The sequence below is a fragment of the Amycolatopsis sp. lyj-108 genome, assembly GCF_046549005.1.
Taxonomy (GTDB): domain Bacteria; phylum Actinomycetota; class Actinomycetes; order Mycobacteriales; family Pseudonocardiaceae; genus Amycolatopsis.
The window spans coordinates 1-56,026 of record NZ_JAJPWQ010000001.1 but is presented as its reverse complement, the minus strand read 5'-3'; the positions used below and the strand labels follow the sequence as shown (position 1 = coordinate 56,026).

Below are 56,026 nucleotides of genomic sequence, written 5' to 3'. Positions count from 1 at the left end.
TGACGGCGACACGCAGATCACGCAGCGCGTCGCCCACACCGGCCGAGAGGATCGCCGGCCGGGCCTCGTCGAAGGTGAAGGTCGTCTGGATACGGAGGTCGGGACGCGTCAGCGTCAAGATGTCCTGGAGCCGGTTCAGCGTCGTCAACGTCCGGACGACCACGAGAAGCTGTCGTTCCGGTGTGTTGGTCAACCAGGAGCGGAACTCGGGGTCGACCGGGACCTTCGCCCAAAACGACGGGGGGGGGGGTACCTTTTTCGCGCACTACCTGTCCCGGCGCGCGATCCACGCCGCGGCCTGCGTGCGGCGCTGCATGCCCAACTTCGCGAGGACCGAGGTCACGTAGTTCTTCACCGTCTTCTCGGCGAGGAACAGGCGCTCCGCGATCTCGCGGTTCGACATGCCCTGCCCGATCAGGTCCAGCACCTCGCGCTCGCGTTCGGTGAGGGAACCGAGTTCGTCCTCGGGCGGATGACGCAGCTTGTCGAGCACCCGCGCCGTCGACAGCGGATCGAGCAGCGACCGGCCCGCCGCGACCTCGCGGACCGCGTTGACGACGTCCTGACCGCGGACCTGTTTCAGCAGGTACCCGGCGGCGCCCGCCATGATCGCGCCGACCATGGCCTCCTCGTCGTCGAACGCGGTCAGCATCAGGCACTGCGGCGGGTTCGGCTTCGAGCGCAGCTCCCGGCAGAGCGCGATGCCGTCACCGTCGCCGAGCCGCACGTCGACCACCGCGACGTCCGGCTCGACGTGCATCGCCACGGCGAGGGCCTCGTCGACGCCGCTCGCTTCGGCGACGACCTCGATGTCGGGCTCGTCGGTGAGGAGGTCACGCAGACCGCGCCTCACCACCTCGTGGTCGTCGATGAGCAGCACCTGGATCGGCATACCCCCACGTTACTGGTGACATTGCCGTCGGAACCCGCTGGACCTGCACACACCCTGTGGTCGCCTGGCTCCATCTGAGTGATCTTCGTTCGAGAGTGTGACGTCTCCGCACGGGTGAACGACCCTTAGGCCAAGGAGGGGAGTGATCGTCTTTCGGAGCGGCATCCTCGGCGCCGCGTGCTACCGCGTCGCCGGAGGCTGTGGCATCCTGTAGGGCTCGCCGCAGAACGGCGGGCCCTGACGGTACGCCCGTCCAGGTCCGCAACCGTTCTGCGAGGGGAAAGCGGTATGACCGCACAGGTGGATCCGCGGCGTCACGCCGTCGTCGCGGAGAAGGCGGCCGCATGGCGAGATAGCCTGATCGACTTCGGGCCCCGTAACACGATGCTGTACTTCAAGAACGCCAAAGTGGGCAGCCTGGACCTGACTACCGCCGAGCCGGCCGCGCTCGTCGAACTGGCGAAGGGAAACAAGACCCGGCTGCGTCAGCTGTTCCCCGGCGAGACCGCTCACCGTGACGCCCGGACCAGAGCGCGTGATCTGGCCAAGCGGATCCAGCTGTTCGACGAAGAGCAAGGGATCGACGTTGGCCGGATCGCCTTCGGCCTCGTGCACACCAAGGTGGACCAGCATCGCGGCACGAGCCCCGTAAAGCCGCTCCGAGCGCCGCTGTTGCTCCGACCTGTCACACTCAAGGCCAGGACGGCTTCCGAGACCGACTACACGCTGGAAATCACTGACGAAGCCGAGATCAATCCAGTGTTGTTGCACGCCCTGAATCACCACTACGGGATCGACTTCGATCGCGCGACGCTGATCGAGCGGCTGGAAGCACACCTCGATCCGGCGATCGCGCACGGTGATCAAGTCGAACGGGTGCATGCCGAACTGGCCGCCGTCACGGCCGCTCAAAAAGTCGACCTGACCCTGGAGAACGCGACGGTTCTCGGAGCCTTCAACTACGCGAAACTGCCGATGGTTGAGGATCTCGCGAACGCGATGGACCTGCTGGTGGAACACGACCTCGTCGCGGCGCTCGCCGGCTATCAACCCGCCAAGGCAGCCCTTGACGAGGACGCCTCCGCCGCGAATCTGCCGCTGGTCGATCAGGTGAGACCAGACGCCGAATTCCTGGTTCAGGACGCCGACTCTTCGCAACACCGGGCCATCATGACGGCGTTGAGCGGTCAGCACCTCTTCGTCGAAGGGCCGCCCGGCACAGGGAAGAGCCAGACCATCGCCAACATCATCGCCGGGGCCGCGGCCGCCGGAAAGCGGGTGCTGTTCGTCGCCGAAAAACGCGCAGCGATCGAAGCCGTGCTGAATCGCCTCGACGAAGTCGAGCTCGATGGCCTGATATTCGACCTCCACCAGGACAAGATCAGCAAACGCCGGATCGCTCAGCAACTCGCCGAGAGCCTCGATCAAGTCGCCAAAGAACCGCCTGTCGAGGTGGAAGAGCTGCACGAGAAGCTCGTTCACGCGCGGGAGCGGCTGATCCGCCACTCGCACGAACTCCATCGGCGCCGGGATCCTTGGGGACTCAGCGCCTACCAAGTCCGGGAGCGACTCCTTGATCTCGCCGCCGCGCCGAAGATCCCGATCGCGTTTCGTGCCGCGCAGTTGCATGCGCTGACCGGCGAGACGGTCCGTCATTTCGGCAACGACCTCAAGAGCTTCGTGGAAGAGGGCGGACTGAGGATCCTGCGGAACTCCACGCCATGGGCGAAGGCGCCCGTGCGGAACGAGCAGGACGCCAGGCGCGTGTTGGCCGAGCTCGACCAGCTCGCCGACAAGACGTTGAAACGCGGACAGGACAACATGCAGCGGCTGCTCTCGCAGACCGGGTTACGGAAGCCGCAGGACATCGTCGGCTGGCAGGACGTGCTGGCCCTCCTCGACGCGGTGGAACGGAGCGTCGACGCCTTCGGACAGGACATCTTCGGTGTCCACCTCGACCAGTTCCACTACGCGACCGGAAACCGGGCCGCACGGGCGCGTTATCCCCAGCAGTTGCCATGGAAGCAGCGGCGAGACCTCGTGAAGCGGCTTCGGGGAATGTCCAAGCACGGGTTGACCAAGAAGCCCGCGCTGCACGCCGCCTTGAGCGAGGTGCTCCGGCAACGCCATCGGTGGCACGAGCTCGGTGGCGCGCACACTCAGCCGTCTTCGGTGGTGGGGCTGCAGGAGGTGATGCGCGACTACGCGGATCTGCGGCGTCAGTTGGCCTCTGTCGCGTTGTCGGCGCAACGTCCGGACCTCGAGTCGGGGCCGGCGGAAGTGATCGAACAGAACCTGGATGCGCTTCGCGACGACCGTGACATGTTGTTCAAGATGCCCGGGCTCAATGCCGCGCTCCGCCGTTTCGAGAGCTTGGGCTTGCAGGATTTTCTCAAGCAGATCGCCGACCGGGACCTCGGTTCCGAGGAGGCCTGGCAGGCGTTCCAGCGAAGCTGGCTTACGTCACTCGACGACGAGTTCAAACTCAGCGTTCCCGAACTCGCGCGATTCGTCGCCGATCGGCAGAGCCGGGTCAACGCGGAGTTCCAGGATGCCGACGTCAAACATCGAGAAACCTCGGCACGGCGGGTGCGCCGTCAGGTCGCGCGGAATGTGCGTGCGGCCAAGGACGACTATCCCGAACAGGCTCGCATCCTGAAACGTCAAGCCAGTCTCAAGACCAGGCACATGCCGACCAGGAAACTGGTCGAACAGGCCGCCGACGTGATGCTGGCGCTCCGGCCGTGCTGGGCGATGTCGCCGTTGGTGGTGAGCCGGATGCTGCCGGCCAAACGGCTGTTCGACCTCGTCATTTTCGACGAGGCCAGTCAGATCCGGCCGCCGGACGCGATCACGTCGATCATGCGCGGAGATCGCCTGGTCGTCGCCGGGGACGAGAAGCAGCTGCCACCATCGGACTTCTTCGATCGTGCCATCTCGGTCGAAGACGAGGAAGACGACGATCTCGACGGCAATCTCAGCGACTACGAGTCCATCTTGACCGCGCTTCGGCCGGTCATCCCGGCCAGTCAGATGTTGAGCTGGCACTACCGGAGCGAGGACGAACGGCTGATCTCGTTCTCGAACCGGGAGATCTACCGGGAAGGCCTGGTCACCTTCCCGGGGTCCGCGAAAGCGAGCCCCGTGTCGCTGGAGCTGGTCGACGGAGTGGTTTCACCAGGCCAGAGCGGCTCGTCACCAGCGGAGGTCGAGCGGGTCGTCGAACTAGTACTGGCACATTTCCGCGAGCACCCCGATGAGAGCCTGGGCGTGATCACCCTGGGAAGCAAACATCAGGCACGGATTCAGCGACGGCTGTTGGAGGCGCGGAAGGAACATCCGGAGCTTGACGAGTTCTTCTCCGACGAGATCGAACTCGGCCGCAGGTTCTTCGTGAAGAACCTGGAGAGCGTTCAGGGTGACGAACGGGATGTCATCATCTTCAGCATCGGTGTGGCCAAGGGTGCGAATGGGCGGGTATCGCGCACCAGCTTCGGCCCGTTCAATCACCAGGGGAGTGACCGCAGGCTGAACGTCGCGGTCACCAGGGCGAAGCGGCGGATGATCGTCGTCTCGTCCTTCAGCGCCGATGCCCTGGAACCCAGGCAGGACATCACCGGCACCGAGTTGCTGCGCCGGTACCTGGAGTTCGCGCAGCGCTTCGGCGACGTCGACCAGGTCGGGCGGCCGACAGCCGCCACGCTCAACGGGTTCGAGCGGGCGATCCACGACGCGCTGCGGGATCGAGGAATCATGGTCCAACCGCAGTGGGGTTTCTCCGGCTACCGCATCGACTTCGCGCTGGCCCATAGCGAGGATCCCGGCAGGATGATTCTCGCGGTGGAGGCCGACGGCCACCAGTATCACTCGTCTCAGAGCGCTCGGGATCGTGACCGGCTAAGGCAATCACATCTCGAACGGCTGGGCTGGACCTTTCACCGCTTGTGGTCTTCTGCCTGGTTCTCCGACCCGGCCAAGGAGACCGACAAGATCGTCGCCGCTTGGCGTCGAGCGCACGAACGCGTCGAACCGGAGCCGGGCCGCCCACCTGTCATCGAGCCTGAACCTGCCGCGATCGTGTCCCCACGTGGGCCGCGGCCACCGATCCCCGCCGGTTTGAAGATCACCGAGTATTCCGAGCGGCAGCTCATCGGGCTCTGCCGGTGGCTGATGACCGACCGGCTTCTTCTCGATCGGGATGACCGACTTCAAGAAGCCATGGCCGAATTGGGTTTCCGGAAGCGTGGGTCAGTGATCGTGGAGAGGTTGACCAAGGCCATCGAGATCGCGCAGCACCTTGCCGACAAGGAGGAGAACTGAATGTTCCCGCTGGATACGCGGACCGTTGACCGGCTCGCCAAGGTCGTCGTCGACCATGGTGGCGCATACGAGCGGAAGGGCTATGAGCTGGCGGTGCTGTTCAAGCAGGCAGGATGGGGTGACCCGCCGGAATATGATGGCTCGCCGAGGGTTCCCTGGTTCGTCGAGCAGCTGACGGATCGGCAGGACGATCAAGCGGCGATCACTCGGCTGATCTGCCGCGTCTGCGATCCCATCGAGTACGACGACGGATCCGCCACTTCCGAAGTGTTTCGTACCGAGGTCAACGCGATTCTCGAGGCGGAAGGCCTGGTGGTCGCGCTCGCCGCCGGTCGCCCGGTGCTCGGGGAACTGGGGAAGAACGGTGACCAGCCGATCTATTCGGAACCGCCGGACTTCCGTCGCCGCATCGAAGCGCTCATCGCAGATTCGCGTACCGTCGATATGCTCATGAGACGGTTGGAGGAGACCCGGATCTGCGAATCCGGTGGTGCGTACACGATGGCCATCATCGGCATCGGGAGCTTGGTGGAAGGTCTCCTGCACGCGTTGCTGACGGAGCGGGACACTGATTTGCGGACGAACGGTTTTCCCGATCTCACGCAGCGTTCGGGGGTGCAACAACGCGGTCGCATGAAGGCCGATCGTGTTTCTTTGCAGCTGCTGATCGAGACAGCGCATGCCAAGGACTGGATTCAGCTCGATGCGAAGAAGTTCACGGACACTGTGCGAGATTTCCGAAACTTCGTCCACCCTCGTAAAGAACTGTCGGAACGACCGCGGTTCGATCAGGACAGTGTCATGTTGTGCTGGGCGCCCGTTCACGCGTTGTTGAACGACCTGGAAGAGAACGTCCCGCCTGTAAAGGCGTAGAAACGAGGGGCTGCGCGAGCCGCGCAGCCCCTCGGGTCACTTGTCGCAGGCGGTGCCGTCCTTGTCGCCGTCGAGAGCGGGCCGGTAGCCCGGTTCGCCTATGTGGATCGGAGCGGCGCCAGCAGCCTTGGCTGCGGCGCAGTTCTTGTAGTAGACGTTCTTGTTCGGTTCCGGTTCCGGAGCCGGTTCAGGTTCAGGTTCCGGCTTGGGTGTTTCCTTGGGGGCCGGTTGCGCCGGGGGTGTGGGAGCGGGAGGTGCGGGAGCGTCGATCGTGCCGAGGCAGGGGGCTCCCCAGAGTCCTTTGCTCGCGTGACGAGCCGCGGTTTGTGCTTCCTGCAGCGCGGAGGAAGCCGCCTCGGCCGCGTACTTGACGTATCCCCCTTGGATCGCGGCAGTCGCGTAGTCGACGCCGTCGACCACCAGGGCGAGCGACACTCCTTGCGCGGTTTCGGCGGTGATCCGGACGGCCTTGCTGACCAGTGTGGCCGTGGCCCACGTCAGCGTTTCAGCGGCATGACAACCGATTCCGGTCCTCGGGCTGGTGACTCCGAAGACGCGTACGGACCTCTTGGTGCCATCGCTCGCTGCGATCTCGAGGGAGGCGGCGTCGGAAACGGCGGTCACGACGTAGGTCATGGGCACCGTGCTGGTGGTCGGTGCCGGCGTCGTGGTCGGAGTCGTGGTCGTTGGCTGGGCGATCGTGTTCCTGCTCGTCGGGGCGGGCCCCTCGCCGAATATCGCCCCGAGTACGAACAAGACGCCGAAAACGGCGAGGGTGATCTTGAGCCACTTCGGCAACCGTCTTTTCCGCGGTTGCGCAGGTTGGGGAGTGGGGTGCATTCAGGTATTCCTCTTCCGCGCCACGATGTACCGATCCTGACTTCGTGCGTCCTGCGATCGGTGTTACGCGATGAGTGCGCAACTGTCCATAATCACCCATTCGGTCGCGAGTGCGCGTCACAATCACGTCACGAAAGAAGATTTCCGTGAAACCGGTGTGACGAAAAGTCTTCTGCCGCCGATGTCATGGATCTCGTGACTTGGATGAAAAGGTGTGGCCTGTATGTCGGGTTTGATCGAGCTGATCCAGCTGCACTCGCAGGGGCGGTTCCCTGCTCGGTTGGCCGAGTTCACTGCTGTGGAAGTGAAGACCACAGGTCTGCGGCCAGGCCGCGTGATCGAGGTCGCCGCTGTGCGCTTTCGGGCCGACGGCCAGGTCTTGGCCGAGCTCAGCACCGTTGTCAATCCTGGTCAGGGGACCTCGCCCGGATGGGAATGGGCGCACGGCATCGCTCGTGAGGAGTTGGACAAGGCTCCCGCATTCGGAGCGATACTGGGACCGGTTCTGGATTTGTGCCGGGGTAGCGTCCTTGTGGCCCACGACCTGCCCCTTGTCCGAGAGTTCTTTTCCGCGGAGCTGGCCAGGGTGGGCGTTCAATTGCCCACGCTTTCTGGAGTCAGCACGAAAGATTCCGTGCGGGCGGTGATCAGGTTGCCGAATTACCGCCTTGGCACCGTCGCGCATGCTTTCGGGATCGATGGTCTTGTGGCGCGATCCGCGCTCTCGTCCGCGCGAGTAGCGGCACGCGTAGCCGGCCTTCTGATCGGAGCGCACGGCCTTGCCTTCGTCACGCCGCCTCGGATTCCTGCGATGCCGCGTTACGCGGCCGGAGGCTCCCCGCTTGCCCGGGGACTGATTCCAGCTTCGAGCGGGGGGTGGATGGCTGAGGCGGTCGAACGGGTACCGACTGACCCTGAGCTGGCCGACGCGGTCGACCAGGCCTATCTCGACCTGCTCGCCGCGGTGGTCGGTGATCGGCATATTTCACCCGACGAAACCTGGTCGTTGGCGGCTTTGGCGACGGAAGCCGGACTGTCCGACGAGGTCGTTCGCTCTATCCACACGAACTTCGTTTCCGCTTTGCGAGCCGTCGCGGAAAGCGATGGCGTGGTCACCGATGCCGAGATGGGTGAACTGTCGCAGGTCGCGAAGGCGTTGCAAGTCGAGGAGATTCTCGTCGGCATGCGGCCGGCCAAAGACGGCAACGACGCCGTCCGGGTTCTTGTCCTCGGCGCCAGCGCCCAGGCCGATGAGATGAGGGCGAGGGTCCTCGACGGGAACATGAGGCTCGCGAAGAAGCTGACGGCATCAGTGACCCACCTCGTTCACGACGCAACGATTCCGTCTGACGAGCCTCGGTTGAAGCGCGCGACCGAGCTGGGTGCGGAGGTACTCGATCTCGTGGCCGGCTCGGTCGCGCTCGGCTTCGCGGAAGCCGTGGAAACACCTCCGCCTGCGATCGCGGTCCTGCCACCGGCAGTTTCACCGAGCGGAAAGAGCCGACCGGCAGTGATGCCCCCTCAGCCGAATCCCATACTCTCACCTCGTTCTGGTCGGCAGGCGCCGCTAGAAGGGCGATCGACAGGCGTTCTCGTGTTGGGCCGTCTCATGATGGCCTTGGGTCTGGTTGTGATGTTCGTCGTAGTGATGGCCATGTTCGGCGGCTCGCCGTTGGTGGCGGGAATTCTCGGTGCGGCGGTCGGCCTTGCCTTTTTGCTCAGCGGCTGGTTGGTCGCGGAGGAGGGGAAAGATCCTCGCGCTCGAAAGCCCGTCGCCAACCGCTCCTAGCTTCGTTGTCTCATCGCCTGCGCGACCATCTCTTCCACTAGCGCCGACGGCAGCCCGGCCCGCTCGCCCAGCCAGCGCGCCCACGTCGACAGCAACGCTTGCGCGGCGGGGCGGACGGGGTCGTCCGACCAGTCGCCGATCAGTGCGCGGATATGGCCGAGCCGGCCCGGCGACACGGCGAACCACGTGGCGGGGATGCCCCCTCCATCCATTCGGCGGCCAGTTCTTCGACCACCAGATCGTCTGGCTCGTTGCCGAAGGTCTCGAGGTGCCAGGCTTTGACGGGCACGGCCATCACCGTCGGGTCGATGCCGGTGTAGTAGGAGCGGCTCGGCGGCAACCGCAGGCCGCGGTTCTTCAGCGCGGTGTCGAGGGCCAGGTATCGCCGCTCGGCGCGGTACCAATTGTCGAGGGCGGTGCGCGATTCGTCGCCGAGGAGATCCAGCGAGCGGTTGACGAGACCTTCCAGACGGCCTGGATCCGTGATCGGCTCGGGCGCCGCCGTTCCGCCGAAACGGTTCCGCCATGCGTCGGCCGCCTGATCGACGGAGTCGTAGACGCCACCACCACTGAGGCGAGGGATCCACGACGTGTCGATCTCGAACAGGTAGACCGTAGGAGCCGTGTCACCCGGGTAGCAGAAGGCCGCGAGTACGCCGAGGCGCGTTCCGTAGACGTCGTGGAGCTCCCAGACGTCGCCGGACGCCTTGATCTTCGCGGCCAGTCGAGGCCATTCGGGCAAGATCTCCGAGCGCAAGGCCTTCCGCAACCTGCTCACGCTCGCGCGTACGAACGACTCGAATCCCGGCGGGGCGATCGCACCCATCCCCTGCAGCGGTAGCCAATGCTCCTGGCGCGGCTCAGCGTTCGACACCGCGAGCACGACGGCTTCGAAGAACAGGTCGAAGTCCAGACCATACGTTCTCGTCCTGACGTGCCCGGTGTAGCTCGGCGCCGAGCAGTGAGGCCGTCGTTTGCTCGAGTTCGAGAGGGCCCCACGTTACTTCGCGGCGGCCCAGTAAATCGCCTTGGCCACCTGCGAGTACAAGCCCTTCGGGTGATCGCGGAACAGCGGCTCGGTGCCGAACAGCACCGCCCGCCCGCCGAGCCCCGAGGTCCCGGACACGACCGCGGCCTGTCCCGCCGCCTGCAGCGGCCCGCCCGTCCCGTCGTCCTTTGTCCGCCAATGCCCCGCGACCAGCGGATTCCCGCTCGCGTAGCGCTGCTCGACACTGACCGAGGAGCCGAGATCGGTGAACCAGAACGGTCCGTAGACGAACGAGTCCGGCAGCGCGCCGCCGCCGACCGGGCCGGTCCCGTTGACGACCGAGACGACGCCGTTCCCGTCTTCCCAGCCCGCCACTGGACGCGCTTCGAGAAGTCCCACGTCGGTGTTGAAACGGGCGCCCGTCGCGCCGCGGGTGACCACGCCGCCGCGGGAGAGGAAGGCGCGTAAGGCGTCTTTCGCGGCCGGGTTGAGGTCGGTGTACCGCAGTCCCGAAGAGACGAACAGCAGGTCCACCTTGGACCAGTCGAAGCCGGCGTTGAGCACCGACGCCGACACCGGCCGCACGTCGAAGCCCATGTCGCGCAGTGCTTTCAGCTCGTCCGCTCCGACGGCGGCCGCGATCGTCTTGCGGGTCAACGGCGTCGCCGTCCCGCGTGCTTCGGTGAACCGGACGCCGTAGCGGTCCGCCACCTCGGCGGCGGCCGGGCGCGCCGACGCGGGGACGACGATCGTGCCGTCGTCGGCGCGGCCGAGGGCGAGGCCCCGGTTCAGCAGGTCGTTGACGGCGCTGACGTCCTTGCCGTCGACGAGCTTCAGCGCGAGGTCACGGCCGGGCGCGGCGTCGATGCCGCCGGTCGGCGACGCCGCGACGACGTCGTGCGCCCGGACGTCGAGCCTGCCCTGCTTCACGATGTCGACCGACGCACCCCACAGCAGGCGATGGCTCCAGCCGGAGATGTCGTACATGACCGGCACCTTCGCCGAGATGTCGCTGCCCTGCTCCAGCATCACGTTCGCCAGACCGCGTTTCGGCTGGTGCATGTCGACCAGGTACGAACCGGCCGGATACCGGCGTCCGGCCAGCGAGAACGGGCGATCCGCCTGCCGTACGCGGATGTCGTTGGCCACCAGATGGTCGACGAGACGGGAAGCGGCGACGCCCGAACGCTGGTCCGCACCGTTGGGGATGACGTACGCGCGCGGGAACTCCGCGCGGTAGCGGTCTTCCTGCCCGAAACCGGGCACGAACCCGTCGGGGATCTCGCGTTGCGCTTCGCCCGCCTCGCCGCGGCGGAACATCTCGATCTGGTTCGCGATCAGCTCACCGCGATTGCGGTCGACGTAGTCCAGCGTGCTGCCGATGGTGGCCTCGACGACCTCGGTGTTGATCACCGCGCGCCGCCGCAGTTCCGGCACCGGCTGCGCCTCGTAATCCGCGTTGTTGACCCGCATCGGGACCTCGATCGTGAAGGACACCGCGCCGTGGTACATCGCGTACTGGGCGGTGTAGATCGGCGCCCAGCCGTCCCAGCTGCCGGGTTCGTAGTCGCGGAACGGGATCTCGGGTTTCGCCGTCTCTGGCCGTCCGAGTGCCTTGACCGCCTTCTCCATGCCGAGGCCGTTGGTGTAGCCGTGCTTGATGTAGAGGTCGAAGTCGTAGTTCTGGCCGTGCGGCGGGGTCGTCGGTTCGATGAGCGTGTTCTCGACGTAGCCGTGTTCGTCCAGCATCATCAGCGGCTGTTTGCCGATGGCGATCCCGCGCATGGCCCGCACCTCGGGCTGCGACGCGGTGACGAAGTCGCGGTTGGGGTCGAAGCCCTGCGACGTCTGCCGCGTGCCGGCGACGCGACCGTCCGGATTGGCCGTGACGTTGAAGTAGAAGCGGTTCCGCTTCAGCAGTTCGACGGTCTTGGGATCGTTCGACGTCGCCAGCTTCTCGATGACGCGGAGCGCGCCGTCGGTGCCTTCCCATTCGTTGCCGTGGATGTTGTTGTTGATCCACACCGGCGCCTTGTAACCGTGACGCAGGAACGGGTCGCGCGCGGCGCGGGCCGGGTCGTTCTCGATCAGCGAGCGCCACGCGTCCTGCCGCCGCGTCTCGCCCGGACGCTCCGGCGCGGTGAGCGTCACCAGGTAGAGGTCGCGGCCGAGGCCGGACTGCCCGGCGATCTCGACCGAGATCCGATCGCTGCGCGCCTGCAACGCGTTCAGCTTCGGCGCGATCGCGTGATACGGCGCGAGCCCGAGCTTGATCGACTTGTCGGCCGTGTTCTCCGGGAACACGCGCAGCTTGGTCTTGCGCGGATAACCGGAACGGTCGCCCGCGACGTTCTCGCCCGCCGCGGCCCGCGCGGCGCTCATCGGCGGGTCGGTCGCGGCGACGTCGTTGCGTTCCGGCCCGTTGCCGGGATCCCGGTGCGGCGACGTCGGCGGTGGCGCCGCGTACGACGGCGCGGCGACCGCGCTCAGGGACAGCATCAGGGCAAGGACCACGGTGCGAGCCGAACGCGACAAGGGCCACCTCCAGGGACGTCGGCCCAGTCTTTCCGTGGATCGAACGCCCCACAAGCTCCGAAAGGCGTCTATGTCCGTTTGGAACCGTTAGGGCTTTCGGCCAAGGTCTCCTCGAGAGACTCCCGCAGCAGGTTCAGTGAGCTTCCTCTGTCGGGTGAGGTGAGGCTGTTCAGCCACGCCACCCGCATCTCGTGCAGGTCGAAGTCGTCGGCTTCGCTCATCAGCCGTCCGACCGCGTTGCGGAACGGATCCTTCGGGTCGACCAGGATGCGGCCGATGGGGATGTCGTGGCGGTGGATGTAGTTCAACACCTCCTGTACCTTTTCCTTGTCGTTGCTCAAGAGCATGGCGAGCAGGCTGACCTGGCCCGAGTCGATGACCTCCGTGTAGAAGTTGATCCGTTCCCGATCCATCGCCCGCTGTTCGCGGTCGACGATCCGCGCCCGCCGGATCTCCTCGAGCGAGTGCCGATGCAAAGCGCCTTCCCCGGTGAGTCGGAACAGAGTGCTGGCATCTCCCCAGGAAATCGGGCCTTCACGAAGCGGGATCATGGGGGCGAGTGCGGTGTCGGCCTTGTCCGCGATGCCTTCGATCTCGTCGAGTCCAGCCTTGCGGATCATCGGCCTGAGGCGGTCTTCGGCCGCATTGCGGATCGCGTCGAGATGATCGAATTTCGGTTGCTTGATAAGCCCGACCGGGTCGCTGACATGCCAGGCCACAGTGATGTCGCCATCGACGATGGCGCCCTCCTTCTCGGTTTCGAAGACACTGGTGAACCGCATAGTGGTGCGAGATGTATCCACTTCGTATAGGCGCCTGATCGTTTTTGCCCGCGCCATTCCGACGGTGAGTTTTACCACCCCGGTCGTCGAGCCGAGGTGGAGGTTCGAGCAAGCCCACATACCATCGTCGCACTCGGCCACAAGAACCGTGGTCGGCCTTCTCTTCAGCTGGTGGCGGAACACCGTACGAAACAACCGCGTGTGACGGCGCACCGAACTCCCGGATTCGTAGGCAGAGTCAGCGGGCATCGGACATCTCCTTGAGTGATCGGGCGAGCGCGTTTCTCAACGGTGCGGTTTGACGTGGCTCTTCGGCGAAGGCCTTACGCAGGTAGAAGCTGAGCCGACGGATCAGGATGTCGTCGGGGCTCGTGAACAGCAGCCGCAACAAGCCGGATACGTGAGAGTTCGACTCGGCCTTCCATTCAGCCTCCGCCGCCCACAGGTTCAATCCGACGATCGCCCTCCGCCGGAGCTTGCCATCCTCCAGTAGAGCGGTGATCAGAATTCTCACCGCAGCTGTGTCGCCTTCGACGAACGAGATCGTCCCCCCTCCGTTGAGGGACAGGGCATTCAAGGCGCAACGCAGGGCGATCTGCCGGGAAGTCGCGCCACCTTCGAGTATCCAGACCGGAAGGGTGCTCAAGACCAGGCTGCGATTGCTGGGCTCGGCGAGTAACGAACGTATCGTCTTTCCTATTTCGAGTCCCAGCTCCGGTGTGGCGTTCTTGGTCAGCCGCCGAAGGCGAAGAAGGGCGAATTCGGGTTGGCTACGGCCGAACTCACCACCGAGGGCGATGGCCGCGGTCATCCGGCAGCTCAGCTGGGTTCGCGGATTGCACCACGCGTGGAGGAAGTTCTTGATGTATCGAACATAGGAACTGTTCGCGGACATCCCCCGTAATGTCATAGCTGCCAGTGACTGAAGGCTTTCCGACTCGTCATATGCCCAGTCGATGACCCATTCCATCACCCGGCTTTCCGCGGCCTTCGCCAGCAGGGTGCCGAACCGGGTCAACGACTGGTCGTGGCCTGTTATGCCAGGAATCAGGATGGAACGACTCACGACAGCCAGCCAGTTTTGGATGATCGGGCGAATCCTCTCATGCTCCTTCCACACGTACAAGAGCAGTCGCTCACCCCAATCTGGCCTGGAGAAGATGATCGGCTCCGGGTCGACAGCTGTGAGCTCGTCAGCGGGGCGCTGCTTCGCCTGCGCCCGCCGGAGCCGATCGCCTCTGCTTTCCCAGAACAGGTTTGGCGGACGATAAGGCCAAATTTCCTTGTTCTCCGGGTTCTTGAGAACATCCTCCAGTTCCTTCGAGGCTGCCGTGATGGTGTTGTACGGGAGATCTTCGAAAAAAGCGATGGAAATGGCCAGAGCTCGTATCTGTAGATCCTTGTTCTTCTCGAACCAGGATTTGACATCTTCGTCCTGCCGTCGGTAGAGGTTCTCCTTGACCTCTTCGATGTCGTAGAGCCCCTGAGCCGCTTCGTGCAGCTGGCGTGCGACTTCGGCTCCGCGGCTCGGCCTGCTGTAGTCGGGAAGTGCCCTGTCCAGCTCGACCTGGCCGAGAAGCCCCGCGTGCTGGATGTCCGGTACACCTCTGGCTTTGAGATGTGCCTTCGCCACGTCCGCGGTGTCCGGAGCGGCGATCTCGGCGAGGTAGGCTTTTACGTTCGGGTCCCGCACGTCCTCGGCGTTGAAGGCGATGACCAGGAACGAGCCACTTTCCCGGAGGGATCGTTCGACGCCGGAGAGCGCCCGCCAGGTGAGTCCGTTGGCCCAGTCCCTCGTGACTATGTCGTCCCACAAATAGCCGGTCGACACGGTGGGCTTTCTCAGCGTGGCGAGGTCGTTGAGCGGCCGAAGCGGGTCGAGCTGCTGTAAGGCATCGAGGTTGAGATCGATGAGCATCCGTACACCGGCGAGAGTCCGTCCGGTCGACCGCCCACAGAGGACGAGCACCCTGCGTTCGCGCAGGACGCGAAGCGCGTTCTGGTATCCGCCTGGATGGCAGAACGCCTTGATGGCCTCCTTGATCATGGCGTCCGGTACCGGTCCGTCGACCAGGCTGGTAGTGACTTCCGGTGCGTCGGTCCGGTCTGTTTCTTGCGCCTGCGGGCCGAAGTTGTTGAACGTGTTGTTCACGGTGCCCGAGTTCTCCACCACCGTGTTGCCGGTAACGGCAGGTGGGGAGTCGGGTTCCGCATCAGAGGCGGGGGCCTCGGTGTTCTCCAGCGCTTCGGTCACGGGTGTCCGCCAGGCTGCTGGTAGGTCGCGGTGATCTTGCCGTGGTTCGCGCCGAGGAAGTTGTTGCCCTGCAGGCCGCCCTGGACGACTATCCCGCCAGGCGCGGGCTGCTCGTGCGGTGCGGACGCCAGCTGTTCGACGGGCTGCGCCGACGGTTCGGGCAGGGACAGTTCGCGGACCCGCTCGGCATCGAGACCAGGAACCCAGATCCAACAGTCCTCGGCGAATTCCTTGTTGATCACCTCCACTTTGCCGAAGTCATGCGGCAGCAGGCGCTGGGTGTGCCGGCCACGCACCGCGTCCCGGTAGGCCTGGTCGGACACGACGAGCGCGACCGTCACCGGGTTCTGATCCGGCATACGTCGAACGACCCGCTTGAACTCGGCCGCGTCCAGCAGCCGGGCGAGTTCGATCGTGGGCCGTTGGAAATTGTCTTCATCAGTGATATGCACCGGCGCTGTGTGCACTGCCAGCCGGAGCCTGATCGCCGGACGATGGGCCCGGTTGTGCAGATAAAGCTTGCCCTGCAGGAAGTACGCGGCATCGATCAAAGCGGGCAGATCTGTTTCGGGATAAACGGCCAGTGCCCCGTCGCCGGTCGACGAGTAGTTCGCCCTGCTTCGCTCCTCGATCCCGACATGTTCCAACGCTTCTTGGACGAAACCTGTGGCATTCCCCCTGACCTCTTCCAGGAGGTCGTCGTCCACACTCGACGATCCGATCACGTCGTAGCCGAACAAGGCGCCGGTCTTGGGCATCTGTCGCATGGTTCGCACCTCTCTGTGCCGGTATGCACGAAGAGTTTTAGGTGCGGACGGGAACTGTTCTCCCGGAAAACCGGGGGACGAGGGATCAGGACTGTGCTAGCGGCCAGCTGAGAAGCCGGTGCGGATCATTCATGACGATCTGAAGCCGCCCCGTCGAGATCAGGCCTGCGGCACGCAGCGCGACCAGGACCTCATCCACCGATTTTTCTGCCGCTGCGACGCTTTGAGCGAGTTCTTTACGGCTGAATCCGCGAATGACCACTCTTCCGCCGGGCTGCGGGCTTCCGTACATGTCGGCCCATGAGGCCAGCTTTCGGCTGACTCGAGCGGCCACGCTCTCGGACGCGTAGGAGAGTCTCTCCTGATCGGAATCACGCAGACGGTCGCGTATGACGCTGAACACATGGGCCATCGCTTCAGGGTGTCTGCGAATAAAGGAGCGGAAAGCCGACCTGGAAATCTCGGTCACTTCCCCGTCCACGCGTCCGGTACCGCAGGTCGAACGCGGGATACCTTCCAGCGCGCTCGTTTCGCACAGCAGGTCGCCGGCACCGCGGAAGCCGAGAATGAGCTCGGTTCCCGCCGGGGAGATCATGTAAACCCTGATCGAGCCTGACTCGACCAGGAACACATTGCCTGGTGCGTCGCCTTCCATGAAGAGTTGATCACCTGCGGCGAACTTCCTGGTCGTTCCCAGCTTCCGGAAGTCGGAGAGCGCGACTCGTCCTAGCCGGGAGGCGAAGGTCGACCTGGGCGCACCGTCCACGCGTCCAGTTTCACTGATCATCCGACCTGCTGGTACCGCCCGAACGGGCTGATTGTCCGGGCGCCGGGAAGCGGATTTCGTTCCGGTCGATCTTGGCGTTGGCCGCCTCGATCAGGTCCACCCCGAGGCTGTTCGCCAGCTGGAGGAGGTACAACGTCACGTCGGCGATCTCATCGACGACGTTGTGTGCCAGTTCGGGGTCGGCGCGCCACTCCGCGGATTCCTCCGGGGTGAGCCACTGGAACAGCGATGTCAGCTCGCCGACTTCGCCGGACAGGGCCATGACCAGGTTCTTCGGCGTGTGGAAAGGTTCCCAGGCGCGTGCCGCGGCGAAGTCGCGGAGGCGCTGGTTGAGGTCGTCGAGAGTCACGTGCCGTGCCTACCAGATCGTCACGGTGCGCTAACGGCCGTATGGCGGACGAGCGTTGACGTGCAAAGTGCAACTTGCATAACGTCGCTCGGCGTCGGGAGACCGATCCGGAAGGAAAGTCTTGACGTATCAGCGAAGCCTTCGGTCTCGCATGCTCTCCATCGCCTTCGTGCCGAGCGCCGCCTTGGTGCTCGTCGCGTTGTTCATCGGCGGATTCCTTGTCCAGCAGGCCATTCAGGACCGCGACAACGCCGAAAGCGGAGCGGTCATCATGGCCGAGGCGAGCCGGGGGATCGCCTCGCTGCAGCGGGAGCGGGTGGTCGCGTTGCAGGCGCCAGGCACCCGTTCCGCCACCTACACCGCGTACGCCGATCGCATCGACACCTCGCTTTCCTCCCTGCGCGAGATCGCGCGGACCGCCCCCGACGCCGAGGTCGGCTATCAGCAGACGATCGCCGTCGAACTGCTCACCGCCGTCGAAGGACTGGACCGCAGCGATTCCCTCGCGGTCGCCGGAATCGACGACGAGGGGAGGCGCGACTACGCCGCGGCCGTCGGTGCCTACCGGTCCAGGCTCGACGCGATCGCCGGAAAGCTGACGGAAAGTAGCCGCCGGACGTACCGCGATCTCGTCGCGAGCGAGGACTGGGGCCGGTTCGGTGCCGTCGAATCCGCGTTGAGCGCGGCCACGCCGCCGCCCGTCGGCCAGGAAGCCTGGCGCGCCTCGGCCGATGTCGTCGGCCGGACCCTCGGCGACCTCGCCGCGCGGCAGATCGAGCATTCGGCGCAGCTCGCGATCGACGGCGGACGCCGCGTACTGGGTGGCGCCCTCGCCGCCGCCTCGGCGATCTCGCTGCTCGCGGGGGTGGTGATGGCGATCGTCATGCAGCTCGCCTGCCGGCTCCCGATCCCGATCATCCGCTGCCCTTCGCGGCTCGAAGCGACGCCGACGGCCTGGTCACACCTGGTGAGCGATTACGCCGAAAAGAGCACGCTGTTGGCCCACACGAGTCGGCGAACCGGTCGGGCAGACTTGTCCGGGTGAGTTCCCCGACGGATCTGCGCCCCTACCTGCGTACTTTGGACGCGGAAACGCTGGCGGAGCTGCTTCACGCCCATGCTGAGCGTGACCCTGTGTTACGACAGGCTCTGGAGAACCGCTTCGCCACCCAGGGGAGTGATCTCGCCGAGGCACACCGTCTACTCGACACCGCGGTGATGGCGGGCAACGTCGAGTACGCCGCGAAGGTCGGCTCCGTCCTCGACACGTTGCAGCGACTTCTCGACGCCGGCAGCCGCGCCGATCTCGCCCCGCTCGCCCGCCGGACCGTGGACGACATCAGCGAGATGCTGGAGCAGATCGACGACACTTCGGGCGAGGTCGCGGACAGGCTGGACAGGGCCGTCGAGCTGTACGCGCGGGCCTGCGTCGCGCGCCCGCCGGATCCGGAGGGCCTGGCCGCCTGGATCCTCGAAGTCGAGTTCGACGGTCCCGGCTGGCCCGCCATCGAGCTGGCCGACTTCGCCTCTGCTTTGGGAGACAAGGGACTCGCGCGTATCAGGTCCACTGTGGACAGTGTGCTGGCCGAGCAGCCGTCCGGTGCGAAACGCGAGACGGCCGAACGGTTGCGCGAGGAGCTGGCGGAGGTGTCCGGCGACGTCGACGCGCTCGTCGCGATCCTCGCCGCCAAGCCGCCGCGGGTCGACGTCAGCCTCAAGATCGTACGCGTGTTGCGCGCGGCGGGGCGGCACAGCGAGGCCATCGCGCACGCGGCGCGGGCGCTCACGCACGACAAGAAGGAGGAGGCTCCGCCGCCGGAAGAGGAGCCGATTCCCTTGTCGCGCAAGGAATTCGACGAGGATCCCGTGGCCGCGACCTACCTCGCCCTGCGCGAGGAGTCGCTGGAAACGGGACGCTGGGTCGCGCAACGGAAGACCGCGCTGGCCCGGTTGCGCGAGCTCGCCGCCGAAAGCACGGAGGCCGCCGACGAACTCGTCCGCGCGCTTGTCGGCGAGGATCGCGCCGACGAGGCATGGCGGGCGGCGGTGCGTTTCGAGGCGTCATTGCCGGTGCGCGTCGAACTCGCGGATTCGCGTTCCGTCGCCCATCCCGCCGAAACCATTCCCGTGTATCGGGACCATGTCGAAGAATTGATCACGAGGAAAGATCCGAACTCCTACCGCGAGGCGGCCCGGCAACTGCGCAAACTGCGCACGGCGCACAAAAAGGCCGGTACGGCTGAAGAATTCAGCTCGTACCTGTGCACATTGGTGGAAATACACAAACGCAAGACGCGGCTGATCGCCGAGGTCAAGGCGGCGAGGATCGCGATTCCGAAACCGGTCAAGGCGTAACCGCGCCCGCCGCCCTTCGTTATTCGAAGTGAACCGAGGAAACCCGGCGAAGCAGGTCGAGCCACTCTGGCGGGCCGTTGTCGTCGCGGTGGTCGGAGAACCGATGTCCGCCCGCGTCCGGGACATCGTGTTTCGCGCCCAGGGCCACCGCGACGAGCCCGGCCGGACCCGCGTGAAAACATGTCGCCATGAGTCCGGTCAGCCGTGCCCGCAAGAAGGCAGCCCAGCCCTCCACTCCGAGTGTGACGGGCCTCTTCAAGGACGTCCTCCGCGATTTCTCGACCCTGGGTGCCGAACCCGAGGTGCTCGACGTCGAACTGCTGACCTCCGAGGTGCTCGGCCAGTGGTGGGAGATCGAGGTCGAGGAGGGCGAACAGCCGCTCGGCATGGAGCTCATCGCGTTCGCCGAGCGGAAGATCACGCCCGCCGCGGCCGCGTTGCTGGCCGGGCTGCGGGTCTTCGCCGAGACCGAAGAGGAACGTGAGGCGGCCGGCGCGGCGCTGAACACGGTGCTGGCCCGCGGGATCCCGGAGCCGGAATGGGCGGGCGACCTGGCCGCGGTGACCGTCGGGGACTGCTGGCGGACCGGTGACGTCTTCGGTGACGAGTCCTCCCTTCTCTGCGTTTTCTCGCGCGGCGGTGTCGAGCATGGGCTGCTCGCGCTGGTCGACTTCACCGAGAGCGGCCGGATCCGCGACGTCGTCGTGGTCGACAAGCCGCAGGAGGTGCTGGCCGAAATGCGGCAGCAGGCCGCCGACGACCCGGAGCTGGTCACGTTGGAGCGGGTGCTGCCCGAGCGTGCCCACCAGCTGCTCGCGGACGGGCTGGCCGCGACGGACGTCGTCGAAGAGCCCGACGTCAGCGAGGACTACGCGCGGTTCCACGCGCTCGCGCTGGCCTGGATCCGGGCGCTTCCCGCTCCCGAACCGTCGCCCGAGGTCACCGAATGGCCCGAGCAGGTCCGCGAAGAGGTCGTCGCCGACTTCATCGGATCCGGGCTCGTGGACGACACCGCAGCGACGCGGTTCTACGCGCGGCTGCTCGTCGATTACGGCTGCGCGACCGAGCCGGGCAGCCCGCTGCGCGTCGGGCCCGAGAAGCTCGCCCGGTTCCTCGAGTCGCTGCTGGACGGCGAGGTCGAGATCGACGAGGCGTACGAAGACGCGCTGGAACCCGCCGTGCTCGGGTGGGTCACCTGGGCCGCCGACCGCGCGGGCCTCCCCGAGGCCGCACGCGTGGCGCTGCTCGAGGGCGCGACCGAGTTCCTGGAGGAGTTCGCGCAGGACGAGGACTCCACGCTCGACGTCTACTTCGACGGCTCCGAGGGCATCGAGGACCCGGCGGACCTCGCGGAAGCCCTCGCCCGCCGGATGTTCGCCGTCCCGACGGTCTACACGGAGATCGGCGACGAGGAACTGGAACTCGAGCCCGCCGATCCTGAACAGCGCCGCCTGCTGGTGATCGGCGAACACCCCGAGTACCACGAGGCGCTGGCCGAGGAGACCTTCGACGGCGAGCCGAGGATGCGGCTGGCGCTCAAGACCACGATCGTCGACCAGCTCTGGGCCGACGAGCCCGCCGAGGTCTGGCAGGCCGTGCGGCGGCTGAGCGAGACCGGGCAGGAACGCGACGAGATCTTCGACCGCCTCATCGACGCGCTGTCCGCCCAGCTGACCGAAACCGGCGAGCACGAGATGGACTACGACGTGGACGACTACCGGAAGGCGCTCGGCGAACTCGCCTGACCAGCCGTTTCCCCGGCCACGTCCTTGCCGACCCTCCTCGTTCCGTCTAGTCTGTCTAGATGGAAGCAGCAACCTGGCAAGTGCAGGACGCCAAGCAGCGGCTGAGTGAGCTGCTGCGCCGGGCCGCGGCGGAGGGGCCGCAGTTCGTCACCAAACATGGGGAAGAGGTGGCCGTGGTGCTGGACATCATGGATTACCGCAGGCTGGCCGGAGGCGGTGAAGCCGTCGATTTCAAGCTCGTGCTCTCCGGTGAGCAGCATCATCCCGAGTACGGGGAGGCGCTGGCCGACGTGCTGGAGGAGATCGCCGCCGAACGCGCCGAGGACCTGCCGAGAGATGTCGTGGAGGTCAGCGGGTGAGCTTTCTGCTGGACACGAACATCGTGTCCGAAGCTCGGCGCCGCAGCCAGAACCCCGGTTTCGCCCGGTGGTGGGGCGGGGTTTCGTCGAGCAGGCTCTATTTGAGCGTTTTGACCGTGGGGGAGATCGAGAGGGGAATCGGCAAACTCAGGCATCGAGGGGATCAGGACAGGGAACGGGCGGACGCGCTGGCCGACTGGCTGGCCGGGCTCACCACGCAGTTCTCGGAACGGATCCTTCCGGTGACCGCCGAAATCGCGGCCGAATGGGGCAGGCAGTACGCGCCGCGGAAAGTGCCGTCCATCGACGGGCTGATCGCCGCGACCGCCCGGGTCCACGAGCTGACCCTGGTCACCCGCAACGTCGCCGACATGGCCGGGCTCGGTGCGCAGGTGCACAATCCGTTCGACTGAGCCGTCTTCGGCCCGTGTTCAGCCCAGAGGTGCGGCCGGGGTGCCCTTGCTCTCCGTGACTTCAGGCTTCTTCCCGCGGCGGTCCCCGCGGGCGTCGTCGAAGTCGACGAAGAAGGCGCCGATGGCCATGGCCACCAAGAGCGCGAGGCCGAGAATCGAGCCGATCCAGGTCAGGATGATCGAGAACATCGTGACCCTCCTCCCTGCTCAAGGTCCTTTTCGAGACCTCGTGAACCCCTGACACAAGGGTCGCCTCGGGGGGCTGTAGCCGGTATCGGCCAACCGGTTACACGTACGGAGCGTGGATCGGCCGATCGGCCGAGGGATGCCGCTCACCCGTGGCGGTGCGCGACCGGCGCGCGCGACCGGCTCGCCGGTGGTGCGAAGGCTGGTCCTTGTGAGGGAACGGCCGGAATTCGCCCGGGTGATCGGATTCTCGCCACGTGATCTTGGAAGCCGTCGTGAACGCTTGCCGTGAGTAGAGAATCCCAGGGTGCCCGGTCACGCAGGGTCGTGAGTGTTCCGCGTGACTGATGGGACGGCACGCGTGACTGGATGGACGACACACGAACGGTCGCGTCCCGCCGCGAGTCGTCCGTCGAAACACGTGTGTCGTCCATCCAGACACGCGAAACCGCCACCCGATCACAGGCAAGTACGTAGCTGACTCACGGTTGGCTCTAACGACCCAAAACACTCACGACCACCGCGGCCCGCCTCCTTTGCTCGCGCGGCAGTACATGAAGGACCCCTTCCTGTACCTAGGCGCAAGGAAGGAGTCCTTCATGTACTGGGGAACGTGACCCGTCAGAGCTTGCGCAGGCGGACCCGGTTGATCGCGTGGTCGGCGTCCTTGCGGAGGACGAGGGTCGCCCTGGGCCGTGTCGGCTTGATGTTCTCCATCAGGTTGGGCTCGTTGATCGTGCGCCACAGGTGGCGCGCCTCGGCACGGGCCTCGTCGTCCGGGAGGCCGGCGAAGTGGTGGAAGTGTGACGCCGGGTCCGCGAAGGCGGTGTGCCGCAGCTTGAGGAAGCGTTCGATGTACCAGCGTTCGATGTCGGTCGTCGGCGCGTCCACGTAGATCGAGAAGTCGAAAAGATCGGAGACGGTGAGCCGGGGGCCGGGCTGGAGGACGTTCAGTCCTTCGAGGATCAGGATGTCGGGTCGCTGAACGACCTGCTCCTCGTCGGGAAGGATGTCGTAGGCGAGGTGCGAGTACACCGGCGCGCTGACCCGTTCCGCGCCGGACTTCACGTCGGTGACGAACCGCAGCAGCGCCCGCCGGTCGTAGCTTTCCGGGAAACCCTTGCGGTGCATGATCCCGCGTCGCACCAGTTCCGCACGCGGGTGGAGGAATCCGTCGGTGGTGACCAGGTCGACCCTGGGGTGATCCGGCCAGCGGGCGAGCAGGGTGCGCAGGATGCGCGCGGTGGTCGATTTGCCGACGGCGACGCTGCCGGCGATGCCGATGACGTACGGCACCTTGGTGCCCCGGCTGTCTTCGCCGAGAAAGGTGGTGGTGGCTTCGTACAGCCGTTGCCGGGCGGCGACCTGGAGATTGATCAGCCGGGAGAGCGGCAGGTAGACCTCGGCGACCTCGGCAAGGTCGACCTGTTCGCCGAGACCGCGCAGCCGCAGCAGTTCCGCGGCGGTCAGCGGCAGGGGAGTCGACCTGCGCAACTCGCGCCACTGCTCACGGTGCAGCTCGACGTAGGGACTGAGCTCACGGACCCGCGGCATCGCACACTCCTCGCCCGTCGCCAGCGCTGGCGCCGTACAAAACCGTGTTGACGAGTTCTCGGCGGGTGAACGTGCCTCGAACCGGATGAAGCCGCTTTAACGGTAGGGCTTACGGCTCGTGAACGCGCTGCGATGTGATGTAGCCCGCGTCGGGGCGTTACCGTCCGTGACGAGGACGGCCGGGGGCGAAGACCTCGTCCCAGGCCGCGGCGACCTGCCGGGCGCAGGAGGCTGGTGCGACCCCGCCGACGCCGGTACCGAGTCCCGGCATCGCGATCGTGTGCACGAGATCACGGACCCGGCCCTGGTCGAGTCTGCCGTCGCGCCACTGCTGGAACACCGCCCTGGCGGCGAGGTACGGGTGCACGGTGTCGCGCGGGAGGCGTTCGCCGGGTTCCCGCATCGTCGGCGCGCTGATCAGCCAGGCGGGCTCCGCCTCGCCGGTGGGCACGATCACCGCTTGGCCGATCGGCAGCTCCCCGCCGTGGTAGGCGAGGACGGCGCTGCGCACGTTCTGCTCGACCTCGGGATAGGCGCGGGCGTAAACCGCGTCGATGCCGCCGCGCATCCAGCCGTAGGAGTTCGCGGGGCTGACGACGGCCTGCGCGACGACGTCGAGCACCGACCCGCGGTGCACGACGACCCGGCCGTCCACGGCGTCGGCGACGGTGGTCCAGGCTTGCGCGAGCAGGTCATCGACGGCGCACAGCACCAGTTCCGGAGTGGGACGGTCGGGCAGGGGAGGAAACGAGGAGCCGACGTCGTCGTGGCCGGTGTGGGTGCCCGGTTCGGCGGTCACGCCCTAAGCATGGCAAAAAAAGGCACCCGGCGTAACCGGTGCGCGTACCGGCTGTCCGAGTGAAAGTCGCCACTCGTGTCGTGCGTAATCTGGCGGGGTGTCACGGATCGCGTACTTCGGCCCCCAAGGAACCTTCACCGAACAGGCCGCGCGCCGGCTCGCCCCCGGTGAGGAGTTGATCCCCGCGGAGACCATCCCGGCGGCACTCGCCGCGGTGCGCTCGGGTGCGGCCGACGCGGCCTGCGTCCCGATCGAGAACTCCGTGGAGGGGGTGGTCACGGCCACCCTCGACAGCCTGAGCGAGGCCGAGCCGCTCGTCGCGGTGGCGGAGGTGCTGCTGCCGGTCCACTTCAGCGTGCTGACCCGGCCGGGGACGACCGAGATCCGCACCGTGGCGAGCCATCCGCACGCGCTTGCGCAGGTCCGGCACTGGGTCGAAGCGAACTTCCCCGGCGCGCATCCGGTCGCGACGTCGTCCACGGCCGCGGCCGCGGTCGCGGTCGACGCCGGCGAGTTCGACGCCGCCGTCACCGCACCGGTCGCCGTCGAGCACTATCCGCTGGAGGTGCTGGCCACGGAGGTCGCCGACGTCCGCGACGCCAAGACGCGGTTCCTGCTGGTCCGCGCGCCCGGCGTGCTGCCGGAGCCGACCGGGGCCGACCGCACGTCGATCGTCGCCGCCGCGACGAACCGGACGGGCGCGCTGGCGGAACTGCTCACCGAACTGGCGGTCCGCGGCATCAACCTGACCAAGCTGGACGCCCGCCCGACCAGGCACAACTTCGGGGAGTACCGCTTCTTCATCGACTTCGAGGGGCATGTGGCCGAGCCACGGATCGGCGACGCGCTGGCCGCGTTGCGCCGCCGGTGCAGCAACGTGCGGTTCCTCGGCTCCCACCCGCGCGCGGACAACGGCACGACCGAGATCGAGCAGGGTGCCGCCAACGACGATTTCACCGGCGCGATCGACTGGGTCGAGTCGGTACGGAAGGGAGTGCAGGCGTGAAACTTCTCCTTGTCCGCCACGGCCAGACCGAGGGCAACGTGCGAGGAGCGCTCGACACCGCGTTGCCCGGTCCGCCGCTCACCGAGCTGGGCCGTGAGCAGGCCCGGGATCTCGTGACGCGGTTGGACGGCGAGCCGATCGTCGCGGTGTACGCCTCGCAGGCGGTCCGCGCCCAGCAGACCGCCGCGCCGCTGGCCGCGGAACTCGGCTTCGAGGTCCAGGTGCTCGACGGGGTGCACGAGGTCGCCGCGGGTGACCTCGAAGGCAAGACGGACAAGGACTCGGTCACGACGTACATGAGCGTCGTGCGCCGCTGGACCCTCGGCGAACTCGACCCGCCGATCCCCGGCGGCGAGACCGGCGCGCAGGTCCGCGCCCGGATGCTCGACGCGGTCGCCCGGTTGCGCGCCAAACACGAGCAGGCCGACCCCGACGGCACGGTGGTGCTGGTGAGCCACGGTGGCGCGATCCGGCTCGGCGGCGAATGGCTCGCGGGGAACGTGACCGCCGAGATCGCCAACCAGGGCCTCATCCCGAACACCGGTGTCGTCGAACTCGTCGCGAACCCCACCGGCTGGACCTGCCTCACCTGGGCGGACGTCCCCGTCGAGGGCTGACCAGGAACGTTTGCCTCCACTCCCGCCGGGGAACACTCCCCACAAGATCGATTAACACCTTGTGGGGAATTAACCGGGCCAGCGCAACCCGCGCGGCGGACAACACGTCTACTGAACGTGGGTCACCCGGCAGTTCGACGACAGGGAGGCGAATGACCATGGTTCGTTCGAAGATGATCTCCATCGGCGGTCTCGTCGCGGGTACCGCCGGACTCCTGCTGTTCAGCGCCTGCGGCTCGGAGAGCGCGCCCGTCGCGCAGAACACGTCCGCGTCACCGTCCACTTCGGCACCGGACACCTCGGCCGCGCCCAGCGCGAGTTCGTCGAGCCCGGCGCCGTCCCCGCAACCGGCCCAGCCGCCCGTGCAGGCACCGAAGAACGACGGGCTCTGCAAGGCGGGCGACGTCAAACTGTCCGTCAAGGACAGTGACGCCGCCGCGGGCACGGTGTACCGGAAGCTCGTCATCACCAACGCGAGCGGGCACTCGTGCACCATCCAGGGCTTCCCCGGCGTCTCGTACGTGACCGGCGCGGACGGCCACCAGGTCGGTGAGGCCGCGTTCCGTGACGGCGACAAGGGCGCGCCGGTCCAGCTCGGCAACGGCGAGAGCGCGGTCGCGGACGTCGGCTTCGTGAACGTCCGCAACTACGACGAGGCGGTCTGCAAGCCCACCGAGACCCGAGGGCTGCGGGTGTACCTGCCGCAGGAGACGGCGTCGAACTTCGTGCCGGTGCAGGGCCTCGGCTGCGCGGGGAAGATCCCCGGCAACCAGCTGACCGTCAGGACCGTCCACAAGGGCTAGTACAGGACACGGCCTAGAGCTGGGTGCAGAGCTGTTCGGCCTGTGCCAGATGCCGATGACCGGCGATCTGGTTGAAGTGCAGGCTGAACACCATCCGGCTGACGCCGTCGATGTGGTCGGCCAGCGGCTGGTAGGTGTCGTGTGCGGCGGCCGCCGCGGCGGAGAGTTCGCGGGCGGCCGTCATCCGGTGCAGGACTTCGGGGGCCAGTACGGCGACGGTCCGTTCGCCGGGCGCGGAGTCGGTGGTGTCCGGGATCGTGCCGACCCTGGCCAGTGCCCGGCACGCGTCCTGCGCGTCTTCGAGGGCTCCCGCGTTGACGCCCGAGAGCGCCCACAGCATGCCGATCACGCCGCCACCGATCACGAAACCGGCGACCGCGGTGAGCACTTGCGGGCGTCTGGAAGGTTCTGTCGTCCCCACGCCGGCCTCCGGCACCAGTGTCTGCTGCATCGCGGACCTCCCGTCACCAGTGGCGGTGATGGGCTATTTCAGCACCAAAGTCCTTTGTTTTCACCGGTCTTGGTGGAGAACCCGCACCTCCGTGGCCGATTCGTCATCGAAGGCTCCTCGGCGTAACGAGACGACTGCGAAACCGGCCACACCGAACAGCAGAAGCCCGGACGTGAGGAAGGTCCGGGCAGAGGAACCGAGGGCGTGCGTGAGGACGCCGCCGAGCAGGGCGCCGATCGGGATCGCACCCCAGACGACGGTGCGCCACACGCCGAGGACCCGGCCGAGCAGTTCGCCGGGGACGAGCTTGTGCCGCGCGGTCCCGAGCACGATGTTCACCGCGACGACGGCCGCCGCGAACAGGCCGAACAGCGCCGCGCCCGCCACCGGCGAGGTCGCCAGGCCCATGCCGGTGAACGCCGCGCCGCAGCAGGCCGTGCCCCCGAGGAGCACCGCGCGGCGACCGGTCGCCTTCACCAGCCGCGGGGCGACGGCCGCACCGAGCAGGCCGCCGATGCCGCCGACGAACGCGAAGAGCCCGAAGGCCGCTTCGCTGAGACGCAGGTACTCGATCGCGTACAGCACCAGCTGTGCCTGCGCGAGTTCGCTGACCAGGCTGATCAGCCCGGCGATGACGACCAGGCGCAGGACCAGCCGGTTGCCCTTCAACCAGCGGAAACCTTCCGCCAGTTCGGTGCGGAGGTCGGTGGCGCCGCCTTCCCGGGCCGTCGGGCGGTAGCTTCCGGCGAGGCCGATCAGCACGGCCGCCGCGATCGCGAAACCCACCGAGTTGAGCAGGAACGGGAACGTCGCGAAGAGCGCGAAGGTGGCGCTGCCGACCGGCCCGCCGAGGAAGGTTTGGCCGACGATCTCGCAGGCCTGGAGCTTGCTGTTCGCGCTGTCGAGGGATTCCTTGCCGACGACCGCCGGGATGAGCACGTTCGCGGCGCTGTCGGCGACCACTTCCGCGACGCCGATGAGCAGGGCGGCGGCATAGACCGCCCAGATCGTCACCCCGCCCATCGCGACCAGGACGGCCGTCCCGCCGACGACCACCGCGCGGGCACTGTTCGCGAGGATCATCGCGCGTCGGCGGTCGATCCGGTCGAGGAGCGCGCCCGCCGGGAGCGCGAACAGCAGCCACGGCAGGAACTGGGTCGCCGAGAGACCGGCGATGAGCAGCGGATCGCGGGTCAGGGTGACCGCGAGCAGCGGGAACGCGACCTTGCCGATCCCGTCGCCGAGGTTCGACGCCGCACTGGAGGCGAGCAGCCAGCGCAACCGACGGTCACCCCTCCTCCTGCGTACCGTCGACTCGGCCATGCACCGCCTCCCCAGGCATTCGCCGGCGCCGGCCGACGACAACGTGTCGAAAAGTTTAGCGGGGCTGTCGCCCAAAGTGGCGGAGTTGTTACACCGAGTTAAGAATCCGAAGAACCCTTGGTGCCCGACGCACAAAAATCACCGACCATGCCGCCTCCGGCGCGGAATCCGCCGCGGGGGAGCAAGGGACCTTTGCTACCGCCCGTCCACCGGCTCAGCCCCAGCCGAGTTCGTGCAGCCGCGCGTCATCGATGCCGAAATGGTGGCCGACCTCGTGGACCACCGTGATCAGCACCTCCTCGACGACGTCCTCCTCGGTGTCGCACATCTGCAGCAGCGGGCGCCGGTAGATCGAGATCCGGTCCGGCAGCACCCCGCCGTATTCGTGGGTCCGCTCCGTGAGGGCGACCCCGTGGTAGAGCCCGAGGATCGTGGGCGACTCCTCGTTGAACTCCTCCACGAGTACCACGACGTTGTCCATGGCGTCCGCGAATTCGGGCGGGAGCTCGTCCAGTGCCTCCGAAACCAGCTCTTCGAAGCGTTGCTGGGTCATCTCGACGGGCACGGGCTCACCCTCCGGTCTTCGGGGCCGAAGAGGACGACGGCGGACTCGTCTGGCCGCTCTCCGACGGCGGAGCGTCGCCCTTGCCGACCTTCACGCTCCCGGTGACCGGTGCGAGCCCCTTGTCGTCCGGCAGGACCGCCGCGACCTTGCAGTTCACCAGCGTCGACCCGGCGTCCCAGCTCTCCTGCTCGCGGACGTCCCAGCTGAGGATGAGCTTCTTCGCCGCCAGATCCGCGTTGCCGGTGTAGTCCTGCGCGGCCGTCGAGCATTCGGTGTCCAGCCAGGTGTTCTGCTGCTCCTGCGACGGGTAACCGTCCTTGAACTTCGTCTTGAGGTCGATCGTCGCGATCATCTCGTACGAATGCGGCTGGGCGCAGTCGACGGGGTCGCCGAAGCTGTTGTTGAGCAGCGCGAGGCACGTGCCCGGCTCCCACACCGCCGACTGGTTCTGCTCCTTCGCCGGCCCCTTGGTCGGCTGGAGCTTGCCGCCCTGACCCGCCCATTGCAGACCGCAGCGCAACTGCCGGTCACCGTCCGCCCACTGCGCGGGCGTCGGCCGGAGCAGGTTCATGGTCAGCTTGCCGTACGGATCCAGGTTGCGGCCGAGATACGGCTTGACGTCGATGGTGCAACGGGACCGGGAGATCTCCTGCCACTGCTCCAGGTTCGGGCTCGGTACCCCCGGCGGGTACTGCGTGCCGATGTCGACGATGCTGGTGACCTCGAACAGGTGCGCCTCCCCGCACGGCACGCGCCGCGCGTCGGTGGCGTCCGGGTTGTTCCAGGTCAGGCAGGTGCCCGGGGGAGATTGGAACGCTTCGACCGCGGCGGGGGACAGTTTGGGGGGCCCGCCGCCCGCACCGCCCTCCGGGCCCACATTCCACGAGAACGCCACACTCAGCGAAAGCGCGATGATCGCGCCCGCGAACACACCGGCCATGACGAGCCGGGTGCGCAGGGTGCTCAGCGCGTTTCGCGGGTCACGGAACCGCTCGGCCTGTTGAGACATCCACTCCATGATGCCCGCGCCGCACGTAAGGTGCGCGTACCGGGTGGTTAGTGTTGGACACGGGTTCGTGGCGAGGGCGATTTACGGAGCTTCGATGACGCAGGATGACAACCAGGGGGCACAGCCGCCCCAGGAGCCGCCGAGGCGCGGCTCGATGCGCTTCCAGGACGACAGCACGCAGGCGCGCCAGCCTTCGCTGGCCGAGCAGCGGGCACGGCAGCAGGCACTGGCGGAGCAGGAACGCCAGGAAGTACTCGACGCCGAAGCCGCTCGTGCCGCCGAGAAGAAGTCTTCGACCAAGAAGAAGATCCTGATCGGAACCGGTGTGACGGTCGGTCTGGTCGGTCTGGTCGCGACGTTCTACACGGTCGCGAAGCCGGACGAGGTCACGGCGGTCTGTGCCACCAAGGACACGGAGATCGTCCAGGACGACCAGAACTGCGACGAGAACTACGTTCGGTCGCACGGCGGTTACAGCAGCGGCGGCTTCTTCTTCATCCCCATCGGCGGTTTCGGTGGCCCGATGCAGAGCTACCGCTACAACTACGGCGGCACCGGCCAGATCGGGCAGCGCGTGTCCGGCGGTTCGTACACCGCGCCGCCGGGGGCCAACGTCAGCACCAAATCGGGCAAGTCCGTCCAGCGCGGCGGATTCGGCATCAGCGGCAAGAGCGGCAGCAGCGGCAAGAGCGGGGGCTCGTAGGTGTACCGGGATTCCAAGCCGCCCCGGCGGGACTGGCAGAACATCGTCGAGGAACAGGGCCTGGTCTTCGGCACTCCCGCCCGCGACGGCTCCGGCAAGTCCCGGCCCTATTGGGACGAGTCGGTCCACTACGTCTTCGACATGGACGAGATCCTGTCCGTCGAGGCGGACGTGGAGCTGCTGCACTCGATGTGCCTCGAAGCCGTCGACAACGTGGTGACCACCGAGCAGTACCACCGCTTCGGCATCCCCGAGTGGGTCTGGCCGCATATCGCGGAGTCGTGGAAGCGGCAGGATCCGCACGTCTACGGCCGCTTCGACCTGCGCTACGACGGCAAGAGCCCGGCGAAGCTGCTCGAGTACAACGCCGACACCCCGACCTCGCTGCTCGAGGCCGCGGTGCTGCAGTGGCACTGGAAGACCTCGGTCTTCCCCGAGGACGACCAGTGGAACTCGATCCACGAAAAGCTGGTCGAGCGCTGGGCCGAACTCGCCGACAAGCTGCCCTCGAACGAACTGCACTTCACCTGGTCGTCCGCCGATCCGTCCGGTGAGGACCACGTGACGACGGCGTACCTGCAGGAGACCGCGGCCGAAGCCGGGCTCGACACCGTCGGCCTGTCGATCGAGGAGATCGGCTGGGACCCGGTGCTCAAGCGGTTCGTCGACCTCGAAGAAGCGCAGATGGCGACCGTGGTGAAGCTCTACCCGTGGGAATGGGTGGTCGACGAGGAGTTCGGCCGCTTCGCCGTCGAGACCATGCCGCGCACGCTGTGGGTCGAGCCGCTGTGGAAGATGATCCTCTCCAACAAGACGCTGCTCGCGCTCCTGTGGGAGAACTACCCGGGGCACCCGAACCTGCTGCCCGCCTTCGCCGACGACCCCGGTCTGCTGACCGAGTACGTCCGCAAGCCGAAACTCGGCCGCGAGGGCGCGAACGTGCAGATCGTCGCCACCGGGTACGAGACGCAGACCGACGGCGTCTACGGGGCGGAAGGGTTCGTCTACCAGGCGTTCGACCCGCTCCCGGAGTTCCAGGGTTACCGGCCCGCGCTCGGTGCGTGGATCGTCGGGGACCAGGCCGCCGGCCTCGGCATCCGCGAGACGGCAGGACTCGTCACAGACGACGGTGCGGCGTTCGTCCCGCATCGCATCGTCGAGTCGTGATAGAAGCAACCGCACAAACCTGACATTCCTGACTTCTGGAGAACCCCTGTGACCACCACCCTTGCGCTGTCCGACACGTTCGGCTCCGACCTCGTGCGAGGGATCGGCGCGATCCTGCTGTACGGCGTCGTCGGCCTGCTGCTGATGTTCGCCGGGTTCTGGGCGATCGACTGGACCACGCCCGGCAAGCTGGCCCAGCTGGTCAGCCGCGGCCTGCCGAACGCGGTCATCGTCACCGCGTCGGGCCTGCTGTCGATGGCGTTCATCGTCGTCGTGGCGATCGCGAACTCCGCCAGCGACCTGACCGAGGGCCTCATCACCTCGCTGGTCTACGGCCTGCTCGGCATCGTGGTGCAGGTGCTGGCCGTCCGGCTGCTGGAGTGGGCGACCCGCATCGACGTCCGCTCGACCATCGAGAGCGACAAGTTCGCCCCGGTCAGCGTCGTGGTCGCGGCCGCGCACCTGGCCCTCGGCCTCGTCGTGGCCGTCGGCATTTCGTGACTTTTTGACCACCTGAAAACGGCATCGGCGCACGATTCCCACTAACGTGGGAGTCGTGCGCCTTTTAAGGACACCGGACGACCGGTTCTCGGACCTGCCCGATTTCGACTTCGAACCGCGCTACGCGGAACTCGTCGACCTTCACGGCGGCGTGATCAGAGTGGGTTACGTGGAGGCCGGACCCGAGGACGGGCCACCCGTCCTCCTGCTGCACGGCGAGCCGACCTGGTCCTATCTCTATCGCAAGGTCATCCCGGTGCTCGCCGACGCCGGGCTGCGCGCCATCGCGCCCGACCTGGTCGGCTTCGGCCGCTCCGACAAACCCGGCGACATGGTCGACCACACCTACCAGCGGCACGTCGAATGGATGCGCGCGTTCGCCTTCGACGTGCTCGACCTGACCGACGTCACCCTGGTCGGCCAGGACTGGGGCGGCCTGATCGGCCTGCGCCTGGTCGCCGAGAACCCCGACCGGTTCGCCAGGGTCGTCGCGGCCAACACCGGCCTCCCCACCGGCGACACGGACATGCCGGAGCTCTGGCACAGGTTCCGCGACACCGTCGAGAACGCCCAGGTCCTCGACGTCGGGCGGTTCGTCCAGTCGGGTTGCCAGACCAAGCTCCCGGACGACGTCCGCGCCGCCTACGACGCGCCCTTCCCGAACGAGATGTACAAGGCGGCGCCGCGGGCGATGCCGTCGCTGGTGCCGATCGTCCCCGACGACCCGGCCTCGGCGGCCAACCGCGCCGCGACGAAGGTGCTCTCCGAACTGAACAAGCCGTTCCTGGTGTCGTTCTCCGACGGCGACCCGATCACCGCGCCGTGGGGCCTCGAACTGCGGGGCTCGATGCGCGGCGCCCGGGAGCTCGAGCATCCGACGATCACCGGCGCCGGTCACTTCCTCCAGGAAGACGCCGGCGGGCGACTGGGCGAGGTCATCGCCCGCTTCGTCCACTCCTGACGAACGCTAGGAAAGGACCTTTCCTTGCAAATTTCGCAAGGAAAGGTCCTTTCCTAGCATCGGGCGCGTGAGATGAAAGGCCCCTTCATCTCACTTGTCAGGAGATGGCGGCCAACGCGGCGGTGATGATCCCGAGGCCCTCCGCCGCCTCCTCCGCGGTGAGCGTCATCGGCGGCGCGATCCGCAGCACGTTGCCGTGCAGCCCGCCCTTGCCGATCAGCAGTCCGCGCGCCTTGGTCTCCTCCATCATCCGCGCCGCGGCCCCCGGGTTCGGCTTCATGCCGCCCGGCTCGACCAGTTCGACGCCGATCATCAGCCCCTTGCCGCGCACGTCCCCGATCAGCGGGTTCCCCGCCGCGCGCAGGCCGCCGAGCAGTTCGTTGCCGCGGGCGAGCGCGTTGGCCTGGAGGTCGTGGTCGGCGATGTGGTCGAGGACCGCGGCCGCGCCCGCCATCGCGACCGGGTTGCCGCCGAAGGTCGAGATCGAGTTCGCGGTGAGGCAGTCGACGAGGTCGCCACGCGCCACGAGACCGCCGATCGCGAGCCCGTTGCCGAGGCCCTTGGCGAAGGTCATCGCGTCGGGGACGACGTCGTGCGCCTGGATCCCCCAGTAGTGTTCCCCGGTCCGTCCCCAGCCGGTCTGGACCTCGTCGGAGATGAACAGGATCCCGTACTGGTCGAGGACCTCCTTCATCGCCTTGAACAGGCCGTCCGGCGGCGAGCTGAATCCGCCGACGCCCTGGATCGGCTCGGCGATCATGCAGGCGACGTCGCCCGAAGTGCCCGTCTCCAGGACGTCGACCAGGTCCGCGACGCACGCGTCGATGTACTCCGTGTCCGAAAGCGCCCGGAACGGGCTGCGGTACTGGTAGCCGCCGTGCACGTAGCTCACCTTCACCGGGCTGAGCGACGACGCCGACCAGCCGCGGTTGCCGGTGATGCCGACCGTCGCGAACGACCGGCCGTGGTACGAGTTCCGCATCGCCAGCACCTGGTTGCTGCGCCGGTACTGGGTGGCGAGCATCAGCGCGGTGTCGTTGGCTTCGGTCCCGGAGTTGGTGAAGAACACCTTCGCGTCGGGGATGCCGGAGAGCTTCGCGATGCGTTCGGCCAGCTCGACCTGAGAGCGGATCAGGTACAGCGTCGACGTGTGCAGGATGCCGGTGTCGAGTTGCTTGCGTACGGCGTCGCTGATCGCCGAGACGTCGTAGCCCATCGAGTTCGTCAGGATGCCCGCGAAGAAGTCGAGGTAGGTGCGCCCGGACGAGTCGATGACCCGGCGGTCCTGCGCGTGCACGATCTCGATCGGCTCGTCGTAGTAGAGCGCCAGCCAGGACGGCAGTACCGCCTTGTGCCGCGCCAGCAGGTCCGCATCGGTCATCGGGTTTCTCCGTCCGCAGCAGGGAGATCTCAGTATGGGGACGGGCCGAAACGGGCGGCAACGATCAGACTGTCGGGTTATCCGCGCGGACCCGCACATTTTGTGCGGCTCGCACGGACTACTCTCAGCACTCGTGATTGACCCCAGGACTCTGCGCGATGACCCGGACGTCGTGCGCGCTTCGCAGCGCGCCCGTGGCGAGGACGAAGGAGTGGTCGACAAGCTGCTCTCCCTCGACTCCCGCCGCCGGTCGTCCATCGCCGCCGCCGACAAGCTGCGCGCCGAGCAGAAGTCGCTGGGGAAGCTCATCCCCAAGGCGCAGGGCGACGAGCGGGCCGAGCTCCTCGCCAAGGCGAAGGACCTCGCCGCCCAGGTCAAGACGGCCGAGGTCGAACAGACCGAGGCTTCGGAGGAGTTCGAGCAGCTGCACAGGCTGGTGCCGAACCTGGTCCACCCCGACGCGCCCGAAGGCGGCGAGGACGACTACGTCGTGCTCAAGCACGTCGGCGAGCCGAAGAAGTTCGACTTCAAGCCGAAGGACCACCTCGAACTCTGCGAGGGTCTCGGCGCGCTCGACATGGAGCGTGGCGCGAAGGTCTCGGGCTCGCGGTTCTACTTCCTCACCGGCATCGGCGCCCAGCTCCAGCTCGGCCTGCTGAACATGGCGATCGCGCAGGCGACCGCGAACGGTTTCACCCCGATGATCACGCCGACCCTGGTGCGGCCGGAGATCATGGCGGGCACCGGATTCCTCGGCGCGCACTCGTCGGAGGTCTACCGGCTGCGCGACGACGACCTGTACCTCGTCGGCACCTCCGAGGTCCCGCTCGCCGGCTACCACGCCGACGAGATCCTCGACCTGGCGAAGGGGCCGAAGCGCTACGCGGGCTGGTCGTCCTGCTACCGCCGCGAGGCCGGTTCGTACGGCAAGGACACCCGCGGCATCATCCGCGTCCACCAGTTCGACAAGGTCGAGATGTTCGTCTACACGCGTCCCGAGGACGCCGAAGCCGAGCACGCGCGCCTGCTGGACTGGGAAGAGCAGATGCTCGCCAAGATCGAGGTCCCGTACCGGGTGATCGACACCGCCACCGGCGACCTCGGCACGTCCGCGTACCGGAAGTTCGACTGCGAGGCGTGGGTGCCGTCGCAGGACACCTACCGCGAGCTGACCTCGACGTCGAACTGCACGACGTTCCAGGCCCGCCGTCTCGGCATCCGTTACCGCGACGCCGACGGCCGCCCGCAGACCGTCGCCACGCTGAACGGCACGCTCGCCACCACCAGGTGGATCGTCGCGATCCTGGAGAACCACCAGCTCGAAGACGGCTCGGTCCGGGTGCCGGAGGCGCTTCGTCCCTTCCTCGGCGGAACCGAGGTGCTCACGCCGGCATCGAAGTAGGCATGAACCGCCGCAGCAAGCCGCTCACCGCGCTCTTCGCGGCGGTCCTCCTGCTCGGTGGATGTGCCGAGACGATCTCGGGTACGGCGTCGCCGGTGCCCGGCCACCGGCCGGTGCCGGCCAAGGCGGCGCCGTGCTCGTTGCTCAGCACGGAACACGCCGACGCGCTGGCCCTCAAGCTGCCCGGCGTCGAGACCAAGGGCAACAAGGCCCAGCTGGTCCCGCCGATGTGCCTGCTGTCCGAACGCGACGATTCGCCCCGCGGGGTGTCCCTTTCGATCACGCACAGCGTCGACATCCCGCTGAACGACTTCTACGCCGGCGCCCGGCCGGGGGAGAAGTTCGGCATCGGCGGTTTCACCTGGACGCGCTACGCGTCCCCGCTCGGCCCGACCGCGTGCTCCCTCAGCACCGAACTCGGGCCGTCGTCGTTCGTCGAGCTCGGCAGCGAGACCCAGACGGGCGCGCCCGAAGCGACGGCCTGCGATCTCGCGCTCGCCGCGGCCCCCGCGATCGCGTCGAGGCTGCCCGGTGGCGAGCCGGATCCGAAGATCGTCGCGCCGCCTGGGCAGAAGAAGCCCGAACCTTCCGGGCCGTTGCTGCAGGTCGATCCGTGTGCGCTGCTGAAGCCGGACGAGGCCGCGAAGCTGGCCATCGCCCCGGGAACGCCCATCGCCCCGGCCGAGCTCGCGAATCCCGAGGACAAGGGCTGCTCGTGGAAGGACTCCGACGGTGACAAGGGGCAGCGTCCGCTCACCGTGACGCTCTTCCTCGCGACGGCCGTCGCCGACGTCGCCGGTCTCGAAGGCGCCCCCGAGGAGATCGACCTCGGCGGTCGCAAGTGGACGGTCCGGTTCGAAGCCACCGCGAGGTACTGCACGGCCGCGCTGCCGATCAGCGGAACGTCCACCGTGAAGGTCTCCAGCGGCCACTGGGACGACGAGACGAAAGCCTGTGACCTGCTGCGGGCCGCGCTGCCGACGGTGAGCGCGGCGCTGCCCGCCGGTTCGTGAACGGCGGCCGCGCACAAGTAGTGTGCGAGCCGATGAGGAGGGGACGCATGCGGTTTCGGAATTCGCTCGCGATCGGGCTGGCGGTGCTGGCGGTCGGCGGCTGCACGTCGACGATCGGCGGTACGGCCTCGCCGGTGCCCGGGCAGGGACCGGTGAACACGAAGGCCGAGCCGTGCGAGCTGCTGACGGAGGAGCACGCGAACGCGCTGGGTGTCAGGTACCCCGGTGAGGAACGCGCCGCGAAGCCCGAGCGGAATATGCCCGCGGTCTGCCGTTTCCGGAAACTGGAGGACGTGCGCAAGGCGTCGAACCTCGAGGTGTCGTTGAGCAAGGACCTGTCCTTGAACGACTACATGAGCGGTGCGCAGGCCGGGGAGAAGTTCGGGATCGGCGGTTTCACCTGGACGCGGTACGCCACCATCCTCGGCCCGACGTACTGCTCGCTGAGCACCGAAATCACCCCGGACTCCTTCGTGGAGATCGCCAGCGAGAGCCCCGACCACACCGAGGGCAACTCCTGCGACCTCGCCAAGGCGGCGGCCCCGGCCGTGGCGTCGAAGCTGCCGGGCGGGCAGCAGGACCCGCAGATCACCGCGCCGCCGGGGCAGAAGCCCGCCGAGCCGGGCGGACCGCTCCTGACCACCGACCCGTGCGCCATGCTCAAACCCGAACAGACCGCCCAGCTGCGGCTCGGACCCACGGGTGAGCCGATGAAGTCCAGCGCCGACCCGAACCAGTTCGGCTGCGAGTGGGCCGACACGGACGGCGAGAAGGGCGAGAAGGCGTTCGACCTGTGGTTCTACACGACGAAGCCGATGGACGAGACCCCGACGCTGATCACGCAGGGTGAACCGCAGGACTTCGACTCGGGCGACCGTAAGTGGAAGCTCTACACCGAGTCGGGCAGCAAGCTGTGCGCGGCGGGTCTCGCGATCACCCCGACGTCGACGGTGGCGATCATCGCGGGCAACCTCGACGATCCCGCGAAGGCGTGCGACGTGATCAAGGCCGCTGTTCCGATGCTGAACGGGAACCTGCCGCCCTCGTCCTAGCGCGAGGGGGTCGTCCCTTCAATCACGACCCCGGCACCGACCACGCGAAAGCTAGTCCGTCACCTCGTCGGCGATGTGCTTCGCGATCTCCAGTGCGCTGGTCGCCGCCGGTGAGGGCGCGTTGAGGACGTGCACCTGGTTCCGCGCGGTCTCGATCAGGAAGTCGTCGACGAGCGCGCCGTCCGGGCGCAGCGCCTGCGCGCGGACGCCGGAGCCGTGCCGCACGATGTCGTCCTCGGTGACGGCGGGCACGAGCCGCGCGAGGCTTTCGGCGAAGCGGCGGCGGGAGAACGAGCGGCGGACCTCGTCGAGCCCGGTCGGGTACGCGTACTTGCGCGCGAGCCGCCAGACGCCGGGGAAGCGGGCGACCTCGGCGAGGTCCTTCGCGGAGAAGTCGCGCCAGGTGTAGCCCTCGCGGCGCAGCGCGAGCACGGCGTTGGGGCCGGCGTGCACACTGCCGTCGAGCATGCGGGTCAGATGCACGCCGAGGAACGGCAGCGACGCGTCCGGGACCGGGTAGATCAGGCCGCGCACCAGGTGGCGGCGTTCGGGTTTCAGTTCGTAGTACTCGCCGCGGAACGGCACGATCCGCGCACTCGGGGTGAGCCCGGCGAGCCGTGCGACGCGGTCCGCGTGCAGGCCCGCGCAGTTGACGAGGCCGTCGGCGTGGATCACGTCGTCACCGGTCGCCACCTCGACGCCGCCGGTGCGACCAGGGCGGATCCCCAGCGCGGGCGTGCCGAGACGCAGGTCGGCGTCGGATTCGTCGAGCAGCCGCACGAGTGCCGTGCAGACGGCGGGGAAGTCGATGATGCCGGTGGATTCCACGCGCAGCGCGGCGACGCAGGAGACCTCGGGTTCGTACTCGCGGGCCTCGCTCGGGGTGATCAGCTTGGCCGGGACACCGTTGGCCTCGGCTCGTTCGGCGAGCACCTTCAGCGCCGGGAGCTCCGCTTCGGAGGTGGCGACGACGAGTTTGCCGCATACCTCGACCGGCACCCCGTACTGCCGCGCGAAGTCCACAATGGACCGGTTGCCGGCGGTGGACATCCTGGCCTTGAAGGAACCCGGCTTGTAGTAGAGCCCCGCGTGCACGACGTTCGAGTTGTGCCCGGTCTGGTGGGCCGCCCAGTGGTCCTCCTTTTCGAGCACCGTGACGTCCAGACCGCGTTTGGTCAGCTCCCAGGCGGTGGCGAGCCCGACGATCCCGCCCCCGATTACCACGACAGTACGCACGATCGACCAGGTTACCCGGGCCATTACCTGACAATCGTTAGGTTACCTGGTAGCGTACCTGACCGATGTCAGGTAAGCGGTTGAGCAGGGACGAACGCCGGGAGCGCATCCTGGCCGCGGCGGCGCGGGTGTTCGCCGCGTCCGGGTACGACCTGGCCGGGATGCGCGAGGTCGCGACGGCCGCCGGGATCAGCACGCCCGTGCTCTACGACCATTTCCCGTCCAAGGCGGCGCTGTACGCCGGCCTCCTGGAGTCCGAAGTGGACAGTCTGCTGGCGGGCTGGGCGGAGTTGCCGCTCGCGGGCACCGCCGAGGAGTTGCTGCGCGGCCGGGTGGCGGCGATCTTCGCCTGGATGGAGACGAACGAACGCGGCTGGCGGATGATCTTCGCCGAGACGCCGTCCGACGAGGGCGTCGCCGAGGTGCACCGGCGCGGGCAGGCCAGGGCCACCGGGCGGCTGACCGAGGTGTTCGCGAGCGTGCCCGGCCTGGCGCTGACCGCGGACCTGCCGCGCGACCGCGCGAACGAAGCACTCGCCGAAGCGGCGAAAAGCGCGCTGAACGCCATCGCCACCTGGTGGTGGAGCAACCGCGACATCCCGCGGGAGCAAGTCGTCGCGCTCACGACGGATCTGTTGTGGCGCGGGCTGGGGAACCTGATCCAGGAGGACATATGAGCACCGAAACCACCGAGCGGTACCGCCGGGCACTCGAGACCCGGGACGTCGAACTCGGGCTGAGCGCCTTCGCGCCGGACGCCGTGGTGCGTTCGCCGCTGACCGACCGGGTCCGGTTCACCGGGCACGCGGAACTCAGGCCGCTGCTGGAAGTCGCCTACTCGCATCTGCGCGACGTCCGGTTCCACACCGACACCGGAGACGGCAGGACGCGGGTCGTCGTCTACACCGCGCGCATCGGCGGCGAGGACGTCGAAGAGGCGGCGGTGCTGAAACTCGGCGAAGACGGGCTCATCGCCGAAGTGACGCTGTTCGTGCGGCCGCTGCCCGGGCTCGTCGCGCTGATGGACGCCTTCGGCCCGGACATCGCGCGCCGCAACGGCCGCACCTTCGCGGCCCGGCTCCTGGCGGTGGCCGCGAAACCCTTGCTGGCCATGGTGCGGTCCGGTGACCGCCGCGCCGTGCCGCTCGCCGGACCGAGGGGCTGAAGGACGCTTTCCCCGCATCTCATGCGGGGAAAGCGCCCTTCACCGCGTCTTATGCGGTGAAGGGCCCCTTCAGCCCACCGGAACCGGCGTAGCAGCCGAAGCCTCTTCAGGGTCTTCGAGGACCTTCGGCACCCCGCGCAGGCTGAACAACGCGCTCACCGCCAGCAACGCCATCAGCCCCGCCGAGCACAACATCGTCACCTGCAACCCGTCGACGAACGCCAGTTTGGCGGTGGTCAGGACCAAGGCTCCTTGCTCGGGCGGCAGCTGTGCCGCGACCTGGACGGCGCCGCCGAGGGTGTCCGAGATCGCCGCCGAAGCCTCCGGCGGCACGCCCGCCGGGACGACGAGTTCGTTCCGGTACAGCGCGCCGAGCACACTGCCGAGGACGGCGATCCCCAGCGCGCCGCCGAGTTCGGTCGACGTCTCGGAAATCGCCGACGCCGCGCCCGCCCTGGCCTTCGGCACGACGCCGAGCACCGTGTCCGTCGCGACGGTGAGGATCAGCGCCAGCCCCACGCCGAAGACGATCATCGCGGCGAGCAGATCCGTGTAGACGATCGTCACGCCGATGCTCGAGTACAACGCGAAGCCGACCGCGGACAGGGCACAGCCGAGCGCGATCGTGGCGGCGCGGCCGAAGGCCTTGATCGCCAGTGGCGCGAGCACCCCGCCGACGATCGCGCCGCCCATCCCTGGCAACCCGGCGAGCCCGGCCTTCAGCGGCGACCAGCCCGCCACCAGCTGCAGGTACTGCGCGAACATCAGCGAGACCGCGAGCTGCGCGAACATCGCCAGGATCGTGGTGCCGACGGTCGCCGAGAACGCCCGCTGCGCGAACAGCCGCAGGTCCATCAGCGGTTCGGCCAGCCGCGGCTGCCGCAGGACGAACGCCAGCAGGCAGCCGAGGCCGAGCACGGCGGCGACCCCGACGTCCCAGTGCCCCCAGCCCTTGTACGCGACTTCCTTGATCGTGTAGACGATCCCGACCATGCCGACGAGGGAGAGCAGCACGCTGGGCACGTCGATCCGATGGGACACCGGATTCTTCGATTCGGGCAGGATCAGCGCGCCGGCGATCACCATGACCACCACCACCGGCACGTTGACCAGGAACACCGAACCCCACCAGAAATGTTCGAGCAGCACCCCGCCGACGAGCGGTCCCATGCCGAAACCGAGGATCGTCAGCCCGCTCGAAATGCCGATCACGGCCGCGCGTTCCTTGCCGGTGAACACGTTCCGCACGATCGACAGCGTCGACGGCATCAGTGTCGCGGCGGCGATCCCGAGCAGCGCGCGGGCGGCGATCAGCAGTTCCGTCGTCGGCGCGTACGCCGTGATCACCGAGGCGACACCGAACAGCGACGCCCCGATGAGCAGCAGCTTCTTCCGGCCGACGCGGTCGCCGATGTTCCCCATCGTGATCAGCAGCCCGGCGAGCGCGAAACCGTACGCGTCCGCGATCCACAGCAGTTCCGTGGTCGACGGATGCATCTGCTCCGAAAGCGACGGCAGCACCAGGTGCAGCACGGTCAGGTCGATCGCGATCAGCAGCTGCGCCAGCACGCAGACCACGACGGTGCCGATCTTGCGGCCCTTCCCGATTGTCGCCGCGTCGTTCACCTCGACACGCCGAAGGTGAGTTCCGGCGAGTGCCGCGCGGTGCCGTTGTCACCGTCGCCCAGATAGAACCGGGTGCTCATGGTGCGGGCCGCCGGGTCGAGGACGCTGCGCCACAACGTCCGCCACGGCGCGCCGGGCTCGATCGCGAACGACACCGCGTCGAGCGCGTCGCGCGGCCCCGCGTCCGCTTCCTTGGTGATGGTGCGAAGCCGCTGGTAGGTGAGCATGGTGTCCGGTGTGTCCTCCGGCAGCGCGTCGAGGTCCGGATGACGGTGCAACAGGTGGTTCGTGACGCACAGCGGTCCGTCGGAGACCTCGACGAAGTACTCGATGTCGTGCTGCCCGCGCTCGTGGACGAAGCCGCGGCCGGAAGCGTCGGCGACGATGTAGTGGCAGGGCGCGCCGTGCGTGTACTGCTTGGCGAGCATCAGCGCTTCCTTGGCCTCGTCGACGGTTTCGCAGGTGTCCAGCAGATATCGGCACACCTGCAAGACCGACAGGCCGGCCTGCGGACCGGGATCGTCCACCAGCGGCGCGGCCGTTTCGACTTCGGCCATCAGCAGCGCGACGACCAGCCCCGCCTCGTTGACCCCCTCCGTCGCGCCGTCCATTGTGGACATCGAAAGGGCCGTGGATGCGATGCCGTCGTCGGGGATCGTCGTCAGCACGTAGGGCCGTGACGCCATCGGCACCGTCCCGTCGTCGACGGGTTCCTCACCCGCCATCACCGCACCCAGCTGGGTCCAGCTCATGGTGAAGAAGTCGTAGTTCCGGCCGAGCGTGCTCCCCGTCCACAGCGCCGAACAGCCCGACCCGGCGGGCAGGGCGCTCGCGTTGTCGAAGGAGACCGCCGCGTCGGCCGGGAGCCCGTAGGCCTCGGCGAACCCGGCCGTCCGTTCGGCGTACTGCGGCCAGTTCCGCGCGAACCAGGTGCGCCGCGCCCTGGCCACGATCGGATCGATCGGCGGTGGCGACCAGTCCGAGCGCGCCTTCGCTTCGGCGCCGAGCGCCTGGCCGATCTCGGCCTGGGTGCCGCGCAACGTCAGATGCCGCACGGCGAGGAAGTCTTCGGGAGATCCCGCTGAGTAAGTCATGGACGGAGGGTCTCCGCGACCGCTGACCGTCCACGCACCGAACGCTGTCAGCGCATGTCAGTGCCTGACTGTGTCTGACTGTGTCTGACTGTGTCTGTCATCGGAATGTCATGTGCCCCGCGCGAAAGTGGTCTCACCAAGGCAACGACATGCGAGGGAAGCCATGCTCAGCAACAAGGTGTACATCATCGCCGGGGGCGTCATCAGCGTCCTGTTCGTCGCGCTCGCGATGGTCGAGTTCTCCACCGGTTACCCGGACGACGGCCTGCAGGACCTCCTCTACGCCGCGGTGAGCGCCGGCGCCGGCACGCTGCTGTACGTCCTCGACCGTCGTCAGCGTGAGCGTCGCGCGGCCGCCGAAGCGCAGCGTGACGCCCGATGAGGAACATCGACGGCGGCTTCCTCGCCGCACCCGACCAGGCCTCGCTCGATCGCCGCGAACGTGACGTGCGCAAGGGCAAACTGGCGCTGATGCTGACCGTCGTAGGCGCCTTCGTCGCGCTGGTCGCCGGTTACAACGTCCTCGTGGACTTCTCCCCGGTTTCACTGGTGGTGACGATGTTCGGGCTCGCCGCCGCGATCGGTGGCGGCGTGCTCACCAAACACCTGATGCGCGCCGTGCGGTTCCGCGTGCACAAGCCGAACGCGGGACTGGTCGGCGCCGCGAAGCTGTCCGGAATGGTCGTGGTCGTCCTCGGCTTCATCGCGCTGGTCGGCTCGCTGGAGGGACCCGGGGTGCTGCGGATCATCGCGATCGCCGTCGGTTGCGCGGCCATCGGCTACGTGAAGTCGCTGCACGACCAGCAGTGGGTGCTCTTCGAACTGGACGCGGTCGGCGTCCGGATCGAGCGGACCGTCGTGCCATGGCGTGACGTCACCCGGCTCACCATCGACCCGGTCGGACCCGGCATGACCCGGCTCGGCGCGGTCCCGGTGAACGCGGCGCCGCTGTACGTCGCCGTCCAGGACACCGAACTCGACCAGCGTCTCCTCGCCGAAGGCGTCGGCCGCTTCGCACCGCAGGGGACGCAGCTGACCCGCGCCTAGGCCAGCTGAGCGGCACCCCGCAGGCCGAGCCCGCGGCGGTAGGCCCGGTCGAAGTCGTCGCCGAGCCGCTCCCGCACGGTCGTCCTGAGCAGGGCGGCGTCCAGATCGACGGCGAACGGGGTGCCCCGGATGGTCACCGCCGCGCCGATCAGGACCGCCGCCCGCTCGGCGTCGCCCCGCACCAGCGCGACCCCGGCGAGACCCTCGGCGGCGCAGGCCATGGTGGTGCTGTCGTGCCAGCGGTCCGCCGACACCAGCGCCAGCCGGTGCAGTTCCTCGGCGCCGTCGGCGTCGCCCTCCGCGGCCAGGACCCAGCCGAGGGAGATCTTCGCGCCGGCGCGCACCCCTTCGGCCGCGAACGAACCACCGGAACACTCCGCGAGCGCGCGTTCGCTCAGCGCGCGGGCCGCCGCCAGATCACCCTCGTGCCGGGCGAGGAACGCCAGCCCGATGTACCCGGCCGCCCGGCTTTCCGGCATCCCCGCGCGGCGCGCGATCTCGATGGCGAGCTCGAAATCCGCCCGCGCGCCCGCCGCGTCGCCGTGCAGCAGCTTGCTGCCGCCGCGACGGCACAGCAGGTCCGCGTTGTCGTCGGACGCGCCGAGTTCGCGCATCAGCCGCAGGGCCTCGTTCATCGTTTCTAGGGCTTCCGCCTGCCGGTTCGTCCAGATCAGGATCTGTGACAGATGGTCGAGGGCCATCGAGAGGCCCCAGCGTTCCCCGATCGAGCGGAACGCCCTGGCCCCTTCGAGCAGGAATTCTTCCGCCGTCTCGAGTTCGCCCTGCATCAGCGCGCGGAGGCCGTAACCGGTCGGCGCGAGGGCGAGACTCCAGGCATCGCTGTTCGCCAGCAGCATCCGGCTGCGTTTGATCAGCGCGTCGTCGTCACCGGGCGGGCCGGACACGACGCCGAGCAACAGCAGCAGCGCCGGGTTCCGGGGAGCCTTGGCGAGGGACAGCATGAGGTCGTCCACCATCGGCAGGTGCCGGTCGAGTGCCTCGTGACCCCGCAGTCCCGCGGCGGCGGTGAGCACGCAGAGCTGGTACTCCTCTTCGAGACCGTCCGGCACCCGCTGTCCGAGCCGTTTGACCACTTCCAAGCTCAGCGTCGAGCCTTCGAACCGGCGGCCGCGCATCCACCAGTACATCACCAGCGAAGCCGAGAGCCGGAGCGCGATCTTCAAGTCGGACTCGACGGCCCAGCGCAACGCGGCGAGGAGATCCTCGTAGGCGGCGTCGAGCCGGTCGAGCCAGAACAGCTGGTCGCCGGTTCGCACGAGCGGATCCGCCTGTTCGGCGAGGGTGAGGAAGTGCTCGGCGTGCGCGCGCCGCAGCTGCTCGGTTTCACCCGCTTCGGCGAGTTTCCCGGCGAAGAAGGCCCGGATCGTTTCGAGCATCCGATACCGGTCCCCGGTGCGCTCCACCAGCGATCTGTCCACAAGGGACGGAAGCAGCTCCGCGATGTCCGGCACGGCACAGACCGCCTCGGCGTCGGCGAGGGGCGTGCCACCCGCGAAGACGGTCAGCCGCCTGCCCAGCAGCCGTTCGTCCTCTTCCAGGAGATCCCAGCTCCATTCGACGACGGCGCGCAGGGTGCGATGACGGCTCTCGGCGACCCGGCTGCCCCGCGAGAGCAACCCGAACCGGTCGTCCAGCCGCGCGGCGATCTCCCCGACCGGCAGGGTCCGCACGCGCGCGGCGGCGAGTTCGATGGCCAGCGGGAGCCCGTCGAGCGCGGCGCAGATCCGCTGGACGTCGCCCGCGGTGGCGTCGTCGACGGCGAAGCCCGGATCGCCCGCCCGCGCGCGTTCGGCGAACAACCGGACGGCGGCGAACTCCAGCGACCGGCCGGGAGGAGTGCCCGGCGGCGGCACGGCGAGCCGCGGCACGGGGGAGACGACCTCGCCGGTGATGCCCAGCGGTTCGCGGCTGGTGGCGAGCACCCGCAGCGCGGGGGCCGCGCCGAGCAGCCGGGCGGCCAGGTTCGCGGCGGCCTCGATCAGATGCTCGCAGTTGTCGAGCACCAGCAGGACCGCCCGGTCGGTCAGCGCGTCGATCAGCCGCTCCAGCGGCGCGTTCTCCACCGGGGCGGTGACCGTCCCGAGCGGGACCGTTCGGAGGCCGAGCGCGGTCAGCACGGCGTGCGCGACGTCGGCGTCTTCCGTGTACGGCGCGAGTTCGACGAAGACCGCCGGGAGGTCCATCGCGGCCGCGGTCTCGATGGCCAGCCGGGTCTTGCCCGCCCCGCCGGGACCGGTCAGCGTCACCAGCCGCGAGCGGTCCAGCTGGCCGAGCACGTGCCGGAGGTCGCCTTCGCGGCCGATGAAGCTGGTCAGCTGGGCGGGGAGCGGCGCGGTCTCGATGGGCGCTGTCTTCGCGGGCGGCGTCTCCCCGCGCAGCACGGCCAGATGCGCGGCGGCGAGATCCGGCCCGGGATCGGCGCCGAGTTCGTCGGCGAGGAGACGGCGGGCGGCCTCGAACGCGGTGAGCGCGTCGGCCTGCCGTCCCGCGGCGTGCAGCGCGCGGATCAGCAGCGCGCGTGGCCGTTCCCGCAGCGGTTGAGCGTCGATGACCTCGCGAAGATCGGCGAGGACGTCTTCGTGCCTTCCCAGCTTGAGGTCGGCTTCGACGCGGTCTTCGATCGCCGACGTTTTCAGCTCGTTCAGCCTGGTGACCTGCGGATCGCGGAACGGCGCGTCGGTGATGTCCGCGAACGCCGGGCCGCGCCAGAGACGGAGAGCGTCGCGAAGCAGTTCGGCCGCCTTCGTGGCGTCTCCCGCCCCGAGAGTGCGGCGGCCTTCGGTGGCGAGGCGCTCGAACCGGTGCACGTCGACGTCGTCGGGATCCACGGCCAGCCGGTAACCCGCCGGACTGAACTCGACGGGCGCGAGCTCCTTCAGCGCGCCGCGCAGCCGCGAGACCTGCGATTGCAGCGCGTTCGCCACGCCTTCGGGTGGCTGCTCGCCGTAGAGACCGTCGATGAGCCGCTCCGCCGGGACCACCCGCCCCGCCTCCAGCGCGAGCAACGCGAACAACGTCCGGACCCTGGGCCCGCCGACCGGCACGGCGGTGCCGTCCTCGCGGCGCACCTCCGTCGCCCCCAGAACGCGGAATCGCATGGGCTAAAGAGTAGGGCGTCGTTGACCTGGGCGGATCCAGCCCGCCCGAACTACGCCGATCGGCGTCTATACACTTCGCCGGGTCCCCACGCAATGGGAGAGGTATGTCTGAGCACGAACCCGTGGTCCTCGGTCAGCCGACCGTCGGCGACGAAGAACTCGCCGCCGTGGCGGAGGTCTTCCGGTCCGGCTGGCTGGCCGGTGCCGGCCCCGCTTGCCGCCGCTTCGAAGAACGCTTCGCGAAGACCGTCGGCACCGCGCACGCCCTGACCACCAGCAACTGTGGCTCGGCACTTTTCCTCGGGCTGCGTGTGCTCGGCGTGAAGCCGGGCGACGAGGTCATCGTCGGCGACTACACCTTCCCCGCCACCGGCCACGCCGTGCTCCAGGCGGGCGCGACGCCGGTGTTCGCGGACATCCGCCCCGACGTGTGGAGCGCCGACCCGGCGTCGATCGAAGCGCTGATCACCCCGCGCACGGTCGGCATCCTCGCCGTCGACGTCGCCGGTCAGCCCGGTGACTTCGACGAATACCGCGCGATCGCCGACAAGCACGGCCTGTGGCTCTTCGAGGACGCCGCCTGCGCCGCGGGCGCGACCTACAAGACCCGTCCGGCGGGCAGCCTCGCCGACCTGGCCGCGTTCTCCTTCCACGGCCGCAAGGGCATCACCGCGGGCGAGGGCGGCGCGCTGGTCTCGGACCGCGAAGACCTCATCGCACACGCGCGCAAGCTGCACACCTACGGCATCGAGCCCGCCATCACCCGGGAGGGTTCCGGCGCGCTGCCGATCCCGGAGTTCCACGAGCTGGGCTACAACTTCCGGCTCTCGGATGTGCAGGCCGCGATCATGAACGTCCAGCTGGACCGCCTCCCGGATCTGCTCTCGGCCCGCCGTTCGGTGGCCAAGCGCTACCACGAGGCGTTCGAGAACCTGCCCGGTCTCGACGTCCCGGTGGAACTGCCGGACCGCGAGCACCCGTGGCAGGCCTACATCCTCACCGTGGCGCCGGAGATCGACCGCGACGCGCTCGCGCTGCGGATCCGCGAGCAGGGTGTGCAGTGCAACTTCGGCACCTACGCCTCGCACCTCCAGCCCATCTACGGCAAGAAGCAGACCTTGCCGGTTTCGGCGGACCTCTTCGCCCGTCATCTCGCCATCCCGATGCACGCCAACCTCACCGATGACCAGGTCGACCGAGTCATCGGGACCGTCAGCGCCGCACTGCCGAGCTAGGAGAGAAATGCCCGACAAGAAGGTCCTCTTCACCGGGGGCGGCGGTTTCATCGCCGCACACGTCATCCCGATGCTGATCGACGGCGGCTACACCGTCCGCGTCTTCGACAACATGACCCGAGGCGACCGCGCCCGGATCAACGAGTTCGTCGCCACCGGCAAGGTCGAACTGGTCGAGAAGGACGTGCGCTACGGCGGTGCCGTGCGCGAGGCCATGCGCGGCTGCACGCACGTGATCCACTTCGCCACCGTGTCGATCAACAAGTCGGTCGCGGATCCGCACGAGTCCATCGACATCAACATGGTCGGCAACCACAACGTCTTCGCCGCCGCGGCGGACGAGGGTGTCGAGCGGGTCGTGTTCGCCTCGACCGCGTCCGTCTACGGCGACCCGAAGCGGCTGCCGATGCACGAGGACGACGAGCTCAAGCCGCTCACGCCCTACTGCATCTCGAAGCGCGCGGGCGAGGACATGCTCGGCTTCTACGAGCGCACCAAGGGCCTTTCCTGGAACGCGCTGCGGTTCTTCAACGTGTACGGCCCCGGCCAGAAGATCGAGGCCTACTACACGTCGGTGATCAACCACTTCATCCAGCGCCTGCGCGCCGGCCAGCCGCCGATCATCGACGGCCGCGGCGACCAGTCGATGGACTTCGTGCACGTGACGGACCTGGCCCGCGCCGTCGTCGCGGCGCTCGAGTCCGAGCAGGCGAACGTGCCGATCAACATCGGCACCGGCATCGACACCTCCATCGCGACGCTGGCGAAGATCCTCATCGACGCCGTCGGCGTCAACGTCGAGCCGCTGTTCAACGAGCGCGACGTGCTGGTTTCGCGGCGTGCCGCCGACATCACGCGTGCCCGCGAGGTCCTCGGCTGGGAGCCGAAGATCTCCGTGGAAGAGGGCATGTACGAACTGGTGAAGGCCTCGGAGTGAGTTCCGTCGACGTGCTCTTCTTCGCGGAGACGGCATGGTGATGGCGCCGGGGGAGAGCCGTCCTCTTCGTATCGCTGTCGTCAACAACTTCTTCCCGCCGAGGGTGGGCGGAAGCGCGCACATGGCGGCGTCCCTGGCCGAGCAGTACGCGGCGCGCGGGCACGAGGTGCTCGCGATCACCGCGGCCTACGCCGACGCCCCGGCCGACGAGACGAAGGACGGCTACCGCGTCGTCCGCCTGCCCGCGGTGAAGATGCCGCAGCTGGGCCTGTCGATCGACTTCGACATGAGCTTCGCCTCGCTGCGGCCGGGGAACTGGCGGCGGCTGCGGAAGCTGCTGGACGAGTTCAAGCCCGACGCGATCCACTTGCACGGGCAGTTCTTCGACCTGTCGTGGCTGGCCGGGCGGTACGCGCGGCGGCACAAGCTGCCGATGCTGCTGACCATCCACACCCTGCTGATCAGCGACAACAAGCTGTACGGCGGCGTGTTCCGGTTCCTGGACACCGTGCTGGTGAACCCGATCCTGCGCTATCTCAAGCCGCGCTACGTCATCCTCGACAAGCTCGGGGTCGACTACTGCGTCGAGCGCTACGGCACCAGCGACGCGAACTCGGACTACTTCCCGATCGCCGTCGACACCGGGAACTTCGAGAAGCCGTTGACTCTCGATGTGCGCGCGGAGCACGACCTGGGCGACGGTCCGGTGATCGTCTCGCTCGGGCACGTGATCCCGCTGCGCAACCGGCTCCCGCTCGTCGAGGCGCTTCCGTCCATTTTGGACAAGCACCCCGGCGTGAAGGTCGTCGTCGTCGGACGCGTCTACCACGACGTTTTCCTGAAGCGGGCGGAAGAACTCGGCGTCGCGGACGCCATCATCGTCACCGGCGCCGTGCCGAAGGCCGACGTCCCCGCGTACTTCGCCGCCGCCGACATCGTCACGCACGACCTCAACGGCGGCTGCGGCACCGCGTCGCTGGAGGCGATGCTCTCGGGCACCGCGACCATCGCGTCGGTCACCGAGGACAACTACCCCGGCATCGAACTGCGCAACGGCGAGAACATCCTGCTGGTGCGGCCGGACGACAGCGAGGCGGTGGCGGAAACCGTCATCGAACTGCTCGACGATCCGCAGAAGCGGGCTTTGGTGGCACAGCGGGAAAGCGCGATGGTGCGGGCCAACTTCGGCCTCGACGTCGTCGCCGAAGAACACCTGCGTACCTTCGAGAAACTGGTGACCGAGGCCGATGTTCTTCGATGACGAGCGCAGCAACCGGCTGCGCCCGCAGATCCTGACCGAACTCGTCTCGCAGTACATGAACGACGCCGAGCGCGCTCGTTTCTACGGTCTGCCGGAGTCGACCCGGGTCCGCGAACGGGTCAAGATCATCAGCCCGGAGAACCTGAAGATCGGCGAACACTGCTGGATCGGCGAAGGCGCCGCCCTCGACGCGAGCGGCGGGCTGGAGATCGGCGAACACACCAGCATCGGCCTGAACACGCTGATCTTCACGCATTCCAGCTGGCTCGCGAACATGACGTTGCAGAACCACTCCGGCAGCGACCTCATCGAACGCAAACCGGTGAAAATCGGCAAAGGCTGCTTCATCGGCGGCCTCGTGGTGATCATGGCAGGCGTCACGATCGGCGATTTCGCCACCGTGCAGCCGAATTCCGTGGTCGCCAAGGACGTCCCGCCGCGCACCCTGGTCGCCGGAAACCCGGCGCGCGTGTTCCAGAAGTACGACGACGAGTACATCCAGTCCGAAGTGGAGCGTGTGCGCGGCGAGAACGCGCGGCGGCGCGCGCTGGCCGAGGAACGCGGCGACGCGACGGGGTCCTGGGGCGCCCCGGCAGGCGACTTCACGGAGTAGGTGCCCTGGTCACAGCCTGTCGGCGAACAGTTTCGCCAGCGTGGCGTAGACGTCGGGCCTGGTCGGGTACATGTACAGCGTCGCCACCCGTGTCTCGCCATGGCTGCGTTTCCCGACGCTCACCAGGATGCTGAGGTCCGGGCCGTCGGTGGGAATCTCGCACCACAGGGCCTGCTCGCCGATACCGGGTAGCTGGGTGACCGGTTGTTTGCATTCCTTCGCGAGCTTGTCGATCGTCGCGCGAGGCGGCTGGTTTCCGGGGATGGCCGCGACGAAGAGTTCCGCCGATTTCCCGTACTTTCCTTTCGGGTCTTCGTAGGCGCACCGGTAGGCCTTGCCCGCGCCGACCCGTTCGGACTCGCCTTCATTGGCGACCAGATCGTCTGATTTCCCGATCACTTGAAGGATTTCGGTCGCGCCCAGTACAGGGCAGGCCGCGGTGATCTTGGCGATGGGCGCCGGTGGCGGCGTGGTCGGGCTGGGTGTCGTGCGACTGGCCGGTTTGCTCGGCGACGGGGTCGACGACATCGGCGCGGGCTCGGTCGCGGTGCCGCTCGAGCAAGCCGTGACGGCGAGCAGCAGGCATACGGTGGTGAGGATTCCCCTCGATCTGTGCACGTCGGGAACGTAGCCGATGCGGGGTGGTCGCGACCAGGCGATTCTTTCCATCCGGTCAGAGACGCTCCCCCAGTCGTTCGGCGATCGTCGGGTAGACGTCGGGCCGGGTTTTGCCGATCGTGGAGAACAACGCGATCCTGATCTGGCCGTGCCCACGTTTGTAGACGAGCAACGACTCGAAGTCGTCCTTGTTTTCGCAGTACCAAGCCGTTTCGCCGATACCCGGCAACATCGTCGGCGGCGTCACGCACTCCTTCTTGGCCTCCGCCGACATGGACGGCACCGACCATCCCTTTTCCGGAAGGACGTGCAGGTACAGGCCGACCACGCCGTTGTATTGGCACGCGTACTTGGTGATGCCGTCTTCCTTCTTCACCGCGGCCTCCTGCTGGCCGCCCTTCTGGCCGAACTCCGCGGTACCCATGATCTGCTGGACTTCGACGAGCGGGAGGAACGGGCAAGCCGCCGTGACCTTGGCCGGTGAGGCGGGCGGCGGAGGTGTTGTCGGCGTGGTGCTCGTGACCTTGCTCGTCGTCGTCGACACTGCCGGCACCGTCGTCGACGGCGGTGGCGGAGCCGACTGCGCGGGCTCGCCGCTACAGGCGGTGACCAATAAGAGCACGCCGACGGTCAAGAGCCCCCAGGTTCTTTTCATTCTCGAAATGTAGACGACCTGCGGAAATCGGGGGATCACGATGGTGTACACCTTGCTTCTCCGCAACTCCTCACCGTAATGGTCTGTCACCGTCCGTGCTGATATTTTCTCGGGAAACCGTGGGAAGACGGTCTGGTGATCATCGGCGAAGGAGGAGTTCGATGAGTGTCGTGCACTGGTCTCACCGCCTCCTGACGCTCGACGACTGGGCCGCGTTGCCGGAAGACCCGGAACACCGCGTAGAAGTCGTCCAAGGAATGCTGGGTTCCCGATGTACTGGTCACCTCCGCCCTTGTGGCCGACGAGAACCCGGCGAGAGTCTCCGCCGAGGAGGATGTGCGGCTCGTCATCGAAGTGCTGTCCGAGGGCACCGTCCGCACCGACCGGGTCACCAAGTTCTCCGAATACGCCGAAGTCGGCATCGAGCACTACTGGATCGTCGACCTCGAAGAACCGGCGAGCATGACCACCTACCGCCTGATCGACGGCGAGTACGAGAACTTCGGCGAGCACACCGGCAAGGTGAGCCTCGATTTCGACGGCACCCCGCTCACTCTCGACCTCGACGCACTGACCACTCGCCACGCGCAGCGCCCCTGACCGCCCTTGTGAGTGGTAAGGCGGGTATGTCGTGAAGGGCCCCTTTGAGACGATGAAGGTCTCAAAGGGGCCCTTCACGACATAAGAGCTCGTAGCTGGAACCAACGCCCTGCCAGAGCCGACTACTAGGCTCGACGGGGAGTTCCCCCGGTGAGAAGGGTGTCAGATGAGGTTCAAGCGGTTCGGCGCGTCGTTGCTGGTCGCCGGGTTGGCCCTGCTGGGCGCCGCGACCCCGGCGATGGCCCATTCGGAGCTGAAGAGCAGTGACCCGGCGAGGGGCGCTTCGCTGGCGACGCCGCCGACGCAGGTCAAGCTGACCTTCTCGGGCCCGGTCACCCTCGCCGACAACCCGATCCAGATCACCGGACCGGAGAACGCGTCGTGGACGGTCGGCCGGGCGGAGGTCGCCGGCACGGTCGTCACCGCGCCGGTCCAGGCCGTCGGGCCTGCGGGCGAGTACACCCTCCGCTACAAGGTGACCTTCGACGACTCGCACACCGCGAGCGGCTCGGTGAAGTTCAACCTCAGCGCACCGGTAGCCGCCCCGAGCAGCAGCCAGGCCCCGTCGAGCAGCCAAGCCCAAGCCCCCGCGAGCAGTGCCACTCCCGCGCCGCAGGCCGACGAGACCACTCCGGAAGGCCTGGTGCCGACCTGGGTGTGGATCGTCCTCGCGGTCGCCGTGGTGCTCGCCGGTCTCGTCGTGGCGCTCCGGTTCACTCGTCGGAAGGACTGAGCCTTCACGGAACGAGAGCGGTTGAGGCAACCTTTCGGGTGGTCAACCGTCGAACGGAGATGAGGACCAGGGTGGCTCGCGGCGATGACGAATTCGTCGAGTTCGTGCGGAACTCCGCGACCCGTCTTCAGCATGCGGCCTTTCTGCTCACCAGCGACCGCCATCAGGCCGAGGACGCCGCCCAGACGGCGCTCGCGAAGACGTATGCGGCCTGGTCGCGCGTACGCCGCAAGGACGCGTACGCCTACGCGCGGCAGGTCCTCGTCAATCACATCATCGACGGCTGGCGGCGCCCGATCCGCGAGAACGCCACGGAGGACATCCCCGAGCAGCCGAGCGGCCTGGACGTCGCCGGTGCCGTTGTCCAGCGGAAATGGCTGCTTGACGCGTTGCGTACGCTCACAGACCGGGAGAGAGCCGTCGTGGTGCTCAGGCACTTCTTCGACTTGAAGGAATCCGATGTGGCCGGCGAACTGGGTGTCTCGGTCGGCACCGTGAAGAGCACCAATTCCCGCGCCCTGACCAAGCTGCGGATCACCGCGGAGGACGGAACGGAACTGATCGGGGGGCTGGGACGATGACCGACCTCGAGACGCTGCGCTCGGCTCTGCGGGAACCGCCCGCCGAGGAGTTCGCCGAACCCGACCTCGGCGCGATCATGACCAAGGGCAGGCGGATCCGCCGTCGCCGCCGTCTCGCGACCGGCGCGGGCGGGGTCGCCGCCACACTGGTGACGGTGCTGGTCATCGTCGGCGCGGTCGCGCTCAAGGGCTCCTCGTCCGACCAGCAGCCGCTTCCGCCCGCCGCGAGCGCGCCCGCGCCGCCGCCGTCGGTGCCGGCCCCGGCCCCGGCGAGCCCGACGATCACCGAGGCCCCGTCAGAGCAGCCTTTCGGCGAGACGATCCCGCTCGGGGTCAAGGGAGAAGGCGGCCGTGAGCTGGTGCTCTACGCCTTCGCGATCGACGAGCCGCGGATGCCGGACGTCAGGTTCGGTCTCCAGGTCGCGTACCGGAACCAGACGGGCGAGTACGACGCGCTCCTGGCCAGCAACGAGTTCAAGGGATCCGATCGCTCGTTCGGCTTCCACGCGGTGGACGGCGGCGACGTGATCCAGGGGACCTTCGTACCCGTGTTCGGCTACTTCGCCGGTCCGGCGGCGCGGATCACCAGCACCGTCCGCGGGAAACCGGTCGAGGCCAAGGCGATCCCCTGGAGCGAGGACCCGTCGATCGTCCTCTTCTGGTTCGACGGCGCTCAGGTGGAGTCGGCGGGAGTGCTGACCCCGCTCGTCGCCTACGACGCGAAGGGCCAGCGCCTCACCAAATAACGCAATTCGGCACCTGGTTGCGATCCTTGCATGCGCAAGAATCGCAACCAGGTGCCGAATTGCGAGGAAAAATCAGGCGGCGGCCTGCGTCAGCACCTGGTCGACAACGGCGTGCGAAGGCAGGATCAGGTCCCGCTCGGTGTCGGCGTCGATCTTGCCTTCGAGCAGGTCGACGAACCGGTCCAGCTGGGTCGCGAGGGGTTCGCGCGCGGTGACCAG

General features: G+C 67.7%; 56 protein-coding genes and 1 pseudogene (1 of these 57 cut by a window edge). 31 read left to right on the top strand and 26 right to left on the bottom strand.

The window, feature by feature from the left end:
- Together ACLJO0_RS00285 and ACLJO0_RS00280 are read right to left on the bottom strand one after the other, a co-directional pair.
- Positions 1–193, bottom strand: the 5' portion of a protein-coding gene (locus tag ACLJO0_RS00285) for a hypothetical protein (protein ID WP_410576071.1). The gene continues 1,340 nt to the left of window position 1, outside the view; 193 of the gene's 1,533 nt are visible here — the first part of the coding sequence; its start codon is at positions 191–193; its stop codon lies off the left edge, out of view.
- A 72-nt stretch (positions 194–265) separates the two neighbouring features.
- Positions 266–892, bottom strand: coding sequence for a response regulator (locus ACLJO0_RS00280; RefSeq protein WP_016330621.1), 627 nt, complete (start codon positions 890–892; stop codon positions 266–268).
- A gap of 288 nt (positions 893–1,180) precedes the next feature.
- On the opposite strand from ACLJO0_RS00280, the gene ACLJO0_RS00275 reads away from it, so the two are divergent.
- Complete coding sequence (locus ACLJO0_RS00275) at positions 1,181–5,212, top strand: AAA domain-containing protein (RefSeq protein WP_410576070.1); 4,032 nt, start codon at positions 1,181–1,183, stop codon at positions 5,210–5,212.
- Complete coding sequence (locus ACLJO0_RS00270) at positions 5,213–6,085, top strand: hypothetical protein (protein ID WP_410576069.1); 873 nt, start codon at positions 5,213–5,215, stop codon at positions 6,083–6,085.
- A gap of 36 nt (positions 6,086–6,121) precedes the next feature.
- Here the strand turns inward: ACLJO0_RS00270 and ACLJO0_RS00265 are convergent, their stop codons facing one another.
- Complete coding sequence (locus ACLJO0_RS00265) at positions 6,122–6,721, bottom strand: thermonuclease family protein (RefSeq protein WP_410576068.1); 600 nt, start codon at positions 6,719–6,721, stop codon at positions 6,122–6,124.
- On the opposite strand from ACLJO0_RS00265, the gene ACLJO0_RS00260 reads away from it, so the two are divergent.
- Together ACLJO0_RS00260 and ACLJO0_RS00255 are read left to right on the top strand one after the other, a co-directional pair.
- On the top strand, positions 6,720–6,965 hold the full coding sequence (locus ACLJO0_RS00260; protein WP_410576067.1) for a hypothetical protein: 246 nt from the start codon (positions 6,720–6,722) through the stop codon (positions 6,963–6,965). The genes ACLJO0_RS00265 and ACLJO0_RS00260 overlap by 2 nt on opposite strands.
- Positions 6,966–7,148: 183 nt before the next feature.
- Positions 7,149–8,714, top strand: coding sequence for a PolC-type DNA polymerase III (locus tag ACLJO0_RS00255; RefSeq protein WP_410576066.1), 1,566 nt, complete (start codon positions 7,149–7,151; stop codon positions 8,712–8,714).
- A 139-nt stretch (positions 8,715–8,853) separates the two neighbouring features.
- Here the strand turns inward: ACLJO0_RS00255 and ACLJO0_RS00250 are convergent, their stop codons facing one another.
- The 7 genes from ACLJO0_RS00250 to ACLJO0_RS00220 form a co-directional block, all read right to left on the bottom strand.
- Positions 8,854–9,588: a hypothetical protein gene (locus tag ACLJO0_RS00250; RefSeq protein WP_410576065.1), complete on the bottom strand. Its 735-nt coding sequence runs from the start codon at positions 9,586–9,588 to the stop codon at positions 8,854–8,856.
- 126 nt (positions 9,589–9,714) lie between these two features.
- On the bottom strand, positions 9,715–12,237 hold the full coding sequence (locus ACLJO0_RS00245) for a M14 family zinc carboxypeptidase (RefSeq protein ID WP_410576064.1): 2,523 nt from the start codon (positions 12,235–12,237) through the stop codon (positions 9,715–9,717).
- Between the two features lie 68 nt (positions 12,238–12,305).
- Positions 12,306–13,268 (bottom strand): hypothetical protein, encoded by a 963-nt coding sequence (locus tag ACLJO0_RS00240; protein ID WP_410576063.1) that lies wholly within the window; start codon positions 13,266–13,268, stop codon positions 12,306–12,308.
- Positions 13,258–15,273, bottom strand: a complete 2,016-nt coding sequence (locus tag ACLJO0_RS00235) for a hypothetical protein (RefSeq protein ID WP_410576062.1) — start codon at positions 15,271–15,273, stop codon at positions 13,258–13,260. Before ACLJO0_RS00235 ends, ACLJO0_RS00240 begins: the two co-directional genes overlap by 11 nt.
- A complete protein-coding gene (locus tag ACLJO0_RS00230; RefSeq protein WP_410576061.1) occupies positions 15,270–16,040 on the bottom strand; it encodes a hypothetical protein in 771 nt (256 codons plus the stop codon). The genes ACLJO0_RS00235 and ACLJO0_RS00230 overlap by 4 nt, the downstream gene beginning before the upstream one ends.
- An 85-nt stretch (positions 16,041–16,125) precedes the next feature.
- Positions 16,126–16,827 carry a Crp/Fnr family transcriptional regulator gene (locus ACLJO0_RS00225; RefSeq protein ID WP_410576060.1) on the bottom strand — a complete coding sequence of 234 codons (702 nt, stop codon included), beginning with the start codon at positions 16,825–16,827 and terminating at the stop codon, positions 16,126–16,128.
- Positions 16,817–17,176: a nucleotide pyrophosphohydrolase gene (locus ACLJO0_RS00220; protein WP_410576059.1), complete on the bottom strand. Its 360-nt coding sequence runs from the start codon at positions 17,174–17,176 to the stop codon at positions 16,817–16,819. The genes ACLJO0_RS00225 and ACLJO0_RS00220 overlap by 11 nt, the downstream gene beginning before the upstream one ends.
- A 151-nt stretch (positions 17,177–17,327) precedes the next feature.
- On the opposite strand from ACLJO0_RS00220, the gene ACLJO0_RS00215 reads away from it, so the two are divergent.
- Positions 17,328–18,221: a nitrate- and nitrite sensing domain-containing protein gene (locus ACLJO0_RS00215; protein WP_410576058.1), complete on the top strand. Its 894-nt coding sequence runs from the start codon at positions 17,328–17,330 to the stop codon at positions 18,219–18,221.
- A complete protein-coding gene (locus ACLJO0_RS00210; RefSeq protein ID WP_410576057.1) occupies positions 18,218–19,531 on the top strand; it encodes a hypothetical protein in 1,314 nt (437 codons plus the stop codon). The genes ACLJO0_RS00215 and ACLJO0_RS00210 overlap by 4 nt, the downstream gene beginning before the upstream one ends.
- A 19-nt stretch (positions 19,532–19,550) precedes the next feature.
- Here the strand turns inward: ACLJO0_RS00210 and ACLJO0_RS00205 are convergent, their stop codons facing one another.
- The gene (locus ACLJO0_RS00205; protein ID WP_410576985.1) at positions 19,551–19,790 is read right to left on the bottom strand and encodes a hypothetical protein; all 240 of its coding nucleotides are present in this window, start codon (positions 19,788–19,790) and stop codon (positions 19,551–19,553) included.
- Between ACLJO0_RS00205 and ACLJO0_RS00200 the strand changes: the two genes are divergently transcribed.
- Genes ACLJO0_RS00200 through ACLJO0_RS00190 form a run of 3 tightly spaced genes read left to right on the top strand, consistent with a single transcriptional unit; the run spans position 19,720 to position 22,048 of the window.
- Positions 19,720–21,276 carry a DUF1841 family protein gene (locus ACLJO0_RS00200; protein ID WP_410576056.1) on the top strand — a complete coding sequence of 519 codons (1,557 nt, stop codon included), beginning with the start codon at positions 19,720–19,722 and terminating at the stop codon, positions 21,274–21,276. The two genes, ACLJO0_RS00205 and ACLJO0_RS00200, sit on opposite strands and share 71 nt — an antisense overlap.
- Before the next feature lie 59 nt (positions 21,277–21,335).
- The gene (locus tag ACLJO0_RS00195) at positions 21,336–21,635 is read left to right on the top strand and encodes a type II toxin-antitoxin system Phd/YefM family antitoxin (protein ID WP_396554521.1); all 300 of its coding nucleotides are present in this window, start codon (positions 21,336–21,338) and stop codon (positions 21,633–21,635) included.
- Positions 21,632–22,048, top strand: coding sequence for a type II toxin-antitoxin system VapC family toxin (locus ACLJO0_RS00190; protein ID WP_410576055.1), 417 nt, complete (start codon positions 21,632–21,634; stop codon positions 22,046–22,048). The genes ACLJO0_RS00195 and ACLJO0_RS00190 overlap by 4 nt, the downstream gene beginning before the upstream one ends.
- Before the next feature lie 18 nt (positions 22,049–22,066).
- On the opposite strand, the gene ACLJO0_RS00185 is transcribed toward ACLJO0_RS00190, so the two are convergent.
- From ACLJO0_RS00185 to ACLJO0_RS00175, 3 genes are all read right to left on the bottom strand, one after another.
- Complete coding sequence (locus tag ACLJO0_RS00185; RefSeq protein ID WP_410576054.1) at positions 22,067–22,237, bottom strand: hypothetical protein; 171 nt, start codon at positions 22,235–22,237, stop codon at positions 22,067–22,069.
- Positions 22,238–22,855: 618 nt separating this feature from the next.
- A complete protein-coding gene (gene coaA, locus ACLJO0_RS00180) occupies positions 22,856–23,788 on the bottom strand; it encodes a type I pantothenate kinase (RefSeq protein WP_125790539.1) in 933 nt (310 codons plus the stop codon).
- A 157-nt stretch (positions 23,789–23,945) separates the two neighbouring features.
- The gene (locus ACLJO0_RS00175; RefSeq protein ID WP_410576053.1) at positions 23,946–24,587 is read right to left on the bottom strand and encodes a macro domain-containing protein; all 642 of its coding nucleotides are present in this window, start codon (positions 24,585–24,587) and stop codon (positions 23,946–23,948) included.
- Between the two features lie 97 nt (positions 24,588–24,684).
- Here ACLJO0_RS00175 and pheA point away from each other — a divergent pair, with 97 nt between their 5' ends.
- From pheA to ACLJO0_RS00160, 3 genes are all read left to right on the top strand, one after another.
- The gene (gene pheA / locus ACLJO0_RS00170; protein ID WP_125790537.1) at positions 24,685–25,593 is read left to right on the top strand and encodes a prephenate dehydratase; all 909 of its coding nucleotides are present in this window, start codon (positions 24,685–24,687) and stop codon (positions 25,591–25,593) included.
- Positions 25,590–26,210, top strand: a complete 621-nt coding sequence (locus ACLJO0_RS00165; protein ID WP_410576052.1) for a histidine phosphatase family protein — start codon at positions 25,590–25,592, stop codon at positions 26,208–26,210. The genes pheA and ACLJO0_RS00165 overlap by 4 nt, the downstream gene beginning before the upstream one ends.
- 152 nt (positions 26,211–26,362) lie before the next feature.
- Entirely contained in the window at positions 26,363–27,013 is a 651-nt protein-coding gene (locus tag ACLJO0_RS00160; RefSeq protein ID WP_410576051.1) for a DUF4232 domain-containing protein, read from the top strand.
- 13 nt (positions 27,014–27,026) lie between these two features.
- Here the strand turns inward: ACLJO0_RS00160 and ACLJO0_RS00155 are convergent, their stop codons facing one another.
- From ACLJO0_RS00155 to ACLJO0_RS00140, 4 genes are all read right to left on the bottom strand, one after another.
- Entirely contained in the window at positions 27,027–27,464 is a 438-nt protein-coding gene (locus ACLJO0_RS00155; RefSeq protein WP_410576050.1) for a hypothetical protein, read from the bottom strand.
- Between the two features lie 60 nt (positions 27,465–27,524).
- Positions 27,525–28,787 (bottom strand): MFS transporter, encoded by a 1,263-nt coding sequence (locus ACLJO0_RS00150; protein ID WP_410576049.1) that lies wholly within the window; start codon positions 28,785–28,787, stop codon positions 27,525–27,527.
- Positions 28,788–29,001: 214 nt separating this feature from the next.
- Entirely contained in the window at positions 29,002–29,352 is a 351-nt protein-coding gene (locus ACLJO0_RS00145) for a metallopeptidase family protein (RefSeq protein ID WP_007030570.1), read from the bottom strand.
- A 4-nt stretch (positions 29,353–29,356) separates the two neighbouring features.
- Positions 29,357–30,361, bottom strand: a complete 1,005-nt coding sequence (locus ACLJO0_RS00140; RefSeq protein WP_410576048.1) for a septum formation family protein — start codon at positions 30,359–30,361, stop codon at positions 29,357–29,359.
- Between the two features lie 94 nt (positions 30,362–30,455).
- Between ACLJO0_RS00140 and ACLJO0_RS00135 the strand changes: the two genes are divergently transcribed.
- The 4 genes from ACLJO0_RS00135 to ACLJO0_RS00120 are packed head-to-tail and all read left to right on the top strand — an operon-like array spanning position 30,456 to position 33,693.
- A complete protein-coding gene (locus ACLJO0_RS00135) occupies positions 30,456–31,064 on the top strand; it encodes a hypothetical protein (protein WP_410576047.1) in 609 nt (202 codons plus the stop codon).
- Entirely contained in the window at positions 31,065–32,231 is a 1,167-nt protein-coding gene (locus ACLJO0_RS00130; RefSeq protein ID WP_410576046.1) for a glutathionylspermidine synthase family protein, read from the top strand.
- A gap of 48 nt (positions 32,232–32,279) precedes the next feature.
- Positions 32,280–32,732, top strand: a complete 453-nt coding sequence (locus ACLJO0_RS00125) for a DUF350 domain-containing protein (RefSeq protein WP_125790530.1) — start codon at positions 32,280–32,282, stop codon at positions 32,730–32,732.
- Positions 32,733–32,787: 55 nt separating this feature from the next.
- Positions 32,788–33,693, top strand: a complete 906-nt coding sequence (locus ACLJO0_RS00120; RefSeq protein WP_410576045.1) for a haloalkane dehalogenase — start codon at positions 32,788–32,790, stop codon at positions 33,691–33,693.
- A 97-nt stretch (positions 33,694–33,790) separates the two neighbouring features.
- Here the strand turns inward: ACLJO0_RS00120 and ACLJO0_RS00115 are convergent, their stop codons facing one another.
- Complete coding sequence (locus ACLJO0_RS00115) at positions 33,791–35,074, bottom strand: aspartate aminotransferase family protein (protein ID WP_410576044.1); 1,284 nt, start codon at positions 35,072–35,074, stop codon at positions 33,791–33,793.
- A 133-nt stretch (positions 35,075–35,207) separates the two neighbouring features.
- Here ACLJO0_RS00115 and serS point away from each other — a divergent pair, with 133 nt between their 5' ends.
- The 3 genes from serS to ACLJO0_RS00100 are packed head-to-tail and all read left to right on the top strand — an operon-like array spanning position 35,208 to position 38,541.
- Positions 35,208–36,476 (top strand): serine--tRNA ligase, encoded by a 1,269-nt coding sequence (gene serS, locus ACLJO0_RS00110; protein WP_410576043.1) that lies wholly within the window; start codon positions 35,208–35,210, stop codon positions 36,474–36,476.
- A gap of 2 nt (positions 36,477–36,478) precedes the next feature.
- Positions 36,479–37,489, top strand: a complete 1,011-nt coding sequence (locus ACLJO0_RS00105) for a DUF3558 family protein (RefSeq protein ID WP_410576042.1) — start codon at positions 36,479–36,481, stop codon at positions 37,487–37,489.
- A gap of 47 nt (positions 37,490–37,536) precedes the next feature.
- Positions 37,537–38,541: a DUF3558 family protein gene (locus ACLJO0_RS00100; protein ID WP_410576041.1), complete on the top strand. Its 1,005-nt coding sequence runs from the start codon at positions 37,537–37,539 to the stop codon at positions 38,539–38,541.
- A gap of 51 nt (positions 38,542–38,592) precedes the next feature.
- Here the strand turns inward: ACLJO0_RS00100 and lhgO are convergent, their stop codons facing one another.
- Positions 38,593–39,777, bottom strand: coding sequence for an L-2-hydroxyglutarate oxidase (lhgO, locus tag ACLJO0_RS00095; RefSeq protein ID WP_410576040.1), 1,185 nt, complete (start codon positions 39,775–39,777; stop codon positions 38,593–38,595).
- 80 nt (positions 39,778–39,857) lie between these two features.
- On the opposite strand from lhgO, the gene ACLJO0_RS00090 reads away from it, so the two are divergent.
- The gene (locus ACLJO0_RS00090) at positions 39,858–40,454 is read left to right on the top strand and encodes a TetR/AcrR family transcriptional regulator (protein ID WP_410576039.1); all 597 of its coding nucleotides are present in this window, start codon (positions 39,858–39,860) and stop codon (positions 40,452–40,454) included.
- Positions 40,451–40,942, top strand: a complete 492-nt coding sequence (locus ACLJO0_RS00085; protein WP_410576038.1) for a nuclear transport factor 2 family protein — start codon at positions 40,451–40,453, stop codon at positions 40,940–40,942. Before ACLJO0_RS00090 ends, ACLJO0_RS00085 begins: the two co-directional genes overlap by 4 nt.
- Before the next feature lie 69 nt (positions 40,943–41,011).
- On the opposite strand, the gene ACLJO0_RS00080 is transcribed toward ACLJO0_RS00085, so the two are convergent.
- Entirely contained in the window at positions 41,012–42,568 is a 1,557-nt protein-coding gene (locus ACLJO0_RS00080; RefSeq protein ID WP_410576037.1) for an MFS transporter, read from the bottom strand.
- Entirely contained in the window at positions 42,565–43,662 is a 1,098-nt protein-coding gene (locus ACLJO0_RS00075) for a C45 family autoproteolytic acyltransferase/hydolase (protein ID WP_410576036.1), read from the bottom strand. The genes ACLJO0_RS00080 and ACLJO0_RS00075 overlap by 4 nt, the downstream gene beginning before the upstream one ends.
- A gap of 163 nt (positions 43,663–43,825) precedes the next feature.
- Between ACLJO0_RS00075 and ACLJO0_RS00070 the strand changes: the two genes are divergently transcribed.
- Complete coding sequence (locus tag ACLJO0_RS00070) at positions 43,826–44,044, top strand: hypothetical protein (RefSeq protein ID WP_410576035.1); 219 nt, start codon at positions 43,826–43,828, stop codon at positions 44,042–44,044.
- Positions 44,041–44,709 carry a hypothetical protein gene (locus ACLJO0_RS00065; protein WP_410576034.1) on the top strand — a complete coding sequence of 223 codons (669 nt, stop codon included), beginning with the start codon at positions 44,041–44,043 and terminating at the stop codon, positions 44,707–44,709. Before ACLJO0_RS00070 ends, ACLJO0_RS00065 begins: the two co-directional genes overlap by 4 nt.
- On the opposite strand, the gene ACLJO0_RS00060 is transcribed toward ACLJO0_RS00065, so the two are convergent.
- Positions 44,706–47,828 carry a BTAD domain-containing putative transcriptional regulator gene (locus tag ACLJO0_RS00060; RefSeq protein WP_410576033.1) on the bottom strand — a complete coding sequence of 1,041 codons (3,123 nt, stop codon included), beginning with the start codon at positions 47,826–47,828 and terminating at the stop codon, positions 44,706–44,708. The two genes, ACLJO0_RS00065 and ACLJO0_RS00060, sit on opposite strands and share 4 nt — an antisense overlap.
- A 104-nt stretch (positions 47,829–47,932) precedes the next feature.
- Here ACLJO0_RS00060 and ACLJO0_RS00055 point away from each other — a divergent pair, with 104 nt between their 5' ends.
- The 4 genes from ACLJO0_RS00055 to ACLJO0_RS00040 are packed head-to-tail and all read left to right on the top strand — an operon-like array spanning position 47,933 to position 51,874.
- Complete coding sequence (locus ACLJO0_RS00055; RefSeq protein ID WP_400840436.1) at positions 47,933–49,063, top strand: DegT/DnrJ/EryC1/StrS family aminotransferase; 1,131 nt, start codon at positions 47,933–47,935, stop codon at positions 49,061–49,063.
- Between the two features lie 7 nt (positions 49,064–49,070).
- Complete coding sequence (locus ACLJO0_RS00050; RefSeq protein WP_125790515.1) at positions 49,071–50,000, top strand: NAD-dependent epimerase/dehydratase family protein; 930 nt, start codon at positions 49,071–49,073, stop codon at positions 49,998–50,000.
- 34 nt (positions 50,001–50,034) lie between these two features.
- Positions 50,035–51,261, top strand: a complete 1,227-nt coding sequence (locus ACLJO0_RS00045; RefSeq protein WP_410576032.1) for a glycosyltransferase family 4 protein — start codon at positions 50,035–50,037, stop codon at positions 51,259–51,261.
- Positions 51,248–51,874: an acyltransferase gene (locus ACLJO0_RS00040; protein WP_125790513.1), complete on the top strand. Its 627-nt coding sequence runs from the start codon at positions 51,248–51,250 to the stop codon at positions 51,872–51,874. The genes ACLJO0_RS00045 and ACLJO0_RS00040 overlap by 14 nt, the downstream gene beginning before the upstream one ends.
- 9 nt (positions 51,875–51,883) lie before the next feature.
- Here the strand turns inward: ACLJO0_RS00040 and ACLJO0_RS00035 are convergent, their stop codons facing one another.
- On the bottom strand, positions 51,884–52,492 hold the full coding sequence (locus ACLJO0_RS00035; protein ID WP_410576031.1) for a hypothetical protein: 609 nt from the start codon (positions 52,490–52,492) through the stop codon (positions 51,884–51,886).
- A 55-nt stretch (positions 52,493–52,547) separates the two neighbouring features.
- Complete coding sequence (locus ACLJO0_RS00030; protein WP_410576030.1) at positions 52,548–53,147, bottom strand: hypothetical protein; 600 nt, start codon at positions 53,145–53,147, stop codon at positions 52,548–52,550.
- A 294-nt stretch (positions 53,148–53,441) separates the two neighbouring features.
- Here ACLJO0_RS00030 and ACLJO0_RS00025 point away from each other — a divergent pair, with 294 nt between their 5' ends.
- The 4 genes from ACLJO0_RS00025 (at position 53,442) to ACLJO0_RS00010 (ending at position 55,807) form a co-directional block, all read left to right on the top strand.
- Positions 53,442–53,747 carry a Uma2 family endonuclease gene (locus ACLJO0_RS00025; protein WP_410576029.1) on the top strand — a complete coding sequence of 102 codons (306 nt, stop codon included), beginning with the start codon at positions 53,442–53,444 and terminating at the stop codon, positions 53,745–53,747.
- A gap of 166 nt (positions 53,748–53,913) precedes the next feature.
- A complete protein-coding gene (locus ACLJO0_RS00020; protein WP_410576028.1) occupies positions 53,914–54,480 on the top strand; it encodes a copper resistance protein CopC in 567 nt (188 codons plus the stop codon).
- 71 nt (positions 54,481–54,551) lie between these two features.
- Positions 54,552–55,061 (top strand): SigE family RNA polymerase sigma factor, encoded by a 510-nt coding sequence (locus ACLJO0_RS00015; protein WP_125780546.1) that lies wholly within the window; start codon positions 54,552–54,554, stop codon positions 55,059–55,061.
- On the top strand, positions 55,058–55,807 hold the full coding sequence (locus ACLJO0_RS00010; protein WP_410576027.1) for a hypothetical protein: 750 nt from the start codon (positions 55,058–55,060) through the stop codon (positions 55,805–55,807). The genes ACLJO0_RS00015 and ACLJO0_RS00010 overlap by 4 nt, the downstream gene beginning before the upstream one ends.
- A 72-nt stretch (positions 55,808–55,879) precedes the next feature.
- On the opposite strand, the pseudogene ACLJO0_RS00005 reads toward ACLJO0_RS00010, so the two are convergent.
- Positions 55,880–56,026 (bottom strand): annotated as a pseudogene (locus ACLJO0_RS00005) (gfo/Idh/MocA family oxidoreductase); the annotation flags it as partial.

Bases quoted from the DNA above. Each gene is read 5' to 3' on its own strand.
- ACLJO0_RS00280 (WP_016330621.1), bottom strand. From the start codon at position 892: ATGCCGATCCAGGTGCTGCTCATCGACGACCACGAGGTGGTGAGGCGC.
- ACLJO0_RS00010 (WP_410576027.1), top strand. From the start codon at position 55,058: ATGACCGACCTCGAGACGCTGCGCTCGGCTCTGCGGGAACCGCCCGCC.
- ACLJO0_RS00050 (WP_125790515.1), top strand. From the start codon at position 49,071: ATGCCCGACAAGAAGGTCCTCTTCACCGGGGGCGGCGGTTTCATCGCC.
- ACLJO0_RS00140 (WP_410576048.1), bottom strand. From the start codon at position 30,361: ATGTCTCAACAGGCCGAGCGGTTCCGTGACCCGCGAAACGCGCTGAGC.
- ACLJO0_RS00030 (WP_410576030.1), bottom strand. From the start codon at position 53,147: ATGAAAAGAACCTGGGGGCTCTTGACCGTCGGCGTGCTCTTATTGGTC.
- ACLJO0_RS00045 (WP_410576032.1), top strand. From the start codon at position 50,035: ATGGTGATGGCGCCGGGGGAGAGCCGTCCTCTTCGTATCGCTGTCGTC.
- ACLJO0_RS00215 (WP_410576058.1), top strand. From the start codon at position 17,328: ATGCTCTCCATCGCCTTCGTGCCGAGCGCCGCCTTGGTGCTCGTCGCG.
- ACLJO0_RS00135 (WP_410576047.1), top strand. From the start codon at position 30,456: ATGACGCAGGATGACAACCAGGGGGCACAGCCGCCCCAGGAGCCGCCG.
- ACLJO0_RS00060 (WP_410576033.1), bottom strand. From the start codon at position 47,828: ATGCGATTCCGCGTTCTGGGGGCGACGGAGGTGCGCCGCGAGGACGGC.
- ACLJO0_RS00200 (WP_410576056.1), top strand. From the start codon at position 19,720: ATGAGTCCGGTCAGCCGTGCCCGCAAGAAGGCAGCCCAGCCCTCCACT.
- ACLJO0_RS00265 (WP_410576068.1), bottom strand. From the start codon at position 6,721: ATGACCTACGTCGTGACCGCCGTTTCCGACGCCGCCTCCCTCGAGATC.
- ACLJO0_RS00185 (WP_410576054.1), bottom strand. From the start codon at position 22,237: ATGTTCTCGATCATCCTGACCTGGATCGGCTCGATTCTCGGCCTCGCG.
- ACLJO0_RS00065 (WP_410576034.1), top strand. From the start codon at position 44,041: ATGAGGAACATCGACGGCGGCTTCCTCGCCGCACCCGACCAGGCCTCG.
- ACLJO0_RS00195 (WP_396554521.1), top strand. From the start codon at position 21,336: ATGGAAGCAGCAACCTGGCAAGTGCAGGACGCCAAGCAGCGGCTGAGT.
- ACLJO0_RS00085 (WP_410576038.1), top strand. From the start codon at position 40,451: ATGAGCACCGAAACCACCGAGCGGTACCGCCGGGCACTCGAGACCCGG.
- ACLJO0_RS00240 (WP_410576063.1), bottom strand. From the start codon at position 13,268: ATGCCCGCTGACTCTGCCTACGAATCCGGGAGTTCGGTGCGCCGTCAC.
- ACLJO0_RS00115 (WP_410576044.1), bottom strand. From the start codon at position 35,074: ATGACCGATGCGGACCTGCTGGCGCGGCACAAGGCGGTACTGCCGTCC.
- ACLJO0_RS00055 (WP_400840436.1), top strand. From the start codon at position 47,933: ATGTCTGAGCACGAACCCGTGGTCCTCGGTCAGCCGACCGTCGGCGAC.
- ACLJO0_RS00225 (WP_410576060.1), bottom strand. From the start codon at position 16,827: ATGATCAGTGAAACTGGACGCGTGGACGGTGCGCCCAGGTCGACCTTC.
- ACLJO0_RS00105 (WP_410576042.1), top strand. From the start codon at position 36,479: ATGAACCGCCGCAGCAAGCCGCTCACCGCGCTCTTCGCGGCGGTCCTC.
- ACLJO0_RS00260 (WP_410576067.1), top strand. From the start codon at position 6,720: ATGGGCACCGTGCTGGTGGTCGGTGCCGGCGTCGTGGTCGGAGTCGTG.
- ACLJO0_RS00100 (WP_410576041.1), top strand. From the start codon at position 37,537: ATGCGGTTTCGGAATTCGCTCGCGATCGGGCTGGCGGTGCTGGCGGTC.
- ACLJO0_RS00040 (WP_125790513.1), top strand. From the start codon at position 51,248: ATGTTCTTCGATGACGAGCGCAGCAACCGGCTGCGCCCGCAGATCCTG.
- ACLJO0_RS00150 (WP_410576049.1), bottom strand. From the start codon at position 28,787: ATGGCCGAGTCGACGGTACGCAGGAGGAGGGGTGACCGTCGGTTGCGC.
- ACLJO0_RS00230 (WP_410576061.1), bottom strand. From the start codon at position 16,040: ATGCGACAGATGCCCAAGACCGGCGCCTTGTTCGGCTACGACGTGATC.
- ACLJO0_RS00255 (WP_410576066.1), top strand. From the start codon at position 7,149: ATGTCGGGTTTGATCGAGCTGATCCAGCTGCACTCGCAGGGGCGGTTC.
- ACLJO0_RS00075 (WP_410576036.1), bottom strand. From the start codon at position 43,662: ATGACTTACTCAGCGGGATCTCCCGAAGACTTCCTCGCCGTGCGGCAT.
- coaA (WP_125790539.1), bottom strand. From the start codon at position 23,788: ATGCCGCGGGTCCGTGAGCTCAGTCCCTACGTCGAGCTGCACCGTGAG.
- ACLJO0_RS00160 (WP_410576051.1), top strand. From the start codon at position 26,363: ATGACCATGGTTCGTTCGAAGATGATCTCCATCGGCGGTCTCGTCGCG.
- ACLJO0_RS00155 (WP_410576050.1), bottom strand. From the start codon at position 27,464: ATGCAGCAGACACTGGTGCCGGAGGCCGGCGTGGGGACGACAGAACCT.
- ACLJO0_RS00270 (WP_410576069.1), top strand. From the start codon at position 5,213: ATGTTCCCGCTGGATACGCGGACCGTTGACCGGCTCGCCAAGGTCGTC.
- ACLJO0_RS00275 (WP_410576070.1), top strand. From the start codon at position 1,181: ATGACCGCACAGGTGGATCCGCGGCGTCACGCCGTCGTCGCGGAGAAG.
- ACLJO0_RS00070 (WP_410576035.1), top strand. From the start codon at position 43,826: ATGCTCAGCAACAAGGTGTACATCATCGCCGGGGGCGTCATCAGCGTC.
- ACLJO0_RS00020 (WP_410576028.1), top strand. From the start codon at position 53,914: ATGAGGTTCAAGCGGTTCGGCGCGTCGTTGCTGGTCGCCGGGTTGGCC.